Origin of the sequence: Micromonospora sp. NBC_01638, from assembly GCF_045209745.1 — a bacterium.
In the GTDB taxonomy this organism is placed as follows: Bacteria; Actinomycetota; Actinomycetes; order Mycobacteriales; family Micromonosporaceae; genus Micromonospora.
In genome coordinates this window covers 6064804-6121450 of the sequence record NZ_CP109273.1, presented here as the reverse complement: position 1 = coordinate 6121450, position 56647 = coordinate 6064804, and the positions used below count along the sequence as shown (strand labels likewise).

Genomic DNA, 56647 nt, shown 5'->3' with positions numbered 1-56647 from the left:
GGCGGCTGACCGTGGTGGCCACGTTCAGTGCCTCGGCTCCGTCGGCCGGCGTCACCACCACCAGCGGAGCTGATCCGTCATCGGTCGATGATGGCAGGACCGCTGCCTCACGGACTGCTTCGTCGGCTTGGAGAACGCCTTCGAGTTGGGGTGCGAAGATCAGTCGTCCCGACGTGGTGCTCAAGACGTCGGCGACTCGGCCCAGGACGCGGTACTCGCCGGATTCCGTCTGCTCGCCCACGTCTCCGGTCCGGTACCAGCCGGCCCGGAATGCCCGTGCCGTCTCGGCCGGATTGCCCTCGTATCCGATGCTGGTGTGCGGCGAACGGGCCAGGATCTCGCCGAGCATCGGGGTCTGCGCCGAGAGCGGCTCCAGCGCGACCTCAACTGCCGGCAGCGGATACATGCCGCGGGACTCCTGCGCGACGTCGTCCAGGTTGCCCAGGACGATGCCGAACTCCGTGGACCCGTAGATGCGACGGATCTGGATCCCGAGGTGCTGGCGAGCCTGCTTGATCACCTCCGGGCTGAGATAGGCCCCGCCGCAGAGCGGAAGCCGCAGCAACGGCAGGGCGGTTGATCCTGTCCCGGTCAGAAGCTGGTAGTGGCGCGGCAAGGCACTGAAAATCGTCGCGCCCGAATCAGCGAGAGTGCTCAGTAGCTGGTCCGGCGGCGCGGCAGGGTCGGACAGCACGAGCCGGGCTCCGGCCAGGAGCGCCGGAAACATGTGCACATCGACGCCATGGGCTACATCCAATGGATGCATGGTCAGGAAGACGTCCTCAGGGGTCACCTTGAGGTAGGACAGCCACTGCCGCCGATCGGCCAGCAGGTCCTCCTGACGCCAGGCGACAAGCTTGGGGACACCGGTGGATCCGGTGGTCTCCAGCAACCGGAAGACGCCGGACCGAGCCCTGGCCAGCAGCGCCTCGACAACGCGCGGGGCGGGCTCAGCGAAGAGCGTGTCGACTCCGAGGGTGTCGACTGTGGCGTCGAGCAGGTCGTCGTGCTGCTCCCGGATCAGGAATCGTACCGGGACCTGGGCCAGCGACCAGCGAAGCCGTTCCCGGTCCGATTGCACACTGATCGGCAGGTGCACTGCGCCGAGCCGAGCTAGAGCGAGGATAATCGCGATGTACCCGGGGCCGTTGTGCAGACGGGTGGCGACAAAGTGGCCGGGCTGCACCCCGACGCGGAGCAGGCGGGCGGATGCCCGGTCGACGAGGTCACTCAGCCGGGCATACGTGAGCTCCTCGCCGTCGACAGCTTGCACGGCCACCGCGCCTGCGCGGGTCCGAGCCACTTCCTGGAACGCCTCATACAGCATGCAGGTTGTCCTGGCGTGTCGCGTCCAGAGTGACCTGTCCGCGCAGGAGCAGCCGTACCCCTTCGGCGCCGATCGCCGTGCGGCCGTGCAGGGTGCGCTGGTTGTCGATCACGAGAAGGTCGCCGACCTGCCATCGGTGCTGGTAGAGGAATCGGGGGCGGTGCAGGAAGTCACTGAGCTGGGTGAAGAAGTGATCTGTGGTGGTTTGGTCGCCACCTTTGACCCGTACCTGCCATCCACGGTTGGTGTCAGCGGGGAACGGCAACGTCAGGTTCAGCGATCGGATCCGGCCGTAGTCGCGGACGGTGGGGATCTCGTACCAGTTGTCCGGGACCGTCGGGAAGTAGCCTCGATCCTCGACCAGATACTCCAGCCCTACGTTCTCGATCGTCTCCCGCAGGTCGTCCGGCATCTCGGCCCACGCCGCCAACTGGTCGCAGACGGTCGTTTCCCCGGATCCGGGCTCGTCGCGGAACTCGCTGGCGTAAAGGACGATCAGATCTGTCTGCTCCCCTACCAGGATGCCGTCGGTGTGCAGCGGGAGCGGGCCGCGCCCGGTGACCACTTTTCCCTCGTCTGCCGAGGCGTTCAACTTGAGCAGGTCGGCCCGGCCCTCGCCGAACTTGTGCTGCACGGTGTCGCCGAGCTCGTGCACCAATCGCTGAAAAGCTGGTTCGTCAAGATCGAGACCTCGTGCGAGGGCCGCACCGGTACGGGTCGCGGCGGTGCGGCATGCGCTCGCCAGATCGTCCGCTGCGGTGGGATCGAGTACAAGCCCGAGGCCTGATGGGGTGAGGCTCAAGGTCATCTCCTGAGACTTGGCACTGGGATGTGGGTGGTTCGGCTGCTGCGAGCAGGGGTGGTCAGCGCTGGGCGTTGGCGATGCTGCGGTCGTACACCTGCCGCGGGTCCCAGTCGTCGATCGAGCCTTCCTGCGCCAGGTTCACCAGTTCCCGGAAACAGGCCCGGTAGATCGCGGCCCGGTCGGTGCCGGGGGCGTCCGTCTCGAGTCGCTTCACGACTCCTCGCTGCAGACCGCCGCCGTGATGAACGGCGATCTTGCGACGCCAGGCGATGTCGTGCGACACCCGTCGGCTCATGGCCCGGCGGAGGTGGTACTTCTCCCTCCCGTTACGCACCTTGCAGTCCGGCGCGGTGTCCAGGGCGACCTGGATCACCGGCCATGCCCAGAACGGGTGATGAACTTCCCGGCCGTGCGCCAACGGCAGCCGGCTGGACAGTTCGTTGGTGAACCGGGTCTGGTGGATGGCCGCGATCGTCTGATCGATCAGCTCGTCCGGCGTTCTGAACGGACGGTAGATGCCGGCATTGATGAGATCGCTCCCGTATCCGGTCAGCAACACCTCGTCGCGCGGGATCTCGGTCCCGGCGTACAGCGCCGTGGCGGTCAGCGCGACCTCCACCACCTCAGGCTCCGTCACACCCAGTCCTCGGATGGCCTGCGGGACCGCAGCCATGATGCGTTCCTCGGACAGATCGATCCGGTGCACGGAGAGACCAAGGCGGTCGCCCAGTTCTGCAGCGTCGTCGAACTCGTCGCCCCAGGGAGTACCGGCGCTGTACGGCGTCAGCGCGAGTCCTTCGGCGGCGGCGAGCAAGGTGACCGTCCCGGAGTCGATGCCGCCTGACAGGAGGGTCGCGAAACGGTCGAGCGGCCGGTTCCGGGCCACGGCCTGGATCTGCTCCTGCAGGGCGCTGACCTGAGCCTCTCCTGCTTCCAGCGCGTCGGTACGCCCGGGACGACGCAGGTGCCGCAACGGATCGTCGGCCAGGGTGGTGCGTAGGGTCCACCCGTTGCGCAGCCGTCTGCTCTCCTGCACCGCATTGAACGGTATCCGGCTGACGTGCAGCAGGGCGGTCTCGTCGCTCTGCGGCTGAGGTCCTTCCGGGCGGACCTCGACGGGCAGACCGAGAGCGGGCAGGATCAGCGGAGCCAGGAACAGGTCCGTGAAGTAGGCCAGCTTGCCCTGGGATCGGTTGAAAGCCAGGTATACGGCATCCTCGTTCAGCGCTGAGGTCTGCACGACGATGCGGTCCTCGTAGATGAGTATTCGTGCCGCGGCGGTTGTGTCGGGTGGGGCACCGCCGTCCGCGGGCTCTGCGGACATCTTCCGCACATCGATCTGGAACGGTGTGGTGCGGGGGCTGTCACCCGCCAACCCGCTGGTGTGAACTCTGAGGTCACCGATGTGGACAGCGGCCCTTATCCGCTCCAAAGGGGTCAGATCACAGTTTCCGACTGCCGCCCACCTGCTGGCCGCCATGATGGTGTTCCTTCCGCGTCGAGGGTCTGCAGCGTCACCGACTGCCGTCGATGACCTGTCGCATGTTGCGCTGCGCCTCCCCGGCGGCGAACGCCGTGCGGTGCGCCTGCTTGCCGATGACTCGAAGCTGCTCGAGTCCGTCGATGAATCCGCTGTTCAGGTACGGTTTGGTGCTTCGGAAACCGGCCGCCGGGTATGCCGCGAAGGACCGAGCTCGCTGGACGGCAGCCGACAGCAGTCGATCCACCGGGACGACATCGTGTAGCAACTTGTCCTGCAGGCTTCGCGTGGCCGGCCAGTCCCCGCTGGACATCAGCATCTGCTGCATGACGCTGCGGCCCACTGTCCGCTCGAGCATGTATCCACCGAAGGTGCAGGCGATGCCCACCTGGAATTCCGGCATCTTCAGCACGCACCGGTCGCTGCCCACCCGGTAGTCCGCGGTGAGTGCGATCTGCAGGCCGATACCGATCGCGAAGCCGTCGATCGCCACCACCAGCGGGCAGTTCAGCTGTAGACAGGCGATGTACAGGTCAGTGATGTGATCGATCCACTCATCAACCTCGTCGCCGCCTCGGAACGTCGACGTCTCGTGGAAGTCACCCCCTACGCCGAAGGACCGGTCGACGCCGCTGAACAGCACGACCGAACGGATGTCCGGGTCGTCGAGCTCGCGAACCGTCTCGGTCAGCGCCCGCATCCGCGGCATCGACCACATGTTGTGCCGGTGGCCCTCGGAAAACTCCACCACGGCCACGCCCTCGGAGACCTCGAGGCTGAAATAGGTCTGCGTGCTCAATTCCGATGACATTCGCTTCGTTCTCCCGACTGGTTGGTGTCGCTCCCGGCGTTTCGATGCCCGCAAGGGCCGGCCCGGACAGCTCAAGACGCGCCGGCGTACGGCGAAAAGCGGCGGGATCGTCAAGCACAGTACGACAGGAACGCGGTTGGTGACAACGAAGGGCAATCATTACGCCGATCTTGTCCAGATAACCCTCATCTTGCGGATCATGACGGTCATTGTCAATAGCCGGCATTCCGGGCGGCCGCCTGTTCGTCCTGGCTTGCCGCCGCTTGGCCGGCACATATTTTGATCAATTACCGCTGGCCGACGGGGATGTCGTGATCGCCGCACCGACAATCGCTCCCAGATGGCGAGAAGGGGCATCCGCTCCATCGGCTCATGACATACGGTGATCGCACAGTGGACGGTCGGTGCCCTCGCCTCCGGGTTGAGGTCAAGGCGAATCAGCAGGTCAGCGACACGAGACGACACACGGGGTGTTGGAAATCAGACAAACAGTGCTCAGCTCGACGAAAGCGCGACTCCTGTCGGCGCATTTGCCCGCATCGGCCGCCGCTGGGTCTCGGGGTTTCAGCCGGCTCCGTGGAAGGTTGACCCATCGCAGGTCGGGGTTGCGGCAAACAGAAACCGCCGACTTTCCGGGGATCGTCGTGATGGGATAAGCATCCGACTCGACTTCCTTGCGATATTCCGGCATTTCTGGTCGCCTGCGTCGCCGACCCCTGGTCTTTCTGCAATCAATCTCGCACTGACCCGGTGGGCGGCTGTCTCACCACAATAAAACATACCGGTTCGACAATTCTGCGCTCAATTGGCCGTGGAATGGACGACGCCTGCGCAAAAACCACTGCCATGGCGTTGCGACAGAGGTCCCGACGGGCCCAGAAAGGCGTGTCCGATGACCCAGAAGCTCTGGGGTGGTCGCTTCGAGGAAGACATCACACCCGAGGTACTCGACTACACGCTCACTGTCGACATCGACGTTCGGCTGATCCCGCACGACCTGTGGCAAAACATCGCGCACGTCCTGCTGCTGGCTCGTCAGGGCATCATCCTCAAGGACGCAGCGCGATCCATCATCACGACCCTGGTGAGGTTGGACCAACAACATCGAGACGGTGCGCTCACGCTGCGGGCCGAGTACGAGGACGTCCACCTCAACATCGAGCAGATGGTCATCGAGGAGTTGGGGCTGGACGTCGGTGGCCGGATGCACACGGCCCGGTCCCGCAACGACCAGGTGTCCACCGATGCCCGGATGTACCTTCGCGATGTCCTGCTTGAGGCGATCGACGCCAACCTCGACCTGATCGATCGCCTGACGCACCTCACCGATCAGGATTTCCGCACGGTGCTGCCGGGGTACACCCACAGCCAGGCCGCTCAGCCGATCAGCGTTGCCTTCTGGCGGACCGCACACGCCAGCGCGCTTCTGCGTGATGTGCGCCGCCTGCGGGACGCCTTCAGCCGGGTCAACGAGTCGCCGCTGGGCGCCTGCGCGCTCGCCGGCACCTCGTTCCCGCTCGACCGCGATGCCACCGCCCAGCTCCTGGGTTTCGATCGGGTGCTCAGCCACGCCCTGGACGCCACCAGCGCCCGCGACCACATGATCGAAGCGGCCGCGGTCTTCGCCCTCGGCAGCAACAACCTGTCCCGCATGGCCGAGGAAATCGTCATGTGGAGCGGTCACGAATACCGGCTCTGCGAGGTCGGGGACGCCTTCACCACAGGCAGCTCCATCATGCCGCAGAAGAAGAACCCTGTGGTCGCCGAGCTGGTACGCGGACGGTCGGGCCGGGCCACCGGCGTGCTGGTGCAACTGCTGACAGCGGTCAAAGGTGTCACTCTCGGGTACAGCTGCGACCTGCAGGAGGACAAGCCGTTCCTGTGGCAGAGCATCGACTCGTACCTGTCCACCCTGCGCGTGGTGGAGAGCCAGGCTCGTACTCTCCGCTTCGATCCACAGCGCGGCGAGGATCTGTGCTGGGACAACTTCTCCACCGCCACAGAACTGGCCAACTATCTCGTATCGGCGGCCGGGGTGTCGTTCCGCCAGTCGCATCACGTCGTCGGCAAAGTGGTCGGCCAGCTGATCAGCCGGCAGGCGACGCTGCGCGACCTCGAGCTGGTCTCGTCGGTGCTGGCCGACGAGGGCCATCTGGTCGAAGTGAACGTGCTCCGTGACCTGCTTGCGCCGCTGAACGCCATGAACGGCTACACCAGTGGCGGTGGCACATCCGCCGCCAGCGTGATGGACGTCGCAGCGGATCTGCACGCCAGTTCCACCGCACACCGTACCTGGATCCGTGCCCGTCGCGACGGCCTCGCCGCAGCCCGCGCCGCGACGCTGCGCTGCGCCGACGAAGTGGCGGCCGGCGCCGCGATCGACAAGGCCCTCGCCGCCGTCCTCGACGAACTCGCGCACGACCGTGCTGGACAGGAGCAGTCATGAAGATCGTTCTCGCCTATTCCGGTGGCCTGGACACCTCGGTGGCGCTGCACTGGCTGCGCGACCGGTACGACGCCGAGGTGATTGCCTTCTGCGCCGACATCGGACAGCTCGAATCCGTACCGGACGTGCGAGAACGCGCCCTGCGGACCGGCGCGTCCGAGATGTGGGCAGAACCGTTGACTGATCGATTTCTGAACGACTTCGCGATGCCCGCCCTGCAGGCACACGCCCGGTACGAGAACAAGTACCTGCTGGCCGCACCGTTGTCCCGACCCCTGATCGCACAGCGAATGGTCGAGATCGCGCACGCCGTCGGCGCGGACGCGGTCGCGCACGGCGCCACGGGTAAGGGCAACGACCAGGTGCGCTTCTTCACCAGTGTGGCGGCGCTCGATCCGTCGCTGAAGGTGCTCGCACCGGTGATCGACTGGGAGTTGAAGACCCGCGAGGACGAGCTGGCTTACGCCGACAAGCACGGCATCCCGGTGCCGGTCGGCAAGGAAAAGCCATACAGCATCGACACCAACGTGTGGGGAACCAGTATCGAGTGTGGCGAGCTCGACGACGTCACCCAGCCGCCCCCGGCCGACGCGTGGCAGTTGACCCGCGATCCTCGCCGAGCCCCGGACGAACCGACCCGGGTGCGGCTCGGCTTCACCGGGGGCGTCCCGGTGAGCCTCGACGGTGAATCGCTGGGTCTGAGTGCTCTGGTCGGACGCCTCAACGCTCTCGCAGCGCCGCACGGCATCGGTCGGATCGACATCACTGAGAGCCGAATCGTCGGATTCAAGACCCGGGGCATCTATGAGGCGCCAGCGGCAACCGTGCTCATGGCGGCACACGCGGAGTTGGAGTCGCTGGTACTGGACCGCGAAACCCTGCACCACAAGCAGTCCATCGCCCTGCGTTACGCCGAGCTTGTCTACTACGGGTACTGGTTCAGCGATCTGCGCCGGGCGCTCGACGGATTCGTGGCCACACTTCAGCCGGCGGTGACCGGCGAGATCGCCGTGGACATGTTCAAGGGTGGCTGCACGGTGGTCAGCCGATCGTCGCCGCACTCCCGCTACAGCCGGGCGATGGCCACCTACGAAGCCGGCGACCAGTTCGACCATCAGGCGGGTGCCGGCTTCGCCTATGTGTGGTCGCTGCCGCTGACCGCCGGCCACCGGGCCTGAGAACCAGAGAGGAGCGACACCCGTGCGAGTAGTGTTCATGGGTTACCAGACGTGGGGGCATCGAGTGCTGCAGGCGCTGATCGACTCCCGCCACGACGTGGTGCAGGTCATCACCCATCCCGACAGCGGACACGAGTACGAAACCATCTGGAACGACTCGGTGATCGACCTGGCCGAGAAGCACGACCTGCCGGTCCTGGTCCGTCAGTACGCCAATGACGACGAGGTCGCCGTACGGCTGCGGGAGCTGGCTCCGGACATCATCGTATCGTCGGACTGGCGTACCTGGCTTGCGCCTGCCGTATACCGCCTGGCGCGGCACGGGGCGATCAACGTCCACGACGCCCTGCTGCCCCGCTACGGCGGTTTCGCCCCGCTCAACTGGGCGATGGTCAACGGTGAACGCGAGGTCGGAGTCACCGTTCACTTCATGAACGATGATTTCGACCTCGGCGACATCGTGTTGCAGCGACGGGTCGAGGTAGGCGACAAGGACACTGTGACGGACCTGTTCGAGCGCACCATCGAGATCTTCCCGGAAATCACCCTGTCGGCGCTGGACCTCATCGAGAGTGGCACCGGGCAGTGGATCAGTCAGGATCCTGCCCAGGCGACGTTCTTCCACAAGCGATCGGTGGAGGACAGCCGAATCCACTGGACGTGGCCGGCCGACCGGTTGGCCAATCTGATCCGGGCCCAGAGCGATCCCTACCCGAACGCCTTTGCTTACCACAACGGCGTGCGGCTGCGAGTGACCTCCGCGGCCGTATCACACAAGCGCTACGGGGGGACCCCGGGCCGAATCTTCTGCCCCGAGGACGAGGGCGTCGTCGTGGTGTGCGGACCGGAGGCCCACACCGGACGTGAGCAGGGGCTGAGAATCCTGCAGGTGCGCACCGAGGATGGTACGCAGGTCCCGGCGCGCGCCTACTTCACATCCATGGGGGGTTATCTGACGTCGCACTGATCCGGCCACCGACAATTCAAGGCGGAACATGTTCAGCATTCTGATGTCGCTGGCATCGGCAACGGTTTTGGGAGCCGCCGACTTCGTCGGCGGCTTCGCCACCAAGCGCGCGGCGGCTGTGACCGTCGTGCTCTGGTCGAACATGGCAGGGCTGGCGACCGCCGTGGTGTTCGTCGGAACCGTTGGCGGCGGAAACATCAAGGCCGCCGACGCCGGCTGGGGGGCCCTGGCCGGGTTGGCCGGCAGTGTCGGTGCCATGCTGCTCTATCACTCCCTCGCCCACGGAGTGATGAGCGTGGTCGCCCCCACCACCGCCGCCATGGCCGCGATCCTGCCCGTCCTTGTCGGTCTGGCCGGTGGAGAGGCCGTGTCAGTGATCGGTGCGGCCGGCCTGGCCTGCGGACTGATCGCCATCCCGTGCGTCTCGGTCACCTCAGGTGGCGACCGGCCCGGTCGACAGTCGCATCTGCGGACCGTGGCCGGGGCGTTGGCGGCCGGCGCCGGATTCGGCCTGTTCTTCGTGCTGCTGTCCCGTACCGGGGACGGGTCGGGGCTGTGGCCACTGGTGGCCGCCAGATGCGCCTCGTTGACCCTGCTCGTGCTCGCCTGGCCGATCGGTCGTTGGTCGGTCAGAGCTCCCCGCAACACCGTGCTGCTGGCCCTGCTCTCCGGTGGTCTGGACATGCTGTCGAGCGTGCTGTATCTGCTGGCCGTCCGTGCGGGCTACCTGTCCGTGGTGGGCCTGCTCGCATCGCTCTACCCGGTCAGCACGCTCCTGCTCGCGCGGGTGGTGTTGCGCGAACGCGCCACCCGGGTGCAGTGGGCCGGTGTCGTCCTGGCGCTGGTCGGGGTGTTCCTGTTGGCGTCCCGCTGACCCGCACGACTCGGCTACGCACCTGCCGGCGGCACCTCGTGGGGTACCGCCGGGACGCATCGTCGCTCAGGTGGTGTAGTCAGCGTTGATCCGGATGTACCCGTCGGTGAGGTCGCACCCGTACACGGTGAAAGCGCCGTCGCCGATACCCAGGTCGACCTCGATCACAACGTCATCGCCTTCCAGGTGGTGCCGCAGCCGCACCAGGGTCTCAGCGGTGGCCTGTGCCGGATAGACCTCGATACCGCCGAAGCCGATCCGTACCCGTTGCTGATCGATGTCTTCGTCGTCCTCGCACTTGCCGACCGCCATGGCTACCCGGCCCCAGTTCGGGTCCGCGCCGTGCACAGCTGTCTTGACCAGCGGTGAGTTCACAATGGCCTTGCCGACCCGCTTGGCCTGCTCGCCGTCCCGGGCGCCGCTCACCCGCACCTCGATGAGCTTGCTGGCGCCCTCGCCGTCGCGGGCAACCATCCGCACCAGGTCCAGTGCGGCGGTGTACAACGCCTGCTCGAACTCTTCCAGATCGACCGGCCCGGCCAGGCCGTTGGCGAAGACGGCCGCGGTGTCGCTGGTGGAGGTGTCGGTGTCGATGCTGACCGCGTTGAACGTTCGAGCGATAACCGAACGGAACACCCGGTCCAGGTCGACCGGCTCGATGTGGGCGTCCGTACAGAAGAACGTCAACAAGGTTGCCATGTTCGGTTCGATCATGCCGACGCCTTTCGCGACGCCGACGATGCTCGCCGCTCCGCACCTGACCCGCACCACCTTGGGCGTGGTGTCGGTGGTCATGATTGCCCGGGCGACCCGGTCGAAATCGGCAGGCGGAAAAGGCCACCGAAGCTCGGCCAGACGCTGCCGTACCCTCGGCATCGGATACTGCTTCCCGATCACCCCGGTTGACGCGATGAGCAGATCGTCTTCGTCCAGTCCGGCGGCGCGAGCCACGGTGGCCCGCACCTCGCGGGCGTTTTCCAGCCCTTCCTTGCCGGTGGCCACGTTCGCGTTGCGGGAGAGCACCACGACGCCGCGGGCGGACGATGCCGGCGCCGCCGAACGGCTCAGCACGACACTGGGGCCGGCGAACCGAGAGCGGGTGAACACCGCGGCGCTGACCGCGGGCACCTCGGAGACCAGGGCGGTGAAGTCGTCCTCGTCCTCCTTGAGCCCGGCGTTCGCGACCACCGCGCGGAACCCTTGCGGAACGATCATGTACTCATCCATCCTTCGCACGGACGCCGGCACGTTCGGATCCGGTTGCGTTGTGGTGTCAGGCGGAAGCCGAAGGTCATCGACGGCAGCCACAGAGGACCGCCCCTCGTCACCTACGGTATCAACGGGGTAGCTATCCGATGGATGCCCGCCCGGAGGATCCCAGGGGCTGGGTGGTGTTCGGTTCCCTGAACCGCCCAGCACCACCTCGCGTCGCGGACCGCGCGCGGCGGCACAAAAACTGCCGCTGCGGCGTCCCACGTCGAACTGTGGGCACCGCACCTCCGTGTCTATGATCGACGACCCTGACCGGGAAAACGGAAACATGGCCGTTCGGTTCGGCCCGGAGCAAGAGGTGAGGTGCGCGACGGTGATCCGCGAGGCGTACGCCTGCTGGGTGCGTGAGCCCGGCGCGGCCGAGATCCGGCCGGTGTCGCTGCCCACCCCGGGCCCCGACGAGGTGCTGGTCCGGGCCAGCTACTCAGGGGTCAGCCGGGGCACCGAGACGCTGGTCTTCGCCGGCCGGGTGCCCGCCGGCCAGTACGCCGCGATGCGCGCGCCGTTTCAGGAGGGCGACTTCCCCGGCCCGGTGAAGTACGGCTACCTCAGCGTCGGCGTGGTCGAGCAGGGCCCGCCGGACCTGCTCGGGCGGACGGTGTTCTGCCTGTACCCGCACCAGAGCGCGTACGTCGTGCCGGCCACCGCCGTGGTGCCGGTGCCGGACGGGGTGCCGCCCGCCCGCGCGGTCCTCGCCGGCACGGTGGAGACCGCGATCAATGCGCTGTGGGACGCGGCGCCGCTGGTCGGTGACCGGGTCAGCGTGATCGGCGCGGGCATGGTGGGCTGCTGCGTCGCGGCGCTGGTCGCCCGGATCCCCGGCGTGCAGGTCGAGCTGGTCGACACCGACGTCCGCCGGGCCGGGGTGGCCGGCGCGCTCGGCGTCTCGTTCGCCCAACCGGCCGACGCGACCGGCGACCGGGACCTGGTCGTGCACGCCAGCGCCACTGGTGCCGGGCTGCAACGCTCGCTGGACCTGCTCGCACCGGAGGGCACGGTCATCGAGCTGAGCTGGTACGGCGACCGCCCGGTGCAGGTGTCGCTGGGCGGGGCGTTCCACTCCGGCCGGCTGACCGTACGCAGCAGTCAGGTCGGCATGGTCGCACCCGCCCGGCGGGGACGGCGCAGTTACACCGACCGGCTGGCGCTCGCCCTGGACCTGCTCGACGATCCGGCCTTCGACGCGCTGATCACCGGCGCGTCCCGGTTCGCGGAACTGCCCGACGTGCTCGCCAGACTGAGCACGGGTGACCTGCCCGCGCTCTGCCACCTCATCACCTACGACGACGGGGAGTGACCGTGTTCAGTGTGACCGTTCGAGATCACATGATGATCGCCCACAGTTTCCGGGGCGACGTGTTCGGCCCTGCCCAACGCCTGCACGGGGCGACGTTCGTGGTGGACGCGACGTTCCGGAGGCCCGACCTGGACGCCGACGGCATCGTGGTCGACATCGGCCTGGCCACCGAGCAGCTGCGGGCCGTGCTGAGCGAGCTGACCTACCGCAACCTCGACGACGAGCCGGCCTTCACCGGAGTGAACACCACCACGGAGGTGCTGGCCCGTACGGTCGCGGACCGACTTGTCGAGCGGGTGCACGCGGGCGACCTGGGCGCGGGGGCGCGCGACCTGACCGGCATCACGATCACTCTGCACGAGTCGCACATCGCCTGGGCCAGCTACGAACGGTCGCTGTGACCGACGCGGGACGGCCCGGCGCGCCCGGTGTCGCCCCGGACCTCGACCAGCACCGCCGCGCGGTGCACGTCGTCCTGCCCGGTGACATCGACGACCCGGCCGCGCCCAGCGGCGGCAACACCTACGACCGGCGGATCTGTGCGGGCCTCGGCGAGCGCGGCTGGGCGGTGCACGAGCACGCGGTGCCCGGGGCGTGGCCGCACCCCGACCCGGCCGACCGGGCGAAGCTGGCCGCGCTGCTGGCCGTCGCGCCGGACGACGCCGTGGTGCTGCTCGACGGCCTGATCGCCTCGGCCGTGCCGGACCTGCTCGCCCCGCACGCCCGCCGGCTGCGCCTGGTCGTCCTCGTGCACATGCCGCTCGACGACGAGGCCGAGGCGCGAGCGCTGGCCACCGCCCGGGCCGTCGTCACCACCAGCGAGTGGACCCGCAGTCGCCTGCTGCTCCGCCATCCGCTGCCCGCCGACCGCGTCCGGGTCGCGCCGCCGGGGGTGACGCCGGCACCGCCGGTGCCCCCCGGCTCGGCCGCCGGCGGCCGGCTGCTCTGCGTGGCCGCGGTAACCCGGCACAAGGGCCACGACGTGCTGGTCGACGCCCTGTCCGTCCTGGCCGAGGCACCCTGGACGCTGGTCTGCGCCGGCACGCTGACCCGGGAGCCCGAGCTGGTGCATCGGCTGCGCGACCGGCTCGTCGGCGCGGGCCTCGCCGACCGGGTCCGGTTGGCCGGCCCGCTGACCGGCGCGGCGCTCGACTCCGCGTACGCCGCCGCCGACCTGCTGGTGCTGCCGTCGCGGGGCGAGACATACGGCATGGTCGTCACCGAGGCGCTGGCCCGCGGCCTGCCGGTGCTGGGCACGCAGGTGGGCGGCCTACCGGAGGCACTCGGCCGTGCCCCCGATGGCGACCTGCCGGGGCTGCTGGTCCCGCCGGACGATCCGGCCGCGTTGGCCGGCGCGCTGAGCTGGTGGTTGGGCGACGACGCGCTGCGGGCCCGGCTGCGGCGTGCGGCTCTCGCCCGGCGCGACACCCTGACCGACTGGCCGGTGACGACCGCGCTGCTGGCCGACGTGCTGATGGAGGTGGCGGAATGACCGTCGAGGAGACCCTGCCGTTCGCCGACTGGCTGCGGTTGCGCGAGCCCGCCGACGCGGCGGCGCGTGCCGAGGACCTGCTGGACGCCGTCCGTTCCCGGCTGACCGGTGACGGCCCCACGGTGATCCACGACCTGGGCAGTGGCACCGGCTCGATGAGCCGTTGGCTGGCCGCCCGGTTGTCCGGCCCGCAGCACTGGATCCTGCATGACCGGGACGCCGACCTGCTGGCCCGCGCCGCCGAGGGCATGACCGGCGTGACCGCCGCCGACGGCGCCCCGGTCACCGTCAGCACCCGGTGCGGCGACCTCACCAGGCTGACCGCGGCCGACCTGGCCGACGGTTCCCTGGTCACCGCGTCCGCGCTGCTGGACATGCTCACCGTCGAGGAGATCGATCGGGTGGTGGCCGCCTGCGTCGGCCGACCCACCCTCTTCGCGATCTCGGTGACCGGGCGGGTCCGGCTCACCCCGGCCGATCCGTTAGACGCGGCGGTCGAGGCCGCGTTCAACGAGCATCAGCGGCGTACCGTCGACGGCCGGCGACTGCTCGGCCCGGACGCCGCCGCCGCCACCGCCGCCGCGTTCACCCGGCGAGGCGTCGACGTCCGGGAGCGGCCCAGCCCGTGGCACCTCGGCCCGGAGCAGGCCGACCTGGCCGCCGAATGGTTCCGGGGCTGGCTGGGCGCGGCCTGCGCGCAGCGCCCCGACCTGACCGGAGCGGCCCAGGCGTACGCCCAGCGCCGGCTCGCCGACGCGGCGGCCGGCCGGCTCACCGTGCTGGTCGAGCACAGTGACCTCCTCGCGGGTGGATGAACCGTTCACGCCCCGGGTACGTGCACTAGGGCAAGTGGACGATCTTCAAGGGGAGGCCGGCGCCGATGTTCTGGGCCTGGGCACGAGTGGTCGGCGGGGGGAGTCTGCTCGCCGTCCTGCTGTGGCAGGTGGGTGGCGGCCCGTTTCTCGCCGGGTTGCGGCTGATCGACGCGCCGGCACTGGCCGCGGCGCTGGTCATCGGGGTGCTCACCACGGTCTGCGCGGCCTGGCGCTGGAGCCTGGTCGCCGGCGGTCTGGGCGTGCGCCTGCCGCTGACGACCGCGGTGGCACACTGCTACCGGGCGGTGTTCCTCAACGCCACGCTGCCCGGCGGGGTGCTCGGCGACGTGCACCGGGCGGTACGCCACGGCCGCGACGCCGGTGACGTCAGCCGGGGCATCCGCGCGGTGATCTGGGAGCGTACCGCCGGGCAGGTGGTCCTGATGGGAGTCGCGCTGGTGGTGCTCGCCGCGTTCCCGTCCCCGGTGCGGCCGTACCTGCCGGCCGCCGCCGCGCTGCTCGTCGCGGGCGCGCTGGTCGCCGTGCTGCTGGCCCGGGTCGTGCCGACCGCAGGTCACTCACGATGGGCGCGGGCGTTGCGTACCGCCGTGGCGGACGTGCGGTCCGGGCTGCTGGCCCGGCGCACCTGGCTCGGCGTGCTGATCGCCTCCGCCGTGATGGTCGCCGGTCACCTGGCCACCTTCCTGGTGGCCGCCCGCACCGCCGGATCGGACGCCCCCCTGTCGCGGCTGCTGCCGTTGACGCTGCTCGCCCTGCTCGCCATGGGCCTGCCGCTGAACGTCGCCGGTTTCGGACCGCGCGAGGGAGTGGCCGCGTGGGTGTTCGGCGCGGCCGGGCTGAGCGCGGCCCAGGGTGTCGCCACCGCCACCGTCTACGGTGCACTGGTGCTGGTGGCGAGCCTGCCTGGCGCCGCCGTGCTGTTGACCCGGCGGAACCGAATTCCGGTCACCCGGGAAGCCGCCTCCGACGGCGGCTGTTGAGTCGGTGGTGAGACGTACGCGTCGCCGCGCGTCGGTGACGCCGGACAGAGGAGTCCCATGCCCGAAGCATTGCCGGTCGCCACGATCCGTACGCAGGTCACGGTGCCGCTGACGTTTTCCGACGGCTACGCCACGACCGTCCGGGTGTTCTCGTTCAAGGGCCTGGTGGACGGTCGGGAGCACCTCGCCCTCGGCCTCGGCGACTGGGCGGGCGCACTCGACCGGCTCGCCGTCGGGGGCGAACCCCCACTGGTCCGTCCGCACAGCGAATGCCTGACGGGCGACGTGTTCGGCAGCCAACGCTGCGACTGCGGGCCGCAGTTGCGCGAGGCGGTGCAGCGGATCGCCGAGACCGGTGGTTTCCTGCTCTATCTGCGGCAGGAGGGCCGTGGCATCGGCCTGTACGCCAAACTCGACGCGTACGCGCTGCAGGACGCCGGGCTGGACACCTACCAGGCCAACGTCGCGCTGGGCCGGGGTGAGGACGAGCGCGACTACACCGTCGCCGCGCAGATGCTGGCCACGCTGGGCGTGCCACGGGTCCGACTGCTGAGCAGCAACCCGGACAAGGCCGAGCAGTTGACCCGGCTGGGTGTGGACGTCGCCGAACGGGTGCCCACCGGCGTCTTCCTCTCCCCGGCCAACGCCGACTACCTGGCGGCCAAGGCGGCCAAGGCGGCGCAGACCGAGGCGGCGGAGGCGCTCGCGGAGCGTACCCCCGACCGGCCCATCTCCCAATGAGCTGCTCGACGCGGCCGTACGTGCTGCTGAGTTGCGCCACCTCGATCGACGGATACATCGACGACGCCTCCGACCAGCGGCTGTTGCTGTCCAACGACGACGACCTGGACCGGGTCGACGCGGTCCGGGCCAGCTGCGACGCGATCCTGGTCGGCGCCGGCACGGTCCGCCGCGACGATCCCCGGCTGCTGGTGCGCTCCCCGAGCCGCCGGGCCGAGCGGGTGGCGGCTGGCCGGCCCGCCTCGCCCACCAAGGTCACTCTGACCGCCCGGGGGGACCTCGACCCGACCGCCCGGTTCTTCACCGCCGGCGATGCGGCCCGGCTCGTCTACAGCGCCACGGGCGCGCTGGAGAAGACCCAGGAACGTGTCGGGGGACTGGCCACCGTGATCGACGCGGGCGAGCCGGTCGAGCCTGGATGGGTCCTGGCCGACCTGGTCGCGCGGGGCGTACGGCGGCTGATGGTGGAGGGTGGCGGGACGGTGCACGCCCAGTTCCTCGCCGCCGGTCTCGCCGACGAGTTGCACCTGGTGGTCGCCCCGTTCTTCGTCGGCGACGGCCGGGCGCCCCGGTTCGTCGGCGAGGGGAGCTTCCCCTGGCACCCGGGTCGCCGGGCCCGGCTGGCCGAGGCCCGCCAGATCGGCGACGTGGTCCTGCTCCGCTACGCCCTCTCCGACCGCTTCGGCGAAACCTGACGCCCGCGCGCGAGGGCGCGGATGGCGTACGTCAGCGCGCTGAGGACGAAGAGGGCTGCGCTCAGGAGTATCCAGTGGGCCAGGTAGGGCCGCTGGTCCTGGCCGGTGGCTGCGAGGTGGGTGGTCTCGCCCAGACGGAGGATGCCGGGGGAGTAGACGAGGAACAGCAGGGCGCTGCCGAGCGCTGGCACCCGCAGGTGGTTGAGCAGGGCGACCCGGCCGCGCACCAGCCGACGCAGCACGCGGTCGACGGCCGCGTACACCGGGAAGAGCACCAGGTCGTGGGCGATGACCGCGCCGAGGAACCAGAGCAGCATCCGGCCGGCTGTCGCCTCCCCGGCCACGCGCAGCGCCACCCAGCCGGCGAGCACGGTGGCGGCCGTGACCATGATCAGGTGCCAGGGCGCGGCGCCGTAGCCGGCCCGTAGCCGGTCAGCCATTGACCCGCTCCTGGAAGTCGATCTCGACGACCCACTTCGTGCAGTGCACCCCGGGCAGGGCCGGCACGATGACCCGGGCCGGGTAGCCGTGATCGGGGGAGAGGTCGACGCCGTTGACCCGCAGGGCGAGCAGCGAATCCGGGTCGAGGACCTGGTTGGGGGCGAGGACCGCCGTGCGGAACAGCCCAGCCCGCTCCATCGACGACACCCGTGCGGAGGTCGGGTCGGGGACACCGGCGAGCGCAGCCAGGTCGCGTAGCCGTACCCCCGTCCAGGTCTGCCGGGTCGACCAACCCTCCACACAGGCGATCGGCAGCGTGGCGGTGTGCTGTGCCATGGCCAGCAGCCCAGGCCGGTCCAGGGTCACGGTCCGTCCGCCGCCGCCGCGCAGGGTCAGTCGCCAGCCGGCGCCGGTCTGCTCGGGGCGTACCCCAGCGGCGGCGATGGTGCGGTTGACCGGGAAGCCGTTCGGCCCGGGGCCGTGCTGCCGGCCCCGGGGCAGCAGCAGCGCGGTGTGGCGCAGGGGACCGTCCAGGCTCTCCCCGATGGTCAGCGCGCCCAGCAGCAGCGCACCGCCGCCGACGAGGCCGACCGCACCGCGTCGGCTGAGGGTGGCCGGCCCGGGTTCCGGGGCGACCAGGCCGTCCGGGTCCGGCGGCTCGGGTCGGGTCGCCGCGCGAGGGGTACGCAGCTCCGCGCCGAGCGGGCGGGACCGCAGCGCGGTCAGCAGCCGGGGAAACTTGATGACCACGTGCGCCACGAATGCCCCGGTGAAGATCCAGGCGCCGAAGTAGTGGGCGGTGTAGAAGTCGAAGCCGAAGATGTAGGAGTACTGGATGTTCAGCAGGCCGGTGGCGATCTGGAACAGGATCCCGCCGACCAGAAACAACAGGGTGAGCCGCTCCAACACCTGAGCCAGCGAGCGGGCCGGCGGCCAGGCGAACAGCTTCGGGATCACCGACCAAAGTTTGGCCAGCACCACCGGGATGAGGACGATCCCGAGCATCACGTGCAGCCCCTGGGTGACCTGGAACAGCCAGGACGGCCGGGTCGGCCAATCGAACGGGGGTAGCCGCAACCAGCCCACGTTCGGCGGGAATGCCTGGTCGAACCGGGGGCCGTAGGCGGCGTAGTCCAGCAACCCGGTGATGATCACCAGGGGCAGTGCGATCAGCAGCACCGATCCGTAAACGGCCGTGAGCCAGGGACCGCGCAGCGGGCTGCGCCAGCTCCGCTCGACCGCGTCCACCCCCGGTGGCTTTCGCACGCCGTCGCGTCGACCGGATCTGCTCGGGGACACCGCGGCTCCTTCCTCGCTGTCGTGGGTCGGCGGCGGGTGCACTGCGGGCAGGCTAAACCGCGCGGGTCCGGCGCGGACGGGTTTACCGCATTACCGAACGCTTACCGGGCCGCCAGCTGTTGTGAACTCCTTACGGGTCACCCGAACCGGCCCGCCGGGCACCCGAACCGCCCTACCGTGACCGGAATGCGGGTACTGGTCACCGGCGCGGCCGGTTTCATCGGATCGCAGGTCGTCGACCTGCTCATCGAGCAGGGGCACGAGGTGGTGGCGCTGGACGCGCTGCTGCCCCAGGCGCACGGCGGGGAGCTGCCCGCCTGGTCGCGACGACACGACGTGGTCCGCGGGGACGTCCGCGACGGCCCGCTGCTGGACCGACTGCTGACCGGGGTGGACGCGGTCTGCCACCAGGCGGCGATGGTCGGGCACGGCCTGGACCCGTCGGACGCTCCCGACTACGTCACGCACAACGACTACGGCACGGCGGTGCTGCTGACCGCCCTGCACCGGGCCGGCATCGGACGCCTGGTGCTGGCCAGCTCGATGGTGGTCTACGGCGAGGGGCGCTACACCTGCCCCGGCCACGGCACGGTGCGTCCCACGCCCCGACGACCTGAGGACGTGGCGGCCGGCCGGTACGACCCGACCTGTCCGCGCTGCGACCTCGGCCTCGACCCGGTGCTGGTGCCCGAGGACGCACCACTCGAACCCCGCAGCACGTACGCGGCGAGCAAACTCGCCCAGGAACACCTGGCCGCGGCATGGGCCCGGCAGACCGGCGGCGCGGTCTGGGCGCTGCGCTACCACAACGTCTACGGCCCCCGAATGCCCCGCGACACCCCGTACGCCGGGGTCGCGTCGATCTTCCGGTCCGCGTTGGCCGCCGGGAAGGCCCCCCGGGTGCTGGAGGACGGCCGGCAACGGCGTGACTTCGTGCACGTCACCGACGTGGCGCGCGCCAACCTGCTGGCCCTGACCAGCACCGCGCCGCCGGCCACCCTGATGCCGGTGAACGTCTGCTCGGGCGAGCCGCACACCGTCGGGGAGTTGGCGGTCACCCTGGCCGAGGCGATGGGTGGGCCAGCCCCGCAGGTGGTTGGCGGTGCCCGGGCGGCCGATGTGCGGCACGTGGTGGCCGACCCGCGCCGGGCCGCCGACCTCCTCGGTTACACCGCCCGGGTCGGCTTCGCCGAAGGGGTTGCCGGCTTCGCCACCGACCCACTGCGCGAACCAGCCGCCGTCGTCGGCTGACCCGCCGGCCGGGCGGGCGGGATCAGGCCGAGGACGGCGACCAGGGTGCGCCGTGCGTCGACCCGCTGGCTAGGACACCGTCCAGACCAGGTGGTTGACGGCCAGCGCGGTGATCGCCTGCCCGGCCAGCCACCAGCGTCGCGACCCCGCCGGCAACCAGGCGGTGGCCACCAGCAGCCACACGGCGAACGGCAGCCAGATCCGCTCCACCTCGGCCTTGCTCAGCCCGGACAGGTCCGCGCCGAGCACCGCGACCCCGGCCGCCAGCGGCAGCAGCACAGTCGGGCCGGCGCCGCGCAGCGCCGGTATGGCCAGCCGGCCGACGGCCCGCCAGCCGCGCGGCGGCGGCCATTGTGACTTGGCGGCCAGCAGCACCCGGCGCAGCGCCGGCCCGAGCACCGGCCCGGCGCTGAGCAGCAGCGCGGCCAGGTTGGCCCACACCCAGTAGCCGTACGGGCGGTCGGCCGCCCAGCCCTGGTAGTACCGCTCGACCACCAGTTGGTAGCCGACCCACCACTGAAAACCGGCGCCGACGAAGACCCCGGTCACGGTGGCCACCCCGGCGCAGGCGGCGAGCAGCGCGCCCCACCGGTGGGTACGGCGCAGCGCCAGCACGGCCAGCGCCAACACTCCGACCAGCAGGAATCCGTACGACAGGTGTAGCGCGAAGCCGAGCACCGCGCCGCCGACCGCGGCGGTGCCCCGGCCGCCCACGGCCAGCAGGGCCAGGCCGGCGGCGACCACGGCGGCGAAGATCCCGTCGGCGGAGGCGCCCACCCAGACCGCACCCGGCAGCAGCACCAGGAACGGGATGACCGCGCGGGCCGCGTCGGCCGCGCCGAGCGCCCGCAGAGTCACCGGCACGGTCACCGCCACCGTGGCCCCGACCAGCACGCAGGCCAACCCGGCGGCGGCGCCCCCACCCAGGCCGACCCGGTCCAGCCAGACGAAGATCAGCAGCGCGCCCGGGGGATGCCCGGCGGTGTGGGTGGACCAGGCGTCCGGCTGGAAATCCAGGATCCGGCCGGTGAACCCGGCCAGCATCGCGGGGATGTCGGTGACCCCGGGGACCTCGTGCAGATACTCGGCCTGTGGGGTGAGCCGCCGGGCCAGCCCCGTGGACCAGCCGTCCACCAGGGCCAACGACACCGTCCACGCCACGGCCGCCAACCACGCGGTGACCAGAAGGGCGCCCCACCGGACGGTCCGGGCCAACCGCGTACCCCAGCCCACCACCGCGATCGCGACCAGCAGCGCGGCCGGGCTGCCCCAGCCGACGTGCGGTCCCCAGGTCCCGTAGAGCGGGGCGGCGTCGGCGTGCAGGCCGGTGCCGCGCGCATTGGACAGCGCCCCCACCAGCACGGCCATCGCGAGCAGCGCCACCTCCACGCCCAGCACCAGCAGGTCGCCGGGGGAGCGGCGGGTCGGCGTCCGTCCGGGAGTGGCAGGGGGAGCGGTGGTCGAGGTCATGACCACCGGACGGTACGGCGAACGCTGGCCGCTGCGGAGCGGAACCGCCGGCCCGTCACCGGACGGTAAGAATCGCGCAGGTGGTAAGTGTTCGGTAAGCAGATTTCGACCTCCACCGCCCGAGTGCCGCCCTAGCGTCGGGGTATGCCGACTCAGATCGACGTGGTGCTGCCCTGCCTGGACGAGGCGGCCGCCCTGCCCGGCGTGCTCACCGCCCTGCCGCCCGGCTACCGGGCCATCGTGGTGGACAACGGGTCCCGGGACGGCTCGCCCGAGGTGGCTGCCCGGCACGGCGCCCGGGTGGTCCACGAGCCCCGCCGTGGCTACGGCGCGGCGGTGCACGCCGGCCTGGAGGCGGCCGACGGTGAACTGGTCTGCGTCCTCGACGCCGACGGCTCGTTCGACCCCGCCGAGCTGCCCGCGCTGGTCGCCCCCGTGGCAGCCGGTACGGCGGATCTCAGCGTGGGCCGGCGCCGACCGGTCGGCGCCGGGGTCTGGCCGTGGCACGCCCGCGCCGGCACCGCGCTGGTCGCCGCGTTGCTGCGCCGTCGGGGCGTACCCCTGTGGGACCTCAGCCCGATCCGGGTGGCCCGCCGCGACGCGCTGCTCGCACTCGGGGTCACCGACCGGGCCTTCGGCTACCCACTCGAACTGCTGATCCGGGCTGCCGCCGCCGGCTGGCGAATCCACGAGCAGGACGTCACCTACGCGCCCCGGGCCGCGGGCACCCGTTCGAAGGTCTCCGGCTCGGTCCGAGGCACCCTGCGCGCCACCCGCGACTTCGCCTGCGTGCTGCGCGCCGTGGACGGCCCGCGATGACGGTCCTGCTGGTGGTCGCCAAGGCGCCGGTCCCCGGGGCGGTGAAGACCCGGCTCTGCCCGCCCGCCACCGCCGCGCAGGCGGCCCGGATCGCCGCCGCCGCGCTGCGCGACACCCTCGACGCGGTCCGCGCCACCCCCGGGGTGACCCCCGTCCTGTCCTGCGCGGGCCGGTTGACCGAAGCGGAGGACGCCGCCGAGTTGACCGCCGCGCTGGTCGGCTGGCCGGTGCTGGAGCAGCGGGGTGTGGGGCTCGGCGACCGGCTCGCCAACGCGTACGCCGAGGTGGCGGCCGCGTACCCGGGCCGACCGGTACTCCAGATCGGGATGGACACCCCGCAGGTGACCCCGGCCCGGCTGGCCACCGCGGTCCGTCGACTGCGTGCCGCCGACGCGGTCCTCGGCCGTGCGCGCGACGGAGGCTGGTGGTCGCTGGGCCTGCGCGACCCCCGACACGCGACTGTGCTGCGGGCGGTGCGGATGTCGACGCCCGACACGGGCCGCGACACGTGGGGGGCGTTGACCGGGCGAGGGCTGCACACCGCGCCGCTGCCGATGCTGCGCGACGTCGACGAGTGGCCCGACGCGCTCGCGGTGGCAATCGAGGTGCCCGGTGGTCGGTTCGCCCGGCAGGTCGCGGCGGTCCGCCGCACCCTGGTGCCGGGCGGCCGGCGATGAACCCGGTCGACTCGCCGCTGCGGGTCGCCGTTCCCGACGGGCCGTCCGGGGGCGTCGGGGTGGACGGGTTCGGTGCCGTACTCGCCCAGCGTTCGGCCGGCGGGCGGTGGCTGATGTACGGCGACGGTGTCCGCAGCCCGCTGCCCGTGGACCGCTGGCACGGCCCGGCCGAGCCAGCGGTCGCCGGGCTGGTCACCCGCTGTGTCGGGCCGACGCTCGACCTTGGCTGCGGGCCGGGCCGGCTCACCGTCGCGCTGGCTCGGGCCGGGTTGACGGCTGTCGGTGTGGACGTCTCGGCGGCGGCGGTGCGGCTGACCCGCGCCCGAGGTGCGGTGGCGCTGCACCGGGACCTGTTCGACCCGCTGCCCGGCGAGGGCCGGTGGGCGCACGCCGTGCTGATCGACGGCAACATCGGCATCGGCGGCGACCCGGTCGCGTTGCTGCGCCGGTGCCGGGAGCTGCTCGTACCCGGCGGCACGGTGCTGGTCGAGCTGGAGTCGCCCGGTGCCGGGCTCTGGCAGGGCCAGGCCCGCGTCGCCGCCGCGCACCGTGCCGGCCGGTTGCTGCTGGGGCCGGCGTTCCGCTGGGCCCGGCTCGACGTACGCGCCGTCCACCCGGTCGCCAGCGCCGCCGGACTGGTCGTGCGGGAGGTGTTCCGGCAGGGCCGGCGCTGGTTCGGCGAACTGGGGCCGGGCCGCTGACGACGCGGACGGTCAGGCAGCTGGGAGCTGAACCACGAAACGGCAGCCACCGACAACGTTCTGCACGTCCACCCGGCCACCGTGCGCTTCGACCAGGCCCCGCACGATCGCCAGGCCCAGCCCTCCGGAGCCCTCCCCACCCGCCCGGGGCGTACGCGCCGGCTCGCCCCGGAACGCCACGTCGAACAGTCGCGGCAGGTCGTGCTCGGGGATGCCGCCGCAGGTGTCGGCGACCGCCAGCCACGCGGCGTCGCGGTCGCGCCCGGCGTCCACCCGGACGGTGCCGTCGCTCGGGGTGAAATGCACGGCGTTGAGCAGCAGGTTGCCCACCACCCGGGCCAGCTCGGGCTCGCTGGCCAGCACGGTGGGCCAGCCCGACTCGGCGGCCACCAGGCGGATGCGTCGGGCCTCGGCCAGTGGTGCGGTGCCGGCCCAGGCGTCGGAGACCACCTCGCCGAGCGGCACCGCCGACAGCGTCAGCCGCAGTGCCCCGGCGTTGATCCGGGACAGCTCGAACAGGTCGTCGACGAGCCGGGTCATCCGGTCGGTCTGCACGCGAATGCGCCGGTGGTACTCGGCGACCGTCGCCGGATCGTCGACCACCCGGTCCTCCAGCGCCTCGGCCATCGCCCGCAGCCCGGCCAGCGGCGTACGCAGGTCGTGCGACACCCAGGCGACCAGGTCGCGCCGGCCCTTCTCAACTCGCCGTTCCCGCTCCCGAGCCTGGTCCGCCCAGACCGCGGCCGTCGCCAGCCGGCGCCCGAAATACCAACTCACGCCGAGGCTCACCACCGCTGCGGCGGCCACCGTGAGCAGCACGACCTGGAGATCGTGTGGAGACAGGAACATCGCCTGGGCGACCACCACCACACCGGCCACCACGGCGGCCACGGTGACCGTGAGCAGGACGCACACGTGCACGGTGATGGACCGATCGCGCAGCAGTCGGAGGGTCAACGCCCCGAGCAGGCCCACGCCGAGCGCCGCCGCGAGCGCCGCCCCGAAGATGAGCGCGAGGTCACGCATCGGCTGGCTCGTACCGGTAACCCACGCCCCACACCGTGACGATCCGACGGGGCTCGGCCGGGTCGTCCTCGATCTTTTCCCGCAGCCGCCGCACGTGGACCGTCACGGTGGACTGGTCACCGAAGTTCCACCCCCACGCCCGTTCCAGCAGCTCGGTGCGGCGAAACGCCCGCCTCGGGTGCCGCATCAGGTGCGCCAACAGGTCGAATTCACGCAGCGTCAGGGCCAGCTCGGCGCCGTGCAGCCGGGCGACCCGCGGTCCGGTGGCCACCTCCAGCCCCGCGTCGGCCAGCAACTCGGCCGCCGGGGCGGCCGGCTCCCCGGCCCGGCGCAGCACCGAACCGACCCGCAACACCAGCTCGCGTGGGGAGAACGGCTTGCCCAGGTAGTCGTCGGCGCCCAGTTGCAGGCCGAGCACCCGATCCGCCTCGTCGCCACGCGCGGTCAACATGATGATGGGTACGCCGTCCGGCCGCTCCCGTAACCGCCGGCACACCTGCAAGCCGTCCAGCCCCGGCAGCATCAGATCCAGCACCACCAGGTGCGGCGTCCGGTCCCGGACGGCGTCCAGGGCGGCGAGCCCGTCCCCGACGTGGCTCACGTCGTACCCGGCGTGCTCCAGATAGCGGCAGACCACGTCGCTGACGGTCCGGTCGTCGTCGACCACGAGCACCCGCTGCGCCACCGGCCACCTCCCCGGCCAGCCTAGCCAGCACCAACGCGGTCGACGGTCCCGCAGATCTTGCGGTCTTCTTACGTCTCGCCGATCAACTGAACAACTCTCGATGGAAACGCCCGCGACAGCACCCGCCCGCTGAAGGACGGCCCGGAGCAGTTCTACCTGAAGCTCGGCTTTGCCCGACGGGAGAGACCAGTGGGGATGAGGTCGTCGGAGTGCGACAGCTGACCGAGTGATCAGCGGGGCGGCGCGACCTGCGTACGATGCGGGGCTGAGTTTTCCTCGTCGCGGCGGAGGTATCGGGTAGATGGCAGGCCAGCACGAGGGTTTCGCCCTCGGCGTCGACCTCGGCACGTCCAACACGGTCGCGGTGCTGCGCTGGCCGGACGGGCGGACCCGTCCGCTGCTGATGGACGGTCAGCCGGTCAGTCCGTCCGCCGTGTACGCCGACCTGGACGGCACCCTGCACGTCGGGTGGGACGCCCGACGATTGGCCCAGGGGGACCCGGCCCGGTTCGAGGCGAACCCGAAGCGTCGGGTGGACGAGCCGACCGTGCTGCTCGGTGACCATTCGTACCCGCCGGCCGACCTGCTCGCCGCGGTGCTGGCGGCGGTCGCGCGGGCCGCGGTGGACGCCGTTGGTTTCCTGCCCCCGGCCGTGCTCACCTGCCCGGCCGCCTGGGACCCGACGCGGCGGCAGGTGCTCGCCGACGCGCTGCTGCGGGCGGGCTGGCCGCAGGCGGCCGAGCACACCCTCACCGGGCCGACGCCGCTGGGCACCCGGCTGCTGCGGGAGCCGGTGGCCGCCGCCCGTTACTACACGCAGGTGCTGCATCGTCCGGTGCCGGTCGGCGACGCGATCGCGGTGTTCGACTTCGGTGGCGGGACGCTCGACGTCGCGGTGCTGCGTAACGAGGGCGCGGACCCCTGGGGTGACTCCGGCTTCAGCGTGGTCGCCGACGGTGGCCTTCCCGACCTGGGCGGCCTGGATCTCGACGCCGCGCTGGTGCGGCGGGTCGGCGAGTTGGTCGGTGAGCGGCACGCCGCGCAGTGGGCGCGGCTGACCCGACCGGCCGACCCGGCGCAGCGCCGCGACCAGGTGCGGCTCTGGGACGAGGTACGAGGTGCGAAGGAGACGCTGTCCCGGTCCACCGTGGCGCCGGTAGCGGTGCCGGGAGTGGCCGAAACGGTCCAGCTGACCCGGGCGGACGTCGAGCGGGTGGCCACGCCACTGTTGCGCCGCGCGGTGGAGCGGGCCCGAGAGGTGATCGCCGCCGCCGGGCTCAGCCCCGATCAGCTCGCCGGGCTGTTCCTCGTCGGCGGCTCGTCGCGGATCCCGCTGGTGGCCCGGATGCTGCACGCCGAGCTGGGGGTCGCCCCGACGGTGCTGGACCAGCCGGAGTTGCCGGTGGCGGAGGGCGCCCTGACCGATCTGCCGCTGCGCCGACCGGTGCCCGCACCGGCATACGCGGGGCCGCAGATCGCCCCACCCGCACCGGTTTCCGTGAGCCCACCCGCGCCGGCCGGAGCGGTCGTACCGTCGCAGCCCTGGCCGGGGTCGACGCCACCGGCGGGCCCGCCTCCCGGGCCGGGCTGGGCCGGTGCCACCGCGCCGTCGGCGGCGGGCGGGCCGCTTTGGCGGCGGGCGCGCTGGGTGGTGCTCGGCGCGGTGCTGGCCCTGGTCGGGGTGGCCACCGCGACCACGCTCTACCTGACCCGTGACCGCTACCCGAATCTGGAGTTCGACTCGGTGCGCGAGCTGTCTCGGCCGCGGGCCGGCTCCGAGCGGCCCGTCGACATGTGGACGGCGGTGCTCGGCGACCGGGCCTACCTCGGTTACCCGCTGCCGGACGACCGGCTGGAGGTGGTGGCGGTCGACGCCAGGACCGGCGGCGAGCTGTGGCGCAAGTCGACCGACGTGCGGGCCGACGACTGGGAGGGCCTCGTCGCCGTCCCGGGGGCGGTGGTGGTTCGCGCCGATGCCCCGGGCGACAGCACCCTCCGTCCGCTGGCCGTCCTCGACGGTCATTCGGGCGTGCAGCGCTGGCAGCGCCCGGTCCGCGGTGACGACGACGTCTACTTCGCCGATGACACGGCGGTGCTGGTGGACCGGGGCGCGGCCCAACTGGTCGGCCTGCGCCTGACCGACGGCGGTGTCAAGTGGACCGAGCCGAACCCCCGCGACCAGTACGACGGCAGCCGCACCAAGGTCCGGCCGGTGGGCAGCGATGAGGCGTCGGGTGGCCCGGGCTTCCTCGATGGCACGCCCCGCGACCCGTGGAGGAGCGAGGGGCGGCGACTCGTCCAGGTCGGTGCGGACCGGTCGGTGCGGCTGATCGACATGGCCTCCGGCGGTGTGCTGCGCCGGTGGGGCAACGTCGCCGACCTCGACGACCTGGTGGTCGCACACGAGGACCGCCTGTACGTGGCCGCCAACGAGGGCGGGTACCAGTTGCTGGCGTACGACCTGGGGTCCGACGCGGAACCGGTGGTGCTCTACCGGTCCGGGAACGGCGAGTCCCGCCCGAAGGGCCTGGTGGCCTGCGGTGAGCGGCGGGCCTGCCTGTTGCAGGTGCCGAACAATGACGTCGAGCGCACCGAGGTGGTGGCGGCGACCGAGGGCGAAGGCACGAAGCGCTGGCCGGCGCCGGGCGTGACCGGCCTGGTCCCGTTGGGTGAGCAGGTGCTCGCCCAACGGGAGCACCCGAAGCCGAGTGTCACCCTCTTCGACGCCGCCGGCAAGCCGGTGCTGCGGGACCGCGACGGGGTGGCGGTCCGGCTGGACGAGGGCAACCTGCTGGTCTTCGCCAAGGCCCCCAGCACGGTCCCGGACAACCGCGTGCTGGCCGGCGTGTGGGCCGAGTCCGGCGAGGTCGACGATTTGGGCGAGCTGAAGGACGTCCGCAGCAGATCCTGCTCGTGGAACACCCGGGTGATCGCCTGCGGGGCGGAGAAGGACTTCGTGCTGTACCGCTTCGCCAACGACTGACCTTCCGCGATCTTGCGCTTTCTGCCCGTGCAAATGCGGTCAGCCGGACAAAACGACGACCGAAACTGCAAGATCGCGGGGAGAGTCGGTGGTCAGGCGCGGGTGATGTTTCCGCCGTCCACGCGGACGGGGATTTCTGTCAGGCCCTTCGTGGCGGGGCCGTTCAGGCGGGCGCCGTCCGTGGGGGAAACGTGGAGTTGTGCGCGGGGCAGGTGATGACCCCGTCGCGGGGTGCGCCTACCCGGACACCCTGGTGCGGGCAGGTCGCGTCGTACGCCTTGAAGGTGCCGGCCTCCGGCTGAACGACCAGCACGCCGCTGGTGACCGTGCCGCCGCCGACCGGGACGTCTCCGGTGTGGGCCAGCACGGTGCCGGGCGTAGCGGCTGGCTGGCCGGTCGGGCTGTCACCGGCGCCGCAGGCGCTGAGCAGTCCGGCGGCGCCGAGGGCGCCCACCCCGGTCAGCAACCCGCGCCGGCTCAAGCACCAGCGATTGTCGCGGAGGAACTCCTGCCCGTCGTACATCCTGGTCACCTCTTCCGTCGGCGCACCGGACAGGTCCGGTGGCTCGCCGGCTCAGCCTGCCCCACCCGGCTGGACGCGCGATGCGACCACGCTGGATGTTGGCTGGACGCACGGCGCGGTGATCAAATGATGAAAAGTAGGTCAGCCACGGTCACCGCCGGAGGCTGACGCCGCCACCGACTCCCGCCGAACCGGTCGAGCATCGCCATCGGGCCGCCCGTACGATGCTCCGGTGAATCTTCGGGGTACGGTCCGTGCCGATCGTCCGTTGGTGGTGCTCGCCGTCGGGGAAGAGGCGCGTTATCTGCCGCCCGAGCTGCCGGTCCTGCTCACCGGCATGGGCAAGGTGAACGCCGCCAGCGCGGTGGCCGCGGTGCTGGCCGCCGGGCCGCGCCCCTCCCTGCTGCTCAACCTGGGCACGGCCGGCGCGCTGCGCACCGGGTGGGCCGGCATCCACGAGGTCGCCACCGTGCTTCAGCACGACCTGGACACCGACCTGCTGCGGACGCTCACCGGCGAGACCTACGGGGCCCCGCTGTCGCTGGCCACCGAGGGCGCGGTGCTGGCCACCGGCGACACGTTCGTGGCCGACGACGCGGCGCGGGACCGGTTGGCGCAGCGTGCCGACCTGGTCGACATGGAGGGGTACGCGGTGGCGTGGGCCGCCGCGCAGGCCGGTGTGCCGTGCCGGCTGGTCAAGCAGGTCAGCGACGAGGCGGGGGAGGGTGCGGCCCGGACCTGGCGGGAGTCGGTGGACGCGTGCGCCCGGGACCTCGCCGAGTGGGCCGGTCGACACCTCGTCTGACGAGGTTGCCACGGCGGCACACGTCGGGCGATGCTTGGCAGCATCCATCAAGCTCGATCTCTGCGGAGGTTCGGATGCGCCGCTCCCCGCTCGTCGCCCTCGTCCTGACCATCCTCCTGCTCGTCGCGCCCGGCGCGGCGCAGGCCGCCGTTCCCGACCGGGCCGCGCCGCCCGCCACCGCCCCGGCGGCCGTGCTGGCCGGGGTACGCACAGCGGGCACGGCCTGGGGCCTCGACCCGGCCACCGGCCGGATGACCCTCAGCGTCGACGACACCGTGGCCCCCACCGAGCTGACGGCACTGCGGGCGGTGGCCGACCGGGCCGGCGCGCTGCTGCGCCGCGAGCCCGGAACGCTGCGCACCCTGATCGCCGGAGGGCAGGGCATCTACGGCGGCGGCGGTCGCTGCTCGCTCGGTGCGAACGTGCGCAGCGGCAGCATCTACTACGTGATCACCGCTGGGCACTGCACCACCACCGCCAGCGCCTGGTACGCCGACAGCGCCCAGACCACCGTGCTCGGCACCCGCACCGCCACCAGCTTTCCCACCAACGACTACGGGCTGATCCGGTACACCGGCCAGATCGCCCATCCGAGCGCGGTCTACACCTACCCCGGGCTGCTGACCATCTACGGCGCCGGCAACGCGTACGTCGGTCAGGCCGTGTGTCGCAGCGGTGTCACCACCGGGGTTCGCTGCGGCACCGTCACCGGCCTCAACCAGACCGTCAACTACGCCGGCGGCGCGGTCACCGGTCTGATCCGCACCAACATCTGCGCTGAGCCGGGGGACAGCGGCGGACCGCTCTACGTGGCGTCCACCGGCACCATCATCGGCATCCTCTCCGGTGGCAGCGGCAACTGCATTTCCGGTGGCACCACCTACTACCAGCCGATCGGGGAGGTGCTGGCCGCGTACGGGCTGACGTTGCCCTGACCCTCGGTGCGCCGCGCGACGGGTTGCCCGTGTCGTGCGAGACCCCTAGGCTCGGCGGGACCCAGGATCCCCGCCGCGAGGACGTGTGCCCCGATGCCGACCGACTCCCGACCGGACCGGGCGAGCGTCCCGGCCGAGGTGGCCGCGGTGGGGGAGACGATGGTGGTGCTCTGCCCCGCGCCGGGCGAGCCGCTGGAGCACGCCGAACAAATCGCTGTCTCAGTGGGCGGCGCGGAGTCCAACGTGGCCGGCTACCTGGCCCGCCTGGGGCACCGGGCGACCTGGGTGAGCCGGGTCGGCGACGACCCCTTCGGTCGGGCCGTCGTCCGGCACGTCGCCGCCGCCGGTGTCCGCGTCGACCAGGTGCGCGTGGACCCGGCCGCCCCCACCGGCGTGTACGTCAAGGACCCGGGCCCGGAGAGCACCGCCGTGCACTACTACCGGGCCGGGTCGGCGGCCTCCCGGATGGACCCCGGCGCGCTGGCCGATCCGGGGCTTGCCGGTGCCCGTGTGCTGCACCTGTCCGGGATCACCCCGGTGCTCTCCGCCTCCTGCCGGGCACTCGTCGAGCACGCGGTGGCGGACCGGCCGCTGGCGGGGGCGCTGGTCAGCTTCGACGTCAACCACCGGGCCCGGCTGTGGCCCGCCGAGCAGGCCGCGCCGGTGCTGCGCGACCTCGCCGACCGCTGCGACCTGGTCTTCGTCGGTCAGGACGAGGCGGAAACGCTGTGGGGCACCGCCGATCCGATGGCCGTACGCCAGCTGCTGCCCGGACCGGAGACGGTGGTGGTCAAGGACGGCGCGGTGGGCGCCACCGCACTGAGCCGCGACGCCGAGCCGGTCTTCGTTCCGGCGCCCCGGGTGACGGTGGTGGAGCCGGTCGGCGCCGGAGACGCGTTCGCCGCCGGCTACCTGGCCGGGCTGCTGCGCGACCTCGACCCCGTGCGGCGGTTGCGCCTCGGTCACCTGGTCGCCGCCCAGGCGTTGACCAGCAGCGGCGACAACGCCCCGGTTCCGCCGTGGGCCTGGTTCGAGCGGCTGCTCGCGGCCCCCGCCGATGCCTGGTCGCCGCTCGACCTGACCGGCGCGCGGGCGACGACCTGAGTCGTGTCGTCGGATCTCGACCGGGCCACCAGGCCACAGATTCACCGCGACCTCGGATGGAGTGCACCATGACCACAGCGGACTTCGACCACATCTTCGGCGGTGCCCGGGTGATGGCGATCCTGCGCGGCCTGCCGGTCGCCGAGACCGTTCGGCTCGCCGAGCGTGCCTGGGACCTCGGCATCGACGTGGTGGAGGTTCCGGTGGCCACCGCCGACGCGGTGCCGGCGCTTGCCGCCGCCGTCGAGGCGGGCGCCGCGCGTGGCCGGATCGTCGGTGCGGGCACCGTGCTCGACGCCGACCAGGTCGCCGCGGCTGCCGACGCGGGTGCCGCCTTCACCGTCGCGCCTGGCCTGGACCTTGCGGTCGCCGACGCCGCCGCCGCGCGTGGCCTGCCGCACCTGCCCGGTGTGGCCACCCCCACCGAGGCACAGCAGGCGCTGCGGCACGGCCTCACCTGGCTCAAGGCGTTCCCCGCGATCTCGCTCGGGCCGGCCTGGTTCACCGCCGTAGCCGGCCCACTGCCGCAGCTGCGCTTCGTCGCGACCGGCGGCCTGGACGCCGGCAATGCCGCCGCGTTCCTACAAGCAGGGGTACGGGTCGTCGCCGTCGGCTCAGCCCTCTCCGACCCCAACCAGCTGGACCGACTCGCCGAACTGACCACCCTCACCTGACCCACCCCACCCCCACCTGACCCACCCCACCCCCACCCCGTTGCGTTGAGGGCGGGGGTCGGCATGGCAACGTCCTGTGGAGGTTGAGAACGGTACCCACGGTGGATTGGCGGCGTGGGCGCAGGGACGCACCTGGTGTTGGACGAGGGGTAGGCAACCCCCGCGTCGCAGCCTTTGCTCTGCTTCAACCCACGCAACACCAGGCGTCCGATATCCGGACACCGGGTGTTGCCTCCGCTGAAGCAGAGCAAAGGAACACCCGAACACCCTCGCCACCAGCCGACGACGCACACGAGCACCGACAGACCCTCCGCAACGAGACCCAGAGGTCCCTTCTCAGCGCCTCGGCCGGCAGCCGGTTCGTGTCCCGATCGCGTCAGTCGCGCTCCGCGCTGAGGTGCTCCCAGTCGGTGAGCACCGGCAGTAGCTGCCCGGCGAGCCAGGTGACGCTCTGGTCGTCGCGGTGCGGGTCGCCGGGCACCCCGCAGGCGCCCAGCGGGACCACCCACCGACTGTCCGCGCGGCGGGCCAGGTCCCAGACGAAGCGTGCCGCAGGCCCCCGGAAGCACCAGTGGGTGACCCCGGGCACGCTCGAGGTGGCCAACACGCAGTCGTGGTCACCGTCGAGTCGGGGGCCGGGCCCCTCGTTCGGGTCGGGCAGCGCACGCCACGGCACCAGCCGGTGCAGGTCCCCCCAGCGCACCTGCCGGGCCGCTTCGGCGGCGACCTCCTCGGCCGCCGCGTGCACCAGCGCGGCCACGTCCACGCCGGGCAGCGGGGTCGCGCCCAGCACATGCTCCAGCGCGTAACCGACGCGCGGCGTCAGCGCCAGCCAGGGCGCGAACACCTCCGGGTACGCGGGCGGCTCGGCCAGCGCGGCCAGCGCCGGGTGGGCGGCGATCCGGCGTACGACAGCCGCCCGCAGGATGGCGAAGGCCGCCGCGTCGGTGCTGTCGGCGGCCATCCGTCGGTCCCAGCGCAGCAGCCGTTCGCGCAGCGCGGCGGCGGCCGGGTCGAGCCCGGTCGACGCGGTCAGCACCGCCAGCAGCGGCCCGGCCGAGCCCAGGTACGTGTCGGTGTGCACCGCGGTCATCTCGTCGGCCGTCCAGGCCCGACCGGCGTCGAGCAGTTCGGCGATGCGGTGCGCCCGGTGTGGCGGGGCGAACTCGACCCCGAGCGGCGCCGCGAGCCCTCGCTCGTTGGCCATCACCGCCCGGCCGACCACGTCGGCGCGGGGCATCGGTGCGTACCAGTCCTGCCAGGCGTACGCGGCGTCCCACGCGGGGACCACCCGTCGGCCGTTGTCCGGATGCCGTACCGGCACCGCACCGGCGACCCGGTGCAACAGCCCTCCGGCGGTGTCCGCCGCCTGCACCACGTTGACCGGCTCCACCCAGTGCCGCAGCGCGCGGTCCACATCGGTCACGGTACGGGCGCGCAGCAGCTCCGGCAGCGTCGCGAAGCCGAGTTCGGCGCGGACCCGAGGCGGGTAGCGCAGGCTGATGGCCGTCTCGTCGTCCGGCCCACCGACGATCACCGGACCCCGATCGGTCTCCACCACCTCGACCTCGACCGGGTCCGCCCCGGCCACCTCGATCGTCTCGACGTGGCGGTGGGCTTCCCGCCAACCATCCGGGCCGAGGGCCTGCACCTGTTGGCCGTGCCGACGCAACCGCTCGGCGTACAGGTCCTGGTAGTCGGCCATCGCGTTGGTGATCGACCAGGCCACCCCGCCGGTGTGCCCGAAGTGCGCGATGCCCGGCACACCCGGCACCGCCAGCCCGACCACGTCGTACTCCGGGCAGGCCAGCCGGATCTGCTGGTAGACACCGGGGTCCTCAAGGAACCGGTGTGGGTCGCCGGCGAGCAGCGCGGCTCCGGTGCCGGTGCGCTCGGCGGCGAGCAGCCACCCGTTGCTGCCGGCGACGGCCGGCCCGTCGGTGGCGAACGCCTCGACCGCGTCCGGGCCGAGCCGCTGCGCCACGTGCTCGCGCCAGAGTTTGCCGGGGAACCCCGCGAACAGGATGTGGTGGCCCAGCCAGACCGCGAGCGGTGTCCACGGCTCCCAACGGCCCGGGCTCAGCCCGGTGGCGGCGAACTCCGGCGCGCGGGACGCCCCGGCGGCGAGGCCCGCGTTGACTCCGCCGACGTAGGCGCCCACCCACTCGGCGGTCGCCGGATCCAGCGCCGCGTGGCAGCGGCGTGCGGTGTCGTCGAGCCGTACCTGCCGGGCGAACCGGTCCCAACCGAGCGCGTCGACGCCGAGGAACGCCGCGCTGGTGCCCTGAGCGCGGTGCCGTTCCACCTCGATCTGCCAGGCCCGGTCGTACGCGGTCACCCGGCCCTGCGCCGCCGCCAGCGCGAGCGGGTCGTCGGCCCGCAGGTGTGGTATGCCCCATGGGTCGCGGAATCGCCGGGCACTCATGCCCGCTCCGGCGCGGTGGCGGTGGTGGTGGCTCGGCGTCGGGCGGCGGGGACGACCAGCGGGGTGCCGGTTTCCGGGTCGTCGATGACCCGGCAGGGCAGCCCGAACACCTCCGCCACCAGGTCGGCGGTGACCACCGACGCCGGCTCTCCGGCGGCCACCACGCGTCCGTCGCGCATGGCGATCAGGTGCGTGGCGTAGCGGGCGGCGTGGTTCAGGTCGTGCAGCACCGCGACGAGTGTGCGCCCCTGCTCTTCGTGCAGCCGGGCGCAGAGGTCCAGGATTTCGATCTGGTGGGCGATGTCGAGGTACGTGGTCGGCTCGTCGAGCAGCAGCAGAGGGGTCTGCTGGGCCAGCGCCATGGCGATCCAGACGCGCTGCCGTTGCCCGCCGGAGAGCTCGTCCACCGGCCGGTCGGCGAGATCGTCGACGCCGGTCGCGGCCATCGATTCCTCGACGACCCGTTCGTCCTCGCGTGACCACTGCCGCAGCAGCCCCTGGTGGGGGTAACGGCCCCGCGCGACCAGTTCGGCGACGGTGATCCCGTCCGGCGCGATCGACGACTGCGGCAGCAGGCCGAGCGTGCGGGCCACCTTGCGGGCCGGCAGGTCGTGGATGTCCCGCCCGTCCAGCAGCACCGTGCCGGCGCTGGGGCGCAGCATCCGGGACAGCGCGCGCAGCAGAGTCGATTTGCCACACGCGTTTGGGCCGATGATCACGGTGAGGGAGTTGTCGGGCACCGCCACGGTCAGGTTCTCGGCGATGGTGCGCTGGTCGTAGGCGAGGGTCAGCGCGGTGCCGCCGAGCCGGGAACTGCCGGGGTGCATGGAAACTCCTTCGAGGGCGTCGCGGGTGTTCACAGCCGGCCCGCCCGGCGTTCCAACGCCAGCAGCCAGACCAGGTAGCCGCCGCCGAGCACTCCGGTCACCACCCCGACCGGGAGTTGGTGCCCGGGGAACGCGCGTTGGGCCAGCAGGTCGGCGCCGACCAGCAGCGCCGCGCCGACGGTCATCGACGGCAGCAGGTTTGGGCCGGGCGCCCGGGTCAGCCGTTTCGTCACGTGTGGCGCGACGAGCGCCACGAAGGACACCGGCCCGGCGGCGGCTGCCGCGAACGAGACCAGCAGCACGGCCGCGGCGAGCAGCGCCAGGCGCAGTTGGCGCACCGGCACGCCGAGCGCGCTGGCCGTGTCGTCGCCCAATTCCATCATTTGTAGCGCCGGGGCGCAGCCGATGAGCACCAGCGGCACCAGCACGACCAGGACGGCGAGCAGCGGCCCGGCGTTGGTCCAGCCCCGCCCGTCCAGGCTGCCGGTGAGCCAGAGCACCGCGCGGGCGGCGTCCATCAGTGGCGCCCGGGTCAGCAGGTAGCCGTTGACGCCGGTCAGGATCGCGCAGACGCCGATGCCGACTAGGATGAGCCGGTAGCCGTGCACTCCGCGCCGCCAGGCGAGCGCGTAGATCACCAGGCCGGTGCCGAGCCCACCGACGACCGCCGCGCCGGCCAGTGCCAGGCTGCTGCCGCCGAGGACGACCACCACCAGCGCTCCCGTCGACGCGCCCTGGGTGAGGCCGAGGATGTCCGGGCTGCCCAGCGGGTTGCGGACCAGCGACTGGAACACCGTGCCGGCGAGAGCGAGCGCCGCACCGACCAGCAGGGCGGTGACCAGTCGGGGCAGTCGTAGCTCGTGCACGATGAACTGCTCCGCCGGTGAGCCGCCGCCGGCGAGCGTGCGCAGCACGTCGGCCGGGCCCATCGGGTAGTCACCACTGCCCACGGCGATCAGGCCAAGCCCGGCCGCGAGCACCGCGGCGCCCGCGCCGACGGCCAGCGCGCGGGGGCGGAACCGCAGCGACAACCCGCCCGCGGCACGAAGAACAGTCACGCCACCGCTCCGCTTCGCTCCGCGATGGCGCGACGCGCCACGGTGCTGAGCCTGCTGGTTCGCTCGCTCACGGTTGGGCCACCCGTCCACGGGTGACCAACCAGAGGAAGAGCGGGCCGCCCAGCACGGCGGTCACCATGCCGACCTGGAGTTCACCGGGCCGGCCCAGCACCCGACCGAGCACGTCGGCGCCGAGCAGCAGCGCGGGCGCGAGCACCGCGCAGTACGGCAGCAGCCAGCGCAGATCCGGGCCGGTCAGCGCGCGCACCAGGTGCGGCACCAGCAGCCCGACGAAGACGATCGGGCCGCACGCGGCGGTCGCCGCGCCGCAGAGCAGGGTGACCGCGACGATCACGGCGGCGCGGATCAGCGCGGGTCGAGCGCCCAGTGCTCGCGCCGCGTCGTCGCCGAGCGCGAGCGCGTTCAGCGGGCGGGCGGCGCCGAGCGCGACCAGCAGGCCGACCAGGATGAAGGGCAGCACCCGGGTCACGGTCGCGAGGTCCGCGCTGGCCAGTGAGCCGACCGTCCAGAACCGCAGCCGCTCCAGCGAGGCCGTGTCCAGCAGCATCACCGCACTCACGTACGAGTAGAGGGTGGCGTTGAGCGCCGCGCCGGCCAGCGCGAGGCGGGCCGGGGTGGCGCCTCGCCCGCCGCCGACGGCGTAGACGAGAGCGGTCACCACCGCGGCGCCGAGCAGCGCGAACCAGACGTACCCGCCGACGGCGGTGACGCCCAGGAACGCGGCGGCGGTGGCGACGGCCGCGGACGCGCCGGCGTTGATGCCGAGCAGCCCAGGGTCGGCCAGCGGGTTACGGGTGAGGGCCTGCATGACCGCTCCGGCCACGCCGAGCGCGGCGCCAGCGAGCAACCCGAGCAGGGTGCGCGGCAGGCGCATCCGGTGCACCACGGCGTACTCGGTGGCGTCCTGGTGCAGCAACCCGGACCAGACGTCGGCGAGCGGCATGGCTTTCGCCCCGACCGCGATGCTGAGCACGGCGATCACGCCGAGCAGTGCCACGGCGGCGACCAGGCCGGCGGCGCGGGCCGCCTGACGGCCGCGCCGAACCGGGAGTGCGACCGTGCCCCTGTCCGGCACCGATGGTGACGGCCTGGTGGCGGTGGGTGTGGCGTCCAGTGTGGGCTCCGGAGTTGTGGTGGCACGGCGAACCGCCGTTGACAATGACCGAGGTTAGGCTAACCTAACTCCGCTGATCCGGTCGACCCCGGCCAATCCTTGATCGAAAGACGACACCATGCCCGATGCTCTGTCCGCCCGTCGCCTCTCCCGCCGTGGCCTCCTGGCCGCCGGCGGCGCCGCCACCCTGGCCGCCCTGCTCGCCGGCTGCGGCAAGGACGACGCCGCGAAGCCCGCCGCCAGCAACGAAAGCGGCCCCTGGTCGTTCACCGACGACCGCACCAGGAAGGTCGAGGCGGCGGCCCGTCCGGCTCGCGTGGTGGCGTTCACCGGCGTGGCGGCAGCTCTGATCGATTTCGGTCTTGACAAGCAGATCGTGGGCGTGTTCGGGGAAACCAAGCGCGCTGACGGCACGGCCGACCCGCAGGCCGGCGACCTGAACGTCGAGGCCGTCGAGATCCTCGGCAACGTGTGGGGCGAGTTCAGCCTGGAGAAGTACGCGGCGCTGCGCCCGGAACTGCTGGTCACCCACATGTACGACCCGGACGCGCTCTGGTACGTGCCGGACGAGAGCAAGGACAAGATCCTCCCGCTCGCGCCCAGCGTGGCGATCACCACCGCCCGCGTGCCGATGACCAAGCCCATCGAGCGGTACGCCGCGCTGGCCGAGTCGCTCGGCGCGGACCTGTCCGCGAAGAAGGTCACCGACGCGAAGGCCCGCTTCGACGCCGCCGCCGAGGCGGTCCGGCAGGCGGTCAAGGCCAACCCCGGGATCAAGGTGCTGGCCTGCTCCGGGAGCCCCGACCTCTTCTACGTCTCCAACCCGAAGGTCAGCACCGACCTGATGTACTTCGCCGAGCTGGGCGTCGACATCGTGGTCCCCACCAAGCTCGAAGCCGGCGACTACTTCGAGGCGCTGAGCTGGGAGAGCACCGGCAAGTTCCCGGCCGACCTGATCCTGCTGGACAACCGCAGCACCGCACTTCAGCCCAAGGACCTCGCCGCCAAGCCGACCTGGCAGCAGCTGCCGGCGGTCAAGGCCAACCAGGTGACCCCGTGGGACGCGGTGCCCCGCTTCTCGTACGTCGGCTCCGCGCCGTTGCTGGAGAACCTCGCCACCGCCATCCGCAACGCGAAGAAGGTCAGCTGACGCCATGACCGTGCCGACGTACCCGGTCGAGACCACCGCGCCGCCGGCGGCGCCCGCCGCCGCGCGAGCCCACCTGCTGCATGACGGCTCGGTCGAGCAGTACCGGCGCACGATCGCCGACGGCGTCGACCGGGTTGCCCGCCGGGTGGCCACCGTGGACCGCCCGGTCACCGGGATCACCCCGGCCGAGCTGGCCCCCCTGGTCGACCGGGTGGACCTGGACCGGCCACTGGGCGACGCCATCGCCGCGCTGGACGAACTGGAGGACGTCTACCTGCGTGACGCCGTCTGGTTCCACCACCCCCGCTACCTCGCCCACCTCAACTGCCCGGTGGCCATCCCGGCGCTGCTCGGCGAGGCGGTGCTCACCGCCGTGAACTCGTCACTGGACACCTGGGACCAGAGCGCCGGGGCCACCCTCATCGAGCGGCGGCTGATCGACTGGACCGCCGAGCGGATCTGTTTCGGTCCCAGCGCGGACGGCGTCTTCACCAGCGGCGGCAGTCAATCCAACCTCCAGGCGCTTCTGCTGGCCCGGGAGGAGGCGTGCGCCGAGGCGGTCAGCCCGGCGGCGCGTGCCGAGTTGCTGCCCCGGCTGCGCGTCCTCACCTCCGCGGCCGGTCACTTCAGCGTGCAGAAGTCGGCCAAGCTGCTCGGCCTCGCCCCGGACGCGGTGATCGCGGTTCCCACCGACGCCAGGCGGCGGATCCGGCCGGCCGCCGTTTGCGAGGAGATCGCGCGGTGCCGGCAGGCCGGGCTGGTGACGATGGCCGTCGTCGCCACCGCCGGCACCACCGACTTCGGCTCCATCGACCCGCTCACAGACCTGGCCGGGATCTGCGCGGCAGCCGGCATCTGGCTGCACGTCGATGCCGCGTACGGCTGCGGTCTGCTCGTCTCGCCGACGCGCCGGCACCTGCTCGACGGCATCGAGCGGGCCGACTCGGTGACCGTCGACTTCCACAAGTCGTTCTTCCAGCCGGTCAGCTCCAGCGCGCTGCTGGTCCGCGACCGGCGGGCGCTGCGGCACGCCACCTATCACGCCGACTACCTCAACCCGGCTCGGACGGTGGAGCAGCGCATCCCCAACCAGGTCGACAAGAGCCTGCAGACCACCCGCCGCTTCGACGCGCTGAAGCTCTGGCTCACCCTGCGGGTGATGGGCCCGGACGCGCTCGGCGCGCTCTTCGACGAGGTGGTCGACCGGGCCGCCGACGCCTGGCAGTTGGTCAGCGAGGACCCCCGCTTCGAGGTGGTGACCCGTTCCGAGCTGAGCACCGTGGTCTTCCGTTACCTGCCCACCGGCCCCGGCCGTGAGCTGGCCGACGCCGCCAACCTGCACGCCCGGGAGGCGCTGGCCGCCTCTGGCCTCGCCGTGGTCGCCGGAACCCGGGTGGACGGCCGGCACTTCCTGAAGTTCACCCTGCTCAACCCGGCCACCACCGTCGACGAGGTCGGCTACGTGCTGGACCTGATCGCCACCCACGCAGGCCGGTACGTGCACGATTACGCCACCGCCGACCTGAGCTGCCACGTCGGCTGACGCCGGTGACCACGAACCTGCGCCTGGAGACTCCGATGTCCACCCACGACTTCATCGCCATCGGGCTGGGCCCGTACAACCTGGGCCTGGCCTGCCTCACCGCGCCGATCGACGAGCTGGACGGGGTGTTCCTGGAGGCCCGGCCGAGCCTCGCCTGGCACCCCGGCATGCTGCTGGAGTCGGCCCGGTTGCAGACCCCGTTCATCGCCGACCTGGTCAGCCTCGCCGACCCGACGTCGCCGTACTCCTTCCTCAACTACCTCAAGCAGATCGGCCGGCTCTACCCGTTCTACATCCGGGAGAGCTTCTACCCGCTGCGCGGCGAGTACGACGCGTACTGCCGGTGGGCGGCGGCGAAGCTGCCGAACCTGCGCTTCGGTCAGACCGTGACCACGGTGGGGTACGACTCCACCGACGAGCGGTACGTGGTGCGGGCCCGCACCGGCACGGGGGAGACCGTCGAGTATCGGGCCCGGCACCTGGTGCTCGGCACGGGCACCCCGCCACACCTGCCCGACGCCGTGGCCGGGCTGCCCGGCGACCCCGTGCACAACTCCCGCTACCTGGAGCACCGGACGGCGCTGCGCACCAAGCGCAGCATCACCGTGGTGGGCAGCGGGCAGAGCGCCGCCGAGATCTACCACGACCTGCTCGGTGACATCGACCGGTACGGCTACCAGCTCAACTGGGTGACCCGTTCGCCGCGGTTCTTCCCGCTCGAATACACCAAGCTGACGCTGGAGATGACCTCACCGGACTATGTGGACTATTTCCACGCGCTGCCCGAGGAGACCCGCTACCGGCTGGAGTCCGCGCAGAAGGGCCTGTTCAAGGGGATCAACGCCGACCTGATCAACGAGATCTTCGACCTGCTGTACGCGCACAGCGTCAACGGCCCGGTGAACACCCGGCTGCTCACCAACACCGAGCTGGTCAGCGCCGGTCACCAGGACGGGGCGTACACGCTGGGGTTGCGTCAGGTGGAGCAGGAGCGCGGCTTCGTCCTGCGTACCGAAGGGTTGGTGCTGGCCACCGGCTACCACTATCGAGTGCCGGAGTTTCTCGCGCCGGTGCACGAGCGGATCCGCTGGGACGCGCACGGCCGCTTCGACGTGGCCCGCAACTACAGCATCGACCACAGCGGGCGGGGTATCTTTCTGCAGAACGCGGGCACCCACACGCACAGCATCACCGCACCGGACCTGGGCATGGGTGCCTACCGCAACTCGTGGATCATCCGTGAGCTGCTCGGCCGGGAGCACTATCCGATCGAGCAGCGCATCACCTTCCAGGAGTTCGGGGTGGCGTCGTGAGCGTCGTCTTCACCCGCGCCGACGAACGGCTCGGTGAGTTCGCGCTGCGTACCCTCGACCCGGACGCCGACGCCGCACTGCTGCACACCTGGGTGACCCAGCCGAAGGCAGCGTTCTGGTTGATGCAGGACGCCGACCTGGCCCGGGTGTCCGAGGAGTACCAGCGGATCGCCGACCACCCGCACCACGACGCGTACCTCGGGCTGTGGCAGGGGAGTCCCGCCTTCCTCGCCGAACGCTACGACCCGGCCCACGTCGAGCTGGTCGGCCTCTACGACCACCAGCCCGGTGACGTGGGCATGCACTTCCTCTGCGCGCCCGTCGGCACTCCCGTGCACGGCTTCACCCGGGCGGTGCTCGGCACCGTCATGGCCTGGCTCTTCGACGACCAGGCGACCAGGCGGGTGGTGGTCGAGCCGGATGTCCGCAACACCGCCGTGCACGCGGTGAACGCCGCCGTCGGCTTCGAGGTCGTCGGCCCGATCGCCAAGCCCGAGAAGGACGCGCTGCTCAGCGTCTGCACCCGAGCCCAGTTTCAGGCGGCCGAAGGCGCTGCCGCCGACTGGGCCGCCGCTGACCGTGCTGCCGTCACCCGAACCGAAGGAGCCCCGGCGTGACCACCACCGCCGTCCCCACCCGGACGCCTGCCGCCACCGGAGATCCGGTCGGGCATCTCACCCCGCGGCGTTGGGCCCGGGCCAACCGGCTGCTGGTCCGCAAGGCGCTCGCCGAGTTCGCCCACGAACGGCTCCTGGCCCCAGAACCCGTGTCGTCGGGACCCGACGACCGGCAGTGGTACGAGGTCCGCAGTGACGACGGCACGGTCACCTACCGGTTCGCGGCGCGGGTGCTCGCCCTGGCGCACTGGCAGATTGACGCGGACAGCATCACCCGGCACCGCGACGGCACATCGCTGGCACCGGACGCGGTGGACCTCATCGTCGAGCTGCGCGGCACCCTCGGGCTCTCCGCGCGGGTGCTCCCGGTCTACCTGGAGGAGATCACCTCGACGTTGGCAGGCACGGCGTACAAGCTCGCCCCGTCCGCGCCGAGCGCCGCCGAGCTGGCCGAAGCGGACTTCCAGACCATCGAAACGTCGATGACCGAGGGCCACCCCTGCTTCGTGGCCAACAACGGCCGGCTCGGCTTCGGCGTCGACGAATATCACCGGTACGCACCGGAGGCCGCCGCCCCGGTCCGGCTGGAGTGGCTGGCCGCGCACCGGGACCACTCGACGTTCAGCAGCGCCGCCGACCTCGACTACGACACGTTGATCGACAGCGAGCTGGACGCGGAGACCCGGGCCCGGTTCGCGGCCACGATGACCGACCTCGGCCTGGACCTTGCCGACCACCACCTGATCCCGGCGCACCCCTGGCAGTGGTGGAACAAGCTGGCGGTCACCTTCGCCGGGGAGCTGGCCGCACGCCGGCTGGTGCACCTCGGCCCCGGGCCGGACGTGTACCTCGCCCAGCAGTCCATCCGAACCTTCTTCAACGTCAGCGAGCCGGGCCGGCACTACGTGAAGACCGCGCTGTCGGTGCTGAACATGGGCTTCATGCGCGGGCTGTCGGCCGCGTACATGGCGGCGACCCCGGCGATCAACGACTGGCTGGCCGACCTGATCGCCGCCGACGAGGTGCTGACCGGCACCGGCCTGATCGTCCTCCGGGAGCGGGCCGCGGTGGGTTACCGGCACCGGCAGTACGAGGCGGCGACCGACCACACCTCCCCGTACCGCAAGATGCTGGCCGCGTTGTGGCGGGAGAGCCCGGTGCCCGACCTGGCGCCGGGACGCCGGTTGTCCACCATGGCCGCGCTGCTGCACGTGGACAGCGACGGCGGCTCACTGGCGGCGGCGCTGATCGCCCGGTCCGGGCTGACGCCCGAGGTCTGGCTGCGTCGCTACCTGGACGCCTACCTGACCCCGCTGCTGCACAGCTTCTACGCCCACGACCTGGCCTTCATGCCGCACGGCGAGAACGTCATCCTGGTCCTCGACGAGACCGACACCGTCGAGCGGGTGATCTTCAAGGACATCGCCGAGGAGATCGCGGTGATGAGCGGCGAGGTCGAGCTGCCGGCGGCGGTGGAACGGATCCGGGTCGACGTGCCCGACGACACCAAGCTGCTGACCATCTTCACCGACGTGGTCGACTGCTTCCTGCGGCACCTCAGCGCGGTGCTGGTCGAGGCCGGTGTGCTCGGCGAGGACGACTTCTGGCGTACCGTCGCGGCCTGCGCCGCCGACTACTTCGACCGGGTGCCGCACCTGGCCGAGCGGGTACGCCACTACGACCTGTTCGCTCCGGAGTTCACGCTGTCCTGCCTCAACCGGCTCCAGCTGCGCGACAACCAGCAGATGATCGACCTGGCCGACCCGTCGGCCGCGCTGCAGTTCGTCGGCACCCTCACCAACCCGCTGGCGGCCCACGCCCCGGCTCGGTGAATGGCGCAATGTGGCGGGACCGCACCTTCGGCACATACTGGATCGCGCAGTCACTCTCGGCGGCCGGCGACTCGTTCGCCTACCTGGCGGTGCCGCTGCTGGTGCTCCAGGCGACCGGGTCGGTGGCGCAGATGGGTCTGCTCACCGCCGTCGCGGGTGCGGCGTCCGTCGCCGCCGGGATCTTCGGCGGGGTGCTGGTCGACCGGTACGACCGCCGCACACTGATGATCGTGGCGGACCTGGCCCGGTTGCTGCTCTACGGCCTGGTGCCACTGGCCTGGCTGGCCGGCCCGCAGGTCTGGCTGCTCTTCGTCGTGCTGCCGATCTGCGAGGCGGCCGGCATGGTGTTCCAGGTCGCCGCGGTGACCGCGGTCCGCAACCTCGTCGACTCCGACCGGATCACCGAGGCCAACGGCCGGTTGCAGGCGACGTACGCGGCGGCGGCCGTCCTCGGGCCGCTGCTCGCCGGCGTGGTGTCGGCCCGCTTCGGCCCGGCGCTCGCCATCGCCGTCAACGCGGCGAGCTTCGCGCTCTCCGCAGCCGGTCTGTGGCTGATCCGACTGCGACCCGTGCAGGCCGACGGCGCCACACCGGCGACCCGGGAGCGGCCACTGGCCGAGTTCCTGGCCGGGGCGCGGTTCCTGTGGCGGCAGCCCGTGCTCCGCGCGCTGACCGTCCTGTTGTCGGTCTTCATCTTCCTGACCTACGGCTTCATCGACGTGTTGATCTACCACGTCACACACGACCTCGGCGGCTCCGAGGGCACCGTCGGCACGGTGCTCGGTCTGGCGGCGCTGGGCACGGTCGCCGGCGCGCTGCTGGTGGCCCCGCTACGCCGTCGGCACGGCTTCGGCGCGACCTGGATCGGCGCCCTCGCGATCTGCGGTCTCGCGATCGCGGGCGTCGGCGTCGCGGCGACCGTGCCGGCGGTCACCGCGCTGACCGCGGTGTATCTGTGCTGCCTGAGCATCGGCGGGATCTGCTCGATGTCGCTGCGCCAGGAGATCACCCCCGATCATCTGCTCGGCCGGGTCACGTCGGCGTTCTGGAGCACGCATTACGCCCTCGGTCCGGCCGGTGCTGTCGTGCTGACCTGGGCCGCAGGCCGGCACGGCACGGCGGTGGTGACGCTCGCGGCGGGTGCGGGGTGCCTGCTGATCGCGGTCGGTGGCCTTTTCACTCCGATCCGCCGCGCCGGCGCGGGGCCAGCCGCTGTGCAGCCCGGACTGCGCGCGGCCCCGGCCGGCGGCACCGTTGGTGGTTGAGACGCTATGGAGCTGACATCACAAACGACTCAGCGGGCATCATCTGTGGAAGCGTTTCGAATGGCTCCTGACCAGTCGTTCTACTCGCCATCGTCCGTATTCGTGGACCAGGGCGAGATAGAGGGCAGCGGGCGCGACCGGAGTCCACTTGCGCTCCGGCCGCCCGGCGTGTAGCCGCTGCAGGACGGACGTGACATCGAAGGGAACGAACTCCCAGGACGCGATCTCCAGCGAGCCGTCTTTCGTGCCGCGCTTCATCCGACCTTCGAGTTGCTCTGACGTGAGGTCGTGAGCGTACGCGACGAACACCGAGTCCCACTGGTGCCGTTCGGTGTCGATGGTGATGCCGAGCAGTGCGAGGCGATACTCGTGATCCTCAAGGGCAAGTTCCTCGCCTAGCCCACGTCGCGCGGCAGCATGTAATCGAGGGGGCAGGCCGCTCGGTGAGTCGAATCGTGGGCTGAGCCCCTCATCTGCCGACACCCCCCAGTGCAGCGGTCGTGAGCCGACCCAACTGCCCCGCTGGCAGATCAGAACGCGGTTGTCGGTCGTGATGACCAGTGTGCTGGTCCCGAGGCTCAGCGACATGAAGACGGGCGCTCTGCGGTGACCGACCGGATCGATGTATCTGGTCCGTGGCGTGGTGCCGTCCCGGAATCGCCTGTCGAGGTGCTGACTGGCCAGAAAACTGTAGTAATCCGTTCGGCGTAGGTGGAGGAACAGCTCCGTATCCTCGTCGCGGGCGGTCCGCTCCTCGACCAGGTCATCGACAGCGAAACAGTCACCGTTCCAGTGGTGCGGTTTCCCGGAATCCTTCCTGGCCTGCTGCTCTGTGGCGATCTCCGACCGCCAGGTCGTCAACTCGGCAGGCAGTTCGACGGGCTCGTCATTAACGATGAGGTGCACCAGTTCCTCTTTGATGGCCTCGGTACCGTTGCCAGCCACGATCATGCACGGTGACGTGAGGCCGCCGAAGGTAAAGTCCGAAGCTTCCGGAGCTCGCCTGCCCGTCCGAAGGCGTCTGCCCTTCCGGCGAACCCGTAGCAGGAGCTTCTTGAGTGGATCCTCGAAGGCCACCGTCATGAACAGCCCCACCGTGGCACCAATGAAGAGACCTACGCCACCGGTGACGATCCACGCCAATGCTCCCTTGAGAGTCACTCCGCAAGGGTATCGATGTCGTGCACTCTGCCGGTTGCCCAACCGAGGCCATCACGAACGCGACCGGGCCCGGTCAGAACTCCTGGTACATGACGTGCAGGCCGACCCGGCCGAGGGTGGGGTGCCGGAACGCGCGCGGCACGGTGCCGACGACCGACCTCAAGCCCTCCCGCCGGTACAACTCCACCGCCGAACGGTTGCTCTTCACCACGGCGTTGAACTGCATGCCGGCGTACCCCTGTTGGCGGGCCCAGGTCAGGGCGTCGCGGCACAGCGCGGTGCCGACCGCGCGTCAGCCCCGGTCGAGCGCGGCGATCTCCTGATCGAGCAGGGCCGCCAGCCGGGCGGCCAGCCCCGGATGGCTCTGCGCGGTCATGCCACGGCTGGGCATCTCCACCGTCATCAGCAGGTAGAGGTGCAGCCGGTAGAGGCCGAGCCGGCGGCGCGCCGAAGCGTCCAGCACCAGCTCGGCGGCAGCGCTGCGGTAGCCGCGCAGCAGAGGGTGCTCCGGCTCGTCCTCGACGCGCCGGAAGAGCAGCGGCGAGACCAGGTCCAGCAGCGGGTCACCGTAGAGGAACCGTTCGCCGTCCACCAGGCCGTGTAGCCGCAGCCGGCCGTCCGGGTCGGGCGCGGCCAGCACGTTGCCGTCCCAGCAGTCGAAGTGCAGCAGCGCCGGGCGGCGTACCTCGTCCAGCACGTCGGCGTGCCGCCCCACCAGCGTGTGCAGGCGGTCCGGGGTCACCGGCAGCCGGACGTGCCAGTCGATCGCGTCGGCGAGCAGCGCGTCGAGCATCGCCGTGAACGCCGCCCGCCACGTCGGCCCGCCGGCCCGGCCGTCGTCGTACCCGAACCGATCGCCGGTGACCCGGTGCAACGCGGCGAGGGCCACCCCGAGGTCGTACCGCGCCGGGCCGTCGTCGACCGCGACGCCGGCCTCGGCCAGCTCCGCCAGCGACCGGCCGGGCAGCATCGTGGTGACCAACCACTCGCCGTACGCGGGGTCGCTGCCGTGTCGCAACACCAGGGGTACGGGCACCTGCGGCGCATGTTCCGCGACGAGGTGGAAGTATCGAGCCTCGGCGGCACAGAGTCCTCGTTCGTAGCGCAGCAGCGGCGTCCCAGCCGGCGGGGCCAGCTTCAGCACCACCCGGCGGTCGTCGTCGAGCAGCGCCCACCAGACCGTCGCGTACCCGCCGCCGGCCAGCGGACCGGTGTCCCGGACCCGGACGTGCGGCCCGAACGACGCGCGGACCAGGTATGCCACGTCGTCGCTCGTGAGGGAACGCTGCGTCGGGCTGATGCCGGTCACGCGGTGTCACCCCGTCGAGCGCGCGGCGCCGAGCCGGCGGTGCGGCGGGCGGAAGGCGGGACGGGACCGGCGGTGCCGCGGCGGACCAGCTCGGCGGGGAGCACCTCGACCCGGGGCGCCTGGCTCTCCGCACCGAGCACCAGGGACATCGCCCGCACCCCCATGTCGACCAGCGGCAGTCGCACGGTGGTCAGCGCCGGGGTCACGTCCTGGGCGATCGGCATGTCGTCGAAGCCCACCACGGAGACCTGCTGCGGCACGGCCAGTGCACGCGCCCGCAGGGTGGCGAGCGCGCCGATGGCCATCGAGTCGTTGAGCGCCACGATCGCGGTCAGGTCCGGGTCGGCGTCGAGCAGACGGGCTGTGGCCTCGGCGCCGCCGTCGCGGTCGAACTCCGCGTACCGGATCCGCCGGTCCGGCAGGTCGCGGCCCTGCTCGGTGAGCGCCTGCCGGAGGCCGGCCAGCCGGTCGGTCGTGGTGGTCAGGATGCGCGGGCCGGCGACCACGCCGATCGCGGTATGCCCCAGCCCGCACAGCTCCCGCCCGGCGAGGTAGCCGCCGGCCCGGTTGTCCGGCATCACCGCGTCGCCGGAGTGCTCGTGCCGGCCGATCACCGCCACCCGCCCGCCGGTGGCCTCGTACGCGGCGAGCTTCTCGTTGAGCTGCCGGGTGAACGCCTCGTCGTGATAGCCGGAACCGGCCAGGATCAACGCCGCCACCTGATGACCGTGCAGCAGCTCCACGTACTCCAGCTCGCGGTCCGGGTCCCGGTAGCTGTTGCAGATCATCAGCAGCCGGCCCTGGTCGGTGGCGACGCGTTGGAGCCCACGGGTGATCTCGGCGAAGTACGGGTCGGAGACGTCGTGCACGATCACGCCCACCGCGCTGCGGTGCGAGCGGGCCAGCAGTTGAGCGTGTGCGTTCGGCACGTACTGCAGCTCGGCGACGGCGGCGAGCACCCGCTCGCGCAACTCGTCGGTCACCGGCTTGCTGCTGCCGTTGATCACACGGGAGGCGGTGGCGGGTGAGACGCCCGCTCGGCGTGCCACATCGGACAGGGTCGCCATGGCCCGCCCCTCGGTCTGTTGACGGCGTTTCGCCGTGCCGGTTAGCGTCACGGTACCGCAGAGAAAGCCCTTTCCCACGCGGCGGCCCGGCCATGTCCGATCGCTTGGCGGCACCTCGACTCGACGAAACTGCCCACCAGGCGCTGCTCGTGGGGGACCACCCGCCGGAGCTTCATCGCCGAGAGCGACGGCCAGGCCAGCATGCGCCACCTGGGCGAGGCCGGGGTGTACGCGGTGGGCGACCCGGTCAAGCGGGGTCGGTGTGGCCTGCTGGACACCTACCCGGTCACGGCCTGACCGTCCAGCCGCGACGGACCGTCGAGCCTGACAAGCATCGGTGGAATCTGATCGAGGAAAGGCCTTGCCTGGTATCAGCGTGGCCCCCTAACCTTTCAGGAAAGCGTTTGCCTGATGCGCTGGCGGGGCTGCCGCTCCTTCCGAGCCACCGTGCGGCAGACCCACCAGCAGCCACACCCCGTCGCCCTGGGTCTCCGGGCACCAACCCCGAACAACTTCAACCTTAGGGAACACCATGACCCGCAGGTCGATCGGCATTCTCGTCAACGGCGTGACCGGAAGGATGGGCTACCGACAGCACCTCGTCCGCTCGCTGCTGGCCATCCGCGAATCCGGCGGCGTGGCATTGGCCGACGGCACCACCATCTGGCCGGAACCGGTCCTGGTCGGGCGCAACGAGACCAAGCTCCGGGAGCTCGCCGAACGGCACGGGCTGACCGACTGGACCACCGACCTGACGTCGGCGCTGGCCCGCGACGACGTCGAGATTTACTTCGACGCCCAGGTCACCCAACAGCGGGAGAAGGCGATCCGGCAGGCCATCGAGGCCGGCAAGCACATCTACACCGAGAAGCCCCTGGCCGAGGACACCGCCGCCGCGCTCGACCTGGCCCGGTCGGCGGACGCGGCCGGCGTACGCACCGGCGTCGTGCAGGACAAGCTCTTCCTGCCCGGTCTGCGCAAGCTCAAGCGCCTCATCGACGGTGGCTTCTTCGGCCGGATCCTCTCGGTGCGCGGCGAGTTCGGTTACTGGGTCTTCGAGGGCGACTGGCAGCCCGCTCAGCGTCCGTCGTGGAACTACCGGGCCGAGGACGGCGGCGGCATCGTGGTCGACATGTTCCCGCACTGGCATTACGTGCTGGAGGAGCTGTTCGGTCGGGTCGCCGCCGTCTCCTGCGTGACCGCCACCCACGTGCCCCAGCGGGTCGACGAGGCCGGTCACGGGTATCCGGCCACCGCCGACGACGCCGCGTACGGCATCTTCGAACTCGACGGTGGGGTGATCGCGCAGCTCAACTCGTCCTGGTGCGTCCGGGTGTACCGCGACGAGCTGGTGGAGTTCCAGGTCGACGGCACTGAGGGCAGCGCGGTCGCCGGGCTGCGCAACTGCCGGGTGCAGCACCGGGCGGTCACCCCGAAGCCGGTGTGGAACCCGGACCTACCGGCCACCGAGGACTTCCGTGCCCAGTGGGCCGAGGTGCCCGACAACGAGGAGTTCGACAACGGCTTCAAGGTGCAGTGGGAGGCGTTCCTGCGGCACGTCGTGGCCGGTGAGCCGTTCCGCTGGGACTTTCTGTCCGGCGCCCGCGGCGTACAGCTCGCCGAGCTGGGGCTGCGCTCGGCCCGCGAGGGTGTCCGTGTCGAGGTGCCGGAGCTGCACCGATGACCGCGGAGGTGGTGCTGCCGGGCGGCCGGCGGCACCGGCTGGCCGGGGGGAGCGGCTTCGCTCGACCGGACGCGCCGGCAACCAGCCGGATCGCGTACGCCGCCGCACACGTGGTCGCCGACCCGAGCGCGGAGAACGCGCCGGGTGCCCCAGCGGTGGTGGACTGGGACACCACCCTCGCGTTCCGGCGGCATCTCTGGTCGTACGGGCTGGGGGTCGCCGAGGCGATGGACACCGCCCAGAGGGGGATGGGGTTGGACTACCGGGCCACCCGGGAGCTGATCCGTCGCAGCGCCGCCGAGGCCCGCGCGGTGGGCGGGCGCATCGTCGCCGGGGTCGGCACGGATCAACTGCCGACCGGCCCGGCCACCCTGGCGGCGGTCACCGCCGCCTACCGGGAACAGCTCGACGACGTACGCGCGGCCGGCGCGCGGCCGGTGTTGATGTGCAGCCGGCACCTGGCCGCTGCGGCCCGTGGCCCGGAAGACTACCTCCGGGTGTACGACGAACTGCTGACCGCCGCCGAGGAGCCGGTCGTGCTGCACTGGCTGGGTCCAATGTTCGACCCGGCGTTGACCGGCTACTGGGGTGCGGTCGACCCGGACCTGGCCGCCGACACGGTCATTGAGCTGATCAAGGCGCATCAGTCCACGGTGGATGGCATCAAGGTGTCGCTGCTGGACGCTGGTCGGGAGGTCGCACTGCGCCGTCGCCTACCGGCCGGGGTGCGCCTCTACACCGGTGACGACTTCCACTACCCGGAGCTGATCCGAGGCGACGAGGTGGGTCATTCCGACGCGCTGCTCGGGGTGTTCGCGGCCATCGCGCCGGCCGCCGCCGCCGCGTTGGCCGCCCTCGACCGGGAGGACCTACCGGCGTACGCCAAGATCTTCGCGCCGACCGTGCCGCTGGCCCGGCACCTGTTCGCGGCGCCGACCTGGCACTACAAGACGGGTATCGTGTTCCTGGCCTGGCTGGCCGGGCACCAGGACCACTTCACGATGGTCGCCGGCGCGCAGTCCGGCCGTTCCCCGGCGCACCTGGCGGCGCTGCTCACCCTGGCCGACGCCGCCGGGCTGCTGCCCGACGCCGACCTGGCCGCCGCCCGCGCCCGGGCGCTGTTCACCGTCGCGGGTGTGCAGCAATGAGCGGGCTGGAACGGTTCTCGTTCAACCAGGCGACCGCCCAGCGCTGGCCGCTGACCGAGGTGGTGGCCGGTTGCGTCGCTGCCGGCGTACCGGGCATCGGGTTGTGGCGGGAGCCGGTCGCGGAGCACGGGCTGGCCCGGTCGGCGAAGCTGGTCCGCGACGCCGGCCTCACCGTGACCTCCCTGTGCCGGGGCGGCTTCTTCTCCACCGACGACTGGCGGGCGGAGAATCTGCGGGCCATCGAGGAGGCGGCGACGCTCGGCGCCCCGGAGCTGGTGCTGGTGTCCGGCGGGCTGCCGGCCGGCAGCCGGGACATCGACGGCGCTCGGCGTCGGGTCGCCGACGCGATCGGCGAGCTGGCCCCGCACGCGGCGGCGGCCGGGGTCCGACTGGCCATCGAGCCGCTGCACCCGATGTTCGCCGCCGACCGCTGCGTGGTCGCCACCCTCGGCCAGGCGCTGGACATCGCCGAACGGTTCGACCCAACGGTGGTCGGCGTGGTCGTGGACGCGTACCACGTGTGGTGGGACGACACCGTGTACGCGCAGATCACGCGGGCGGGGGCCCGGATCGCCGCGTTCCAGGTCTGCGACTGGGTGACGCCGCTGCCGGAGGGGGTGCTGCTCGGTCGGGCGCTGCCCGGCGACGGCTGCGTCGAGCTGCGTCGGCTGCGCGAGGTGGTGGACGCGGCCGGTTATGTCGGCCCGATCGAGGTGGAGGTCTTCTCCGCCGAGGTGTGGGCGCGTCCGGGCCCGGAGGTGCTGGACGCGGCGATAGCCGGCTACCTGCGCCACGTTGTCTGAGGCTCTCGAACGGCGGCGGCCCGTCGGCGCGACCGTGCCCCGCGTACCGTGCCCGCCTCGTGCTGGGTGCCACCGGCGCTGCTCGCGGTCGCCTGCACGCTCGCCGGGGTCGGCGTCGCCCCGTTGCTCGGGCTGGCCCTCGCCGGCCGTTCACCCTGCTGTGGCGACGCCGCTAGTATGGGCCGCTGCCGGCGGGTGGACCTGCTTGTCGCCCGGTTTTGTCCGTTCAGATCCATCCTGCTGGCGCACCGTCTCGGGCATTTGATGCCGGCCGCAGAGATCAGACGTCACGGGAGATCCCATGAAAGCGCAAGACGACCCGGCGAGGCACTCCGGAGCGGATGGTCCGGCGTCGGCCTTGCTGCTGACCGGCCTACACAAGGCGTTCGGCGCCAACGTCGCGGTCGACCACGTCGAGCTGACCGTGCCGCAGGGATCGTTCTTCGGCCTGGTCGGCCCGAACGGTGCCGGCAAGACCACCTTGCTGTCCATGGCGGTCGGCCTGCTGCGTCCCGACGAGGGCCGCTCCGAGGTGTTCGGCGTGGACGTCTGGGACGGCCCGGTCCAGGGGCGGGCGCTGATGGGCGTCCTGCCCGACGGGCTGGCGATGCCCGAACGGCTCACCGGCCGGGAGCTGCTCACGTTCATCGGGCAGTTGCGCGGGATCGAGCCGGCCGTGCTCGCCGAGCGCACCCAGGAGCTGCTTGACGTGATGGAGCTCAACGACGCCGAGACCACCCTCGTGGTGGATTACTCGACCGGCATGCGCAAGAAGATCGGCCTGGCCACCGCGTTGCTGCACGGGCCCCGACTGCTGGTGCTGGACGAGCCGTTCGAGGCGGTCGACCCGGTGTCCGCGGCCGCGCTCAAGGCGATCCTCGTACGCTTCGTCGAGTCGGGCGGCTCGGTGGTGCTGTCCAGCCACGTCATGGCACTGGTCGAGCAGCTGTGCGACACGGTCGCCGTCATGGTCAATGGCCGGGTCGTCGCGGCCGGACCGCTGGCCGAGGTCCGCGGCGAGCAGACGCTGGAGCAGGCGTTCGTCCGGCTGGTCGGTGGCGACGAGCATGCGGTGAGAGGGCTGTCGTGGTTGGCGTCCTGATCCGGATGAAGCTCGCGATCATCCGGAACTCCATGACCGGCGGCAAGGCCGCCTGGATGGTGACCGGCGGCATCTTCGGGCTGCTGTTCGCCGCCGCCACGATCTGGCTGACGTTCGTCGACATCGCCGAACCGGGTGTGCTGGGCGATCTGCTCGCCTGCGTCTGGGTGACGTGGATGCTGGGCTGGGTGGTTGGCCCGCTGTGGGGCGGCTCGGCCGTGCTGCGCGCCGACCACTTCGCGCTGCTGCCGATGCCGCGCCGGAAACTCGCGGTCGGGCTGCTCGGCGCCGCCTTCGTCGGCATCACCACGGCGGTCACGGCCCTGGCCTTCCTCAGCCTGATCACGTACGCGGCGCACCTGGGCGTGGTGCCGACCCTGATCGCCGTGCCGGCCGCTGCCGGGGAACTCGTGTTCGTGGTGCTGCTGTCGCGCGTCGCGTACGCCCTCTTCGGTTTTGTCGCCACCTCCCGGATCGGCGCCGCGATCACCGGCGTGCTGTTCGCCGCCATGATCGTCCTTTCCCAGTCCGGCTGGATGATCATCGTGGCGGTCATCTACTCGGACGTGCTCTCCACCGGTTTCTCGTCCACGTTCTCCACCACGCTGCGCGGGATTCCGTCGAGCTGGGGCGTGGTCGCCGTCGAGGCCGCCGAGAATGGCGACTGGCTACTGGTTTTCGCGGCGCTCGCCGGTCTGGCCGTACTCATCGGCCTGCTCCTGCTGATCTGGACGGCCACCCTCGGCACACCACGCCGCTCCCGGGTCACCGTCAGCGGGACCAGCCACGCCCCCGTGCCGGCCGGCGGCCTGTTCGCCGGCCCGACCGGCGCGGTCTTCCGCAGGGAGCTGCGCACCTGGTGGCGTGACCCGCTGCGGACCACCACCGCCACCGTGCCGATCGTCTGGGCGCTGCTCACCGTGCTGCTGCCACTCACCTTCGACGAGAAGGCGCTGCTGCCGTGGGCCGGCCCCGCCGTCGCCCTGTTCGCCATCACCTCGGCCGGCAACCTGTACAGCCAGGACGGCACGGCACTCTGGCAGACCATCATGACGGGCACCCACCATGCTGACGTCCGCGGCCGGCAGTGGGCCTACCTGGCCGTGTTCGGCCCGATCTCAATCGCCCTCAGCATCGGCTTCACCATCTGGAGCGGCTACACCTGGGCCTGGCCGTGGGTCGCCGCCACCGTGCCGGCGCTGCTCGGCGGCGGCGCCGGCCTGATCATCTACGCCTCGGTGGCCGCGATGGTGCCCGGTCCCGACGCGCACAAGCGCCCGGACAACCCGCTCGAACGCGCCGACACGACCGGACAGTCCAATGCGCTGTTCTGGTTCGGCCTGATCCCGCCCGCCCCGGCGCTCACCGCCGTGATCCTCGGCGACCAGTTCGACCTGCCTCTGCTGCTGTGGGCCGGCGGACCGATCAGCCTGGCGACCGGCATCGCGCTCGCCTGGTGGCTGGGCTCGGTGGCGAGTAGGCAGCTCACCGCCAAGGGCGCGGAGATGCTGCACGTCATGCGTACCGGCCGGAAGACGGCTGCGGGCCGGACGGCGGCTGCGGGCCGGACGGCGGCTGCGGGCCGGACGGCGGCTGCGGGCCGGACGGCGGCTGCGGGCGGCGACAAGATCGAGGTGTCCAGGCGGGACGCGGCGATCGGCGTCCTCCACTGGGTCGGCGGCTCGATCCTGCTGTTTCCGCAGGGCCTGCTGCCATTGGTCTTCCTCCTCACCGGCATCGACACGAAGTCCTGGTTCCTGGCGATGTACCTGCCGCGCGAATGGGGGCTACCGGTCGCCGCCCTCAACGTCCTGATCGGTGTCTTCCTGTACGCACAGGCCATCCTGCCCACCATCCGCAACAAGACGAGCAAGGGCCAGCACGAGGCCGTCGCGATCCGCGAGGTTGGCGACCCGGAACAACAGCACGAACTCGAATCGTTTGACGGGTAAAGGTCGGGGCGGGGCGGACATTGGCGATGCTCGTCATCGTGGTGCGCGGCGGGCTGCTGGCGGTGGCGCGTTTCGACCAGCTCGTGCTGCCCTGGCTGACCCTGCTGGGCGCCGTGCTGCCGGTGCTGGTGGTGCCGATGGCCGTGAACGGCGACCCGTCGACGCGGCCGTTAGCCACGGACCGTGCTGGGTGCCGCCGACGCCGCTCGTGAACGCCCGCACCTCTCACCGAGGCGCTCACGCGGACGACCTTACCGGCGATGTCCGACGTCGTGGTGCTCGCCGGTGGCGGGCGGGACCGTCAATAGCCGTCTGGTAAGCCTTTTCCTGGTCCGATGCGTCGGCGGGCCGCTCAAGCCCGCTCATGGCAGGGAGGCACTACGGTCGACCAGTGAACGTGCATCTGCGGAAGGAGAACCGATGACCGTAACGTCAGGCGAGATCGTGGAGCAGGTGTTGCGGGCGGGCCGCGAACTGGATATCGACAGGTTCGTGGGGTTGATGGCGCCCGACGGGTATATCGAGTGGCCGTACCGGCCGCCGGGCGTGCCCGCGCGGGTGCAGGGCCGAGTGGAGATCCGCAGGCATCTGATCGAGACTGCCGAAGGATTCATCAGGATCGTCGAACACCGCAACGTGGTGGTGCACGAGACGACTGATCC

Annotated in this window: 51 protein-coding genes and 1 pseudogene (2 of these 52 running past the window's edge); 33 read left to right on the top strand and 19 right to left on the bottom strand. The window is 71.6% G+C overall.

What is annotated here, in order from left to right; genetic code table 11:
* The 4 genes from OG811_RS28695 to OG811_RS28680 form a co-directional block, all read right to left on the bottom strand.
* Positions 1-1327 carry the 5' portion of a class I adenylate-forming enzyme family protein gene (locus OG811_RS28695; protein WP_406070182.1) on the bottom strand. 107 nt of this gene lie to the left of the window's left edge, so 1327 of the gene's 1434 nt are visible here — the first part of the coding sequence; its start codon is at positions 1325-1327; the stop codon falls past the left edge of the window.
* Positions 1317-2135 carry a TauD/TfdA dioxygenase family protein gene (locus OG811_RS28690; protein ID WP_406070181.1) on the bottom strand — a complete coding sequence of 273 codons (819 nt, stop codon included), beginning with the start codon at positions 2133-2135 and terminating at the stop codon, positions 1317-1319. Before OG811_RS28690 ends, OG811_RS28695 begins: the two co-directional genes overlap by 11 nt.
* 55 nt (positions 2136-2190) lie before the next feature.
* The gene (locus OG811_RS28685; protein ID WP_406070179.1) at positions 2191-3456 is read right to left on the bottom strand and encodes an asparagine synthase-related protein; all 1266 of its coding nucleotides are present in this window, start codon (positions 3454-3456) and stop codon (positions 2191-2193) included.
* A 190-nt stretch (positions 3457-3646) separates the two neighbouring features.
* A complete protein-coding gene (locus OG811_RS28680; protein WP_406070178.1) occupies positions 3647-4579 on the bottom strand; it encodes an enoyl-CoA hydratase/isomerase family protein in 933 nt (310 codons plus the stop codon).
* Between the two features lie 736 nt (positions 4580-5315).
* On the opposite strand from OG811_RS28680, the gene argH reads away from it, so the two are divergent.
* From argH to OG811_RS28660, 4 genes are read left to right on the top strand one after another with little or no spacing between them, the layout of a single operon-like run.
* Positions 5316-6869: an argininosuccinate lyase gene (argH, locus tag OG811_RS28675; protein ID WP_406070176.1), complete on the top strand. Its 1554-nt coding sequence runs from the start codon at positions 5316-5318 to the stop codon at positions 6867-6869.
* Complete coding sequence (locus OG811_RS28670) at positions 6866-8047, top strand: argininosuccinate synthase (protein WP_406070174.1); 1182 nt, start codon at positions 6866-6868, stop codon at positions 8045-8047. The genes argH and OG811_RS28670 overlap by 4 nt, the downstream gene beginning before the upstream one ends.
* A gap of 22 nt (positions 8048-8069) precedes the next feature.
* Positions 8070-9014 carry a methionyl-tRNA formyltransferase gene (locus OG811_RS28665; protein WP_406070173.1) on the top strand — a complete coding sequence of 315 codons (945 nt, stop codon included), beginning with the start codon at positions 8070-8072 and terminating at the stop codon, positions 9012-9014.
* 28 nt (positions 9015-9042) lie between these two features.
* Complete coding sequence (locus tag OG811_RS28660; protein ID WP_406070172.1) at positions 9043-9888, top strand: EamA family transporter; 846 nt, start codon at positions 9043-9045, stop codon at positions 9886-9888.
* A gap of 66 nt (positions 9889-9954) precedes the next feature.
* On the opposite strand, the gene argJ is transcribed toward OG811_RS28660, so the two are convergent.
* Entirely contained in the window at positions 9955-11364 is a 1410-nt protein-coding gene (argJ, locus tag OG811_RS28655; protein ID WP_406070170.1) for a bifunctional glutamate N-acetyltransferase/amino-acid acetyltransferase ArgJ, read from the bottom strand.
* 109 nt (positions 11365-11473) lie between these two features.
* Here argJ and OG811_RS28650 point away from each other — a divergent pair, with 109 nt between their 5' ends.
* The 7 genes from OG811_RS28650 (at position 11474) to OG811_RS28620 (ending at position 17201) form a co-directional block, all read left to right on the top strand.
* The gene (locus OG811_RS28650) at positions 11474-12457 is read left to right on the top strand and encodes a dehydrogenase (RefSeq protein ID WP_406070168.1); all 984 of its coding nucleotides are present in this window, start codon (positions 11474-11476) and stop codon (positions 12455-12457) included.
* A gap of 2 nt (positions 12458-12459) precedes the next feature.
* Entirely contained in the window at positions 12460-12858 is a 399-nt protein-coding gene (locus OG811_RS28645) for a 6-pyruvoyl trahydropterin synthase family protein (protein ID WP_406070166.1), read from the top strand.
* A 62-nt stretch (positions 12859-12920) separates the two neighbouring features.
* Positions 12921-13949: a glycosyltransferase family 4 protein gene (locus tag OG811_RS28640; RefSeq protein WP_406075962.1), complete on the top strand. Its 1029-nt coding sequence runs from the start codon at positions 12921-12923 to the stop codon at positions 13947-13949.
* Positions 13946-14764: a class I SAM-dependent methyltransferase gene (locus tag OG811_RS28635; protein ID WP_406070164.1), complete on the top strand. Its 819-nt coding sequence runs from the start codon at positions 13946-13948 to the stop codon at positions 14762-14764. The genes OG811_RS28640 and OG811_RS28635 overlap by 4 nt, the downstream gene beginning before the upstream one ends.
* 65 nt (positions 14765-14829) lie before the next feature.
* On the top strand, positions 14830-15765 hold the full coding sequence (locus OG811_RS28630) for a lysylphosphatidylglycerol synthase transmembrane domain-containing protein (protein WP_406070163.1): 936 nt from the start codon (positions 14830-14832) through the stop codon (positions 15763-15765).
* A gap of 57 nt (positions 15766-15822) precedes the next feature.
* A complete protein-coding gene (ribA, locus tag OG811_RS28625; RefSeq protein WP_406070161.1) occupies positions 15823-16506 on the top strand; it encodes a GTP cyclohydrolase II in 684 nt (227 codons plus the stop codon).
* A complete protein-coding gene (locus tag OG811_RS28620; RefSeq protein ID WP_406070159.1) occupies positions 16503-17201 on the top strand; it encodes a RibD family protein in 699 nt (232 codons plus the stop codon). Before ribA ends, OG811_RS28620 begins: the two co-directional genes overlap by 4 nt.
* Here OG811_RS28620 and OG811_RS28615 read toward each other — a convergent pair.
* Together OG811_RS28615 and OG811_RS28610 are read right to left on the bottom strand one after the other, a co-directional pair.
* Complete coding sequence (locus OG811_RS28615; protein WP_406070157.1) at positions 17168-17641, bottom strand: hypothetical protein; 474 nt, start codon at positions 17639-17641, stop codon at positions 17168-17170. The two genes, OG811_RS28620 and OG811_RS28615, sit on opposite strands and share 34 nt — an antisense overlap.
* Positions 17634-18992 (bottom strand): molybdopterin-dependent oxidoreductase, encoded by a 1359-nt coding sequence (locus OG811_RS28610; protein WP_406075961.1) that lies wholly within the window; start codon positions 18990-18992, stop codon positions 17634-17636. The genes OG811_RS28615 and OG811_RS28610 overlap by 8 nt, the downstream gene beginning before the upstream one ends.
* A 135-nt stretch (positions 18993-19127) precedes the next feature.
* Here OG811_RS28610 and OG811_RS28605 point away from each other — a divergent pair, with 135 nt between their 5' ends.
* The gene (locus OG811_RS28605) at positions 19128-20192 is read left to right on the top strand and encodes an NAD-dependent epimerase/dehydratase family protein (RefSeq protein WP_406070156.1); all 1065 of its coding nucleotides are present in this window, start codon (positions 19128-19130) and stop codon (positions 20190-20192) included.
* A gap of 69 nt (positions 20193-20261) precedes the next feature.
* Here OG811_RS28605 and OG811_RS28600 read toward each other — a convergent pair whose 3' ends face one another.
* Complete coding sequence (locus OG811_RS28600) at positions 20262-21662, bottom strand: hypothetical protein (RefSeq protein ID WP_406070155.1); 1401 nt, start codon at positions 21660-21662, stop codon at positions 20262-20264.
* A gap of 144 nt (positions 21663-21806) precedes the next feature.
* On the opposite strand from OG811_RS28600, the gene OG811_RS28595 reads away from it, so the two are divergent.
* The 3 genes from OG811_RS28595 to OG811_RS28585 are packed head-to-tail and all read left to right on the top strand — an operon-like array spanning position 21807 to position 23859.
* The gene (locus OG811_RS28595; RefSeq protein ID WP_406070154.1) at positions 21807-22481 is read left to right on the top strand and encodes a glycosyltransferase family 2 protein; all 675 of its coding nucleotides are present in this window, start codon (positions 21807-21809) and stop codon (positions 22479-22481) included.
* Positions 22478-23158, top strand: coding sequence for a DUF2064 domain-containing protein (locus OG811_RS28590; protein ID WP_406070152.1), 681 nt, complete (start codon positions 22478-22480; stop codon positions 23156-23158). Before OG811_RS28595 ends, OG811_RS28590 begins: the two co-directional genes overlap by 4 nt.
* Positions 23155-23859, top strand: coding sequence for a class I SAM-dependent methyltransferase (locus OG811_RS28585; protein WP_406070151.1), 705 nt, complete (start codon positions 23155-23157; stop codon positions 23857-23859). The genes OG811_RS28590 and OG811_RS28585 overlap by 4 nt, the downstream gene beginning before the upstream one ends.
* A gap of 12 nt (positions 23860-23871) precedes the next feature.
* On the opposite strand, the gene OG811_RS28580 is transcribed toward OG811_RS28585, so the two are convergent.
* Entirely contained in the window at positions 23872-24885 is a 1014-nt protein-coding gene (locus OG811_RS28580; RefSeq protein WP_406070150.1) for a sensor histidine kinase, read from the bottom strand.
* Positions 24878-25570, bottom strand: coding sequence for a response regulator transcription factor (locus OG811_RS28575; RefSeq protein ID WP_406070149.1), 693 nt, complete (start codon positions 25568-25570; stop codon positions 24878-24880). Before OG811_RS28575 ends, OG811_RS28580 begins: the two co-directional genes overlap by 8 nt.
* 301 nt (positions 25571-25871) lie before the next feature.
* Here OG811_RS28575 and OG811_RS28570 point away from each other — a divergent pair, with 301 nt between their 5' ends.
* Entirely contained in the window at positions 25872-28553 is a 2682-nt protein-coding gene (locus OG811_RS28570; RefSeq protein ID WP_406070148.1) for an Hsp70 family protein, read from the top strand.
* A gap of 163 nt (positions 28554-28716) precedes the next feature.
* Here OG811_RS28570 and OG811_RS28565 read toward each other — a convergent pair whose 3' ends face one another.
* Positions 28717-29076, bottom strand: a complete 360-nt coding sequence (locus OG811_RS28565; protein ID WP_406070147.1) for a Rieske (2Fe-2S) protein — start codon at positions 29074-29076, stop codon at positions 28717-28719.
* 232 nt (positions 29077-29308) lie between these two features.
* Between OG811_RS28565 and OG811_RS28560 the strand changes: the two genes are divergently transcribed.
* From OG811_RS28560 to OG811_RS28545, 4 genes are all read left to right on the top strand, one after another.
* On the top strand, positions 29309-29881 hold the full coding sequence (locus OG811_RS28560; RefSeq protein ID WP_406070146.1) for a nucleosidase: 573 nt from the start codon (positions 29309-29311) through the stop codon (positions 29879-29881).
* 74 nt (positions 29882-29955) lie between these two features.
* The gene (locus tag OG811_RS28555; protein ID WP_406070145.1) at positions 29956-30816 is read left to right on the top strand and encodes a S1 family peptidase; all 861 of its coding nucleotides are present in this window, start codon (positions 29956-29958) and stop codon (positions 30814-30816) included.
* A gap of 93 nt (positions 30817-30909) precedes the next feature.
* Complete coding sequence (locus OG811_RS28550) at positions 30910-31920, top strand: sugar kinase (RefSeq protein ID WP_406070143.1); 1011 nt, start codon at positions 30910-30912, stop codon at positions 31918-31920.
* A gap of 68 nt (positions 31921-31988) precedes the next feature.
* Positions 31989-32594, top strand: a complete 606-nt coding sequence (locus OG811_RS28545; RefSeq protein WP_406070142.1) for a bifunctional 4-hydroxy-2-oxoglutarate aldolase/2-dehydro-3-deoxy-phosphogluconate aldolase — start codon at positions 31989-31991, stop codon at positions 32592-32594.
* A 376-nt stretch (positions 32595-32970) separates the two neighbouring features.
* Here the strand turns inward: OG811_RS28545 and OG811_RS28540 are convergent, their stop codons facing one another.
* The 4 genes from OG811_RS28540 to OG811_RS28525 form a co-directional block, all read right to left on the bottom strand.
* A complete protein-coding gene (locus OG811_RS28540) occupies positions 32971-35019 on the bottom strand; it encodes a penicillin acylase family protein (RefSeq protein ID WP_406070140.1) in 2049 nt (682 codons plus the stop codon).
* A complete protein-coding gene (locus OG811_RS28535) occupies positions 35016-35846 on the bottom strand; it encodes an ABC transporter ATP-binding protein (protein ID WP_406070138.1) in 831 nt (276 codons plus the stop codon). Before OG811_RS28535 ends, OG811_RS28540 begins: the two co-directional genes overlap by 4 nt.
* 29 nt (positions 35847-35875) lie before the next feature.
* Positions 35876-36904, bottom strand: a complete 1029-nt coding sequence (locus tag OG811_RS28530; protein WP_406070137.1) for a FecCD family ABC transporter permease — start codon at positions 36902-36904, stop codon at positions 35876-35878.
* Positions 36905-36971: 67 nt separating this feature from the next.
* Entirely contained in the window at positions 36972-38039 is a 1068-nt protein-coding gene (locus OG811_RS28525; RefSeq protein ID WP_406075959.1) for a FecCD family ABC transporter permease, read from the bottom strand.
* Between the two features lie 118 nt (positions 38040-38157).
* Here OG811_RS28525 and OG811_RS28520 point away from each other — a divergent pair, with 118 nt between their 5' ends.
* The 6 genes from OG811_RS28520 to OG811_RS28495 are packed head-to-tail and all read left to right on the top strand — an operon-like array spanning position 38158 to position 45759.
* Positions 38158-39189, top strand: a complete 1032-nt coding sequence (locus OG811_RS28520) for an ABC transporter substrate-binding protein (protein WP_406070136.1) — start codon at positions 38158-38160, stop codon at positions 39187-39189.
* A gap of 4 nt (positions 39190-39193) precedes the next feature.
* A complete protein-coding gene (locus tag OG811_RS28515; protein WP_406070135.1) occupies positions 39194-40732 on the top strand; it encodes a pyridoxal phosphate-dependent decarboxylase family protein in 1539 nt (512 codons plus the stop codon).
* Positions 40733-40767: 35 nt separating this feature from the next.
* Positions 40768-42045, top strand: a complete 1278-nt coding sequence (locus OG811_RS28510) for a lysine N(6)-hydroxylase/L-ornithine N(5)-oxygenase family protein (RefSeq protein WP_406075958.1) — start codon at positions 40768-40770, stop codon at positions 42043-42045.
* On the top strand, positions 42042-42662 hold the full coding sequence (locus tag OG811_RS28505; protein WP_406070133.1) for a GNAT family N-acetyltransferase: 621 nt from the start codon (positions 42042-42044) through the stop codon (positions 42660-42662). The genes OG811_RS28510 and OG811_RS28505 overlap by 4 nt, the downstream gene beginning before the upstream one ends.
* Entirely contained in the window at positions 42659-44494 is a 1836-nt protein-coding gene (locus OG811_RS28500; RefSeq protein ID WP_406070132.1) for an IucA/IucC family protein, read from the top strand. Before OG811_RS28505 ends, OG811_RS28500 begins: the two co-directional genes overlap by 4 nt.
* The gene (locus OG811_RS28495; protein WP_406070131.1) at positions 44491-45759 is read left to right on the top strand and encodes an MFS transporter; all 1269 of its coding nucleotides are present in this window, start codon (positions 44491-44493) and stop codon (positions 45757-45759) included. Before OG811_RS28500 ends, OG811_RS28495 begins: the two co-directional genes overlap by 4 nt.
* Before the next feature lie 39 nt (positions 45760-45798).
* On the opposite strand, the gene OG811_RS28490 is transcribed toward OG811_RS28495, so the two are convergent.
* From OG811_RS28490 to OG811_RS28475, 4 genes and pseudogenes are all read right to left on the bottom strand, one after another.
* Positions 45799-46920 (bottom strand): hypothetical protein, encoded by a 1122-nt coding sequence (locus OG811_RS28490; RefSeq protein WP_406070129.1) that lies wholly within the window; start codon positions 46918-46920, stop codon positions 45799-45801.
* Between the two features lie 73 nt (positions 46921-46993).
* A pseudogene (locus OG811_RS28485) lies at positions 46994-47212 on the bottom strand (GNAT family N-acetyltransferase); the annotation flags it as partial.
* Entirely contained in the window at positions 47213-48229 is a 1017-nt protein-coding gene (locus OG811_RS28480) for a phosphotransferase family protein (protein ID WP_406070128.1), read from the bottom strand.
* Positions 48226-49296, bottom strand: coding sequence for a LacI family DNA-binding transcriptional regulator (locus tag OG811_RS28475; protein WP_406070126.1), 1071 nt, complete (start codon positions 49294-49296; stop codon positions 48226-48228). The genes OG811_RS28480 and OG811_RS28475 overlap by 4 nt, the downstream gene beginning before the upstream one ends.
* Positions 49297-49828: 532 nt before the next feature.
* On the opposite strand from OG811_RS28475, the gene OG811_RS28470 reads away from it, so the two are divergent.
* From OG811_RS28470 to OG811_RS28440, 7 genes are all read left to right on the top strand, one after another.
* Positions 49829-50980 (top strand): Gfo/Idh/MocA family protein, encoded by a 1152-nt coding sequence (locus OG811_RS28470; protein WP_406070124.1) that lies wholly within the window; start codon positions 49829-49831, stop codon positions 50978-50980.
* Positions 50977-52128 carry a dihydrodipicolinate synthase family protein gene (locus tag OG811_RS28465; RefSeq protein WP_406070123.1) on the top strand — a complete coding sequence of 384 codons (1152 nt, stop codon included), beginning with the start codon at positions 50977-50979 and terminating at the stop codon, positions 52126-52128. Before OG811_RS28470 ends, OG811_RS28465 begins: the two co-directional genes overlap by 4 nt.
* Positions 52125-52931: a sugar phosphate isomerase/epimerase family protein gene (locus tag OG811_RS28460; RefSeq protein ID WP_406070121.1), complete on the top strand. Its 807-nt coding sequence runs from the start codon at positions 52125-52127 to the stop codon at positions 52929-52931. The genes OG811_RS28465 and OG811_RS28460 overlap by 4 nt, the downstream gene beginning before the upstream one ends.
* Before the next feature lie 301 nt (positions 52932-53232).
* Entirely contained in the window at positions 53233-54033 is an 801-nt protein-coding gene (locus tag OG811_RS28455) for an ABC transporter ATP-binding protein (protein ID WP_406070120.1), read from the top strand.
* A 5-nt stretch (positions 54034-54038) separates the two neighbouring features.
* A complete protein-coding gene (locus OG811_RS28450; protein WP_406070118.1) occupies positions 54039-55985 on the top strand; it encodes a hypothetical protein in 1947 nt (648 codons plus the stop codon).
* Positions 55986-56011: 26 nt separating this feature from the next.
* The gene (locus tag OG811_RS28445; RefSeq protein WP_406070117.1) at positions 56012-56197 is read left to right on the top strand and encodes a hypothetical protein; all 186 of its coding nucleotides are present in this window, start codon (positions 56012-56014) and stop codon (positions 56195-56197) included.
* Between the two features lie 232 nt (positions 56198-56429).
* Positions 56430-56647, top strand: the 5' portion of a protein-coding gene (locus OG811_RS28440; protein WP_406070116.1) for a nuclear transport factor 2 family protein. It continues 184 nt past the right edge of the window; only the first 218 of its 402 coding nucleotides appear in the window; the start codon lies at positions 56430-56432; its stop codon lies beyond the right edge, outside the window.

Bases quoted from the DNA above. Each gene is read 5' to 3' on its own strand.
- OG811_RS28615 (WP_406070157.1), bottom strand. From the start codon at position 17,641: ATGGCTGACCGGCTACGGGCCGGCTACGGCGCCGCGCCCTGGCACCTG.
- OG811_RS28630 (WP_406070163.1), top strand. From the start codon at position 14,830: ATGTTCTGGGCCTGGGCACGAGTGGTCGGCGGGGGGAGTCTGCTCGCC.
- OG811_RS28445 (WP_406070117.1), top strand. From the start codon at position 56,012: ATGCTCGTCATCGTGGTGCGCGGCGGGCTGCTGGCGGTGGCGCGTTTC.
- ribA (WP_406070161.1), top strand. From the start codon at position 15,823: ATGCCCGAAGCATTGCCGGTCGCCACGATCCGTACGCAGGTCACGGTG.
- OG811_RS28535 (WP_406070138.1), bottom strand. From the start codon at position 35,846: ATGCACCCCGGCAGTTCCCGGCTCGGCGGCACCGCGCTGACCCTCGCC.
- OG811_RS28460 (WP_406070121.1), top strand. From the start codon at position 52,125: ATGAGCGGGCTGGAACGGTTCTCGTTCAACCAGGCGACCGCCCAGCGC.
- OG811_RS28635 (WP_406070164.1), top strand. From the start codon at position 13,946: ATGACCGTCGAGGAGACCCTGCCGTTCGCCGACTGGCTGCGGTTGCGC.
- OG811_RS28590 (WP_406070152.1), top strand. From the start codon at position 22,478: ATGACGGTCCTGCTGGTGGTCGCCAAGGCGCCGGTCCCCGGGGCGGTG.
- OG811_RS28595 (WP_406070154.1), top strand. From the start codon at position 21,807: ATGCCGACTCAGATCGACGTGGTGCTGCCCTGCCTGGACGAGGCGGCC.
- OG811_RS28565 (WP_406070147.1), bottom strand. From the start codon at position 29,076: ATGTACGACGGGCAGGAGTTCCTCCGCGACAATCGCTGGTGCTTGAGC.
- OG811_RS28545 (WP_406070142.1), top strand. From the start codon at position 31,989: ATGACCACAGCGGACTTCGACCACATCTTCGGCGGTGCCCGGGTGATG.
- OG811_RS28520 (WP_406070136.1), top strand. From the start codon at position 38,158: ATGCCCGATGCTCTGTCCGCCCGTCGCCTCTCCCGCCGTGGCCTCCTG.
- OG811_RS28585 (WP_406070151.1), top strand. From the start codon at position 23,155: ATGAACCCGGTCGACTCGCCGCTGCGGGTCGCCGTTCCCGACGGGCCG.
- OG811_RS28455 (WP_406070120.1), top strand. From the start codon at position 53,233: ATGAAAGCGCAAGACGACCCGGCGAGGCACTCCGGAGCGGATGGTCCG.
- OG811_RS28620 (WP_406070159.1), top strand. From the start codon at position 16,503: ATGAGCTGCTCGACGCGGCCGTACGTGCTGCTGAGTTGCGCCACCTCG.
- OG811_RS28605 (WP_406070156.1), top strand. From the start codon at position 19,128: ATGCGGGTACTGGTCACCGGCGCGGCCGGTTTCATCGGATCGCAGGTC.
- OG811_RS28660 (WP_406070172.1), top strand. From the start codon at position 9,043: ATGTTCAGCATTCTGATGTCGCTGGCATCGGCAACGGTTTTGGGAGCC.
- OG811_RS28600 (WP_406070155.1), bottom strand. From the start codon at position 21,662: ATGACCTCGACCACCGCTCCCCCTGCCACTCCCGGACGGACGCCGACC.
- OG811_RS28690 (WP_406070181.1), bottom strand. From the start codon at position 2,135: ATGACCTTGAGCCTCACCCCATCAGGCCTCGGGCTTGTACTCGATCCC.
- OG811_RS28450 (WP_406070118.1), top strand. From the start codon at position 54,039: ATGAAGCTCGCGATCATCCGGAACTCCATGACCGGCGGCAAGGCCGCC.
- OG811_RS28670 (WP_406070174.1), top strand. From the start codon at position 6,866: ATGAAGATCGTTCTCGCCTATTCCGGTGGCCTGGACACCTCGGTGGCG.
- argH (WP_406070176.1), top strand. From the start codon at position 5,316: ATGACCCAGAAGCTCTGGGGTGGTCGCTTCGAGGAAGACATCACACCC.
- OG811_RS28465 (WP_406070123.1), top strand. From the start codon at position 50,977: ATGACCGCGGAGGTGGTGCTGCCGGGCGGCCGGCGGCACCGGCTGGCC.
- OG811_RS28580 (WP_406070150.1), bottom strand. From the start codon at position 24,885: ATGCGTGACCTCGCGCTCATCTTCGGGGCGGCGCTCGCGGCGGCGCTC.
- OG811_RS28515 (WP_406070135.1), top strand. From the start codon at position 39,194: ATGACCGTGCCGACGTACCCGGTCGAGACCACCGCGCCGCCGGCGGCG.
- OG811_RS28555 (WP_406070145.1), top strand. From the start codon at position 29,956: ATGCGCCGCTCCCCGCTCGTCGCCCTCGTCCTGACCATCCTCCTGCTC.
- OG811_RS28475 (WP_406070126.1), bottom strand. From the start codon at position 49,296: ATGGCGACCCTGTCCGATGTGGCACGCCGAGCGGGCGTCTCACCCGCC.
- OG811_RS28470 (WP_406070124.1), top strand. From the start codon at position 49,829: ATGACCCGCAGGTCGATCGGCATTCTCGTCAACGGCGTGACCGGAAGG.
- OG811_RS28685 (WP_406070179.1), bottom strand. From the start codon at position 3,456: ATGTCCGCAGAGCCCGCGGACGGCGGTGCCCCACCCGACACAACCGCC.
- OG811_RS28570 (WP_406070148.1), top strand. From the start codon at position 25,872: ATGGCAGGCCAGCACGAGGGTTTCGCCCTCGGCGTCGACCTCGGCACG.
- OG811_RS28510 (WP_406075958.1), top strand. From the start codon at position 40,768: ATGTCCACCCACGACTTCATCGCCATCGGGCTGGGCCCGTACAACCTG.
- OG811_RS28550 (WP_406070143.1), top strand. From the start codon at position 30,910: ATGCCGACCGACTCCCGACCGGACCGGGCGAGCGTCCCGGCCGAGGTG.
- OG811_RS28540 (WP_406070140.1), bottom strand. From the start codon at position 35,019: ATGAGTGCCCGGCGATTCCGCGACCCATGGGGCATACCACACCTGCGG.